Origin of the sequence: Nocardioides solisilvae, assembly GCF_003194625.1 — a bacterium.
GTDB classification, from domain to species: Bacteria; Actinomycetota; Actinomycetes; order Propionibacteriales; family Nocardioidaceae; genus Nocardioides; species Nocardioides solisilvae.
The window spans coordinates 616,916-674,586 of the sequence record NZ_QHKX01000002.1 but is presented as its reverse complement, the minus strand read 5'-3'; the positions used below and the strand labels follow the sequence as shown (position 1 = coordinate 674,586).

The 57,671-nt window shown below is 74.3% G+C and carries 50 protein-coding genes and 1 pseudogene (2 of these 51 running past the window's edge); 36 read left to right on the top strand and 15 right to left on the bottom strand.

Annotated features, from left to right (window positions below; all coding sequences use genetic code 11):
* Together DNK53_RS09225 and DNK53_RS09220 are read left to right on the top strand one after the other, a co-directional pair.
* On the top strand, nt 1-254 hold the end of the coding sequence (locus tag DNK53_RS09225) for a hypothetical protein (protein ID WP_110181976.1). Its footprint begins 262 nt before the window's first position; only the last 254 of its 516 coding nucleotides appear in the window; the start codon falls outside the window, past its left edge; the stop codon is at nt 252-254.
* Nucleotides 251-1,666 (top strand): S1C family serine protease, encoded by a 1,416-nt coding sequence (locus DNK53_RS09220; protein ID WP_110181975.1) that lies wholly within the window; start codon nt 251-253, stop codon nt 1,664-1,666. The genes DNK53_RS09225 and DNK53_RS09220 overlap by 4 nt, the downstream gene beginning before the upstream one ends.
* A gap of 10 nt (nt 1,667-1,676) precedes the next feature.
* Here DNK53_RS09220 and DNK53_RS09215 read toward each other — a convergent pair whose 3' ends face one another.
* Complete coding sequence (locus DNK53_RS09215) at nt 1,677-1,922, bottom strand: helix-turn-helix domain-containing protein (protein WP_110181974.1); 246 nt, start codon at nt 1,920-1,922, stop codon at nt 1,677-1,679.
* 135 nt (nt 1,923-2,057) lie between these two features.
* On the opposite strand from DNK53_RS09215, the gene DNK53_RS09210 reads away from it, so the two are divergent.
* Nucleotides 2,058-2,711, top strand: a complete 654-nt coding sequence (locus DNK53_RS09210) for a flagellar biosynthesis protein FlgA (protein ID WP_162599854.1) — start codon at nt 2,058-2,060, stop codon at nt 2,709-2,711.
* Nucleotides 2,712-2,715: 4 nt separating this feature from the next.
* Nucleotides 2,716-4,017: a CpaE/TadZ family protein gene (locus DNK53_RS09205; protein ID WP_110181972.1), complete on the top strand. Its 1,302-nt coding sequence runs from the start codon at nt 2,716-2,718 to the stop codon at nt 4,015-4,017.
* Here the strand turns inward: DNK53_RS09205 and DNK53_RS09200 are convergent.
* Both DNK53_RS09200 and DNK53_RS09195 read right to left on the bottom strand, forming a co-directional pair.
* The gene (locus tag DNK53_RS09200; RefSeq protein WP_110181971.1) at nt 3,980-5,299 is read right to left on the bottom strand and encodes a hypothetical protein; all 1,320 of its coding nucleotides are present in this window, start codon (nt 5,297-5,299) and stop codon (nt 3,980-3,982) included. The two genes, DNK53_RS09205 and DNK53_RS09200, sit on opposite strands and share 38 nt — an antisense overlap.
* 1 nt (nt 5,300) lies before the next feature.
* Nucleotides 5,301-5,744, bottom strand: a complete 444-nt coding sequence (locus DNK53_RS09195) for a hypothetical protein (RefSeq protein WP_110181970.1) — start codon at nt 5,742-5,744, stop codon at nt 5,301-5,303.
* 77 nt (nt 5,745-5,821) lie between these two features.
* Here DNK53_RS09195 and DNK53_RS09190 point away from each other — a divergent pair, with 77 nt between their 5' ends.
* Genes DNK53_RS09190 through pruA form a run of 3 tightly spaced genes read left to right on the top strand, consistent with a single transcriptional unit; the run spans nt 5,822 to nt 9,351 of the window.
* Complete coding sequence (locus DNK53_RS09190; protein WP_110181969.1) at nt 5,822-7,327, top strand: WS/DGAT/MGAT family O-acyltransferase; 1,506 nt, start codon at nt 5,822-5,824, stop codon at nt 7,325-7,327.
* Complete coding sequence (locus tag DNK53_RS09185) at nt 7,324-7,695, top strand: DUF6912 family protein (protein WP_110181968.1); 372 nt, start codon at nt 7,324-7,326, stop codon at nt 7,693-7,695. The genes DNK53_RS09190 and DNK53_RS09185 overlap by 4 nt, the downstream gene beginning before the upstream one ends.
* 27 nt (nt 7,696-7,722) lie before the next feature.
* Nucleotides 7,723-9,351 carry an L-glutamate gamma-semialdehyde dehydrogenase gene (gene pruA / locus DNK53_RS09180; RefSeq protein ID WP_110181967.1) on the top strand — a complete coding sequence of 543 codons (1,629 nt, stop codon included), beginning with the start codon at nt 7,723-7,725 and terminating at the stop codon, nt 9,349-9,351.
* 223 nt (nt 9,352-9,574) lie between these two features.
* Here pruA and DNK53_RS09175 read toward each other — a convergent pair whose 3' ends face one another.
* On the bottom strand, nt 9,575-10,060 hold the full coding sequence (locus DNK53_RS09175; RefSeq protein WP_110181966.1) for a DUF2505 domain-containing protein: 486 nt from the start codon (nt 10,058-10,060) through the stop codon (nt 9,575-9,577).
* Between the two features lie 74 nt (nt 10,061-10,134).
* Between DNK53_RS09175 and DNK53_RS09170 the strand changes: the two genes are divergently transcribed.
* Nucleotides 10,135-15,051 carry an NAD-glutamate dehydrogenase gene (locus tag DNK53_RS09170; RefSeq protein ID WP_110181965.1) on the top strand — a complete coding sequence of 1,639 codons (4,917 nt, stop codon included), beginning with the start codon at nt 10,135-10,137 and terminating at the stop codon, nt 15,049-15,051.
* Nucleotides 15,052-15,144: 93 nt separating this feature from the next.
* The gene (locus DNK53_RS17745) at nt 15,145-18,654 is read left to right on the top strand and encodes a PT domain-containing protein (protein ID WP_204163831.1); all 3,510 of its coding nucleotides are present in this window, start codon (nt 15,145-15,147) and stop codon (nt 18,652-18,654) included.
* A 68-nt stretch (nt 18,655-18,722) separates the two neighbouring features.
* Here DNK53_RS17745 and ku read toward each other — a convergent pair whose 3' ends face one another.
* Nucleotides 18,723-19,709 (bottom strand): non-homologous end joining protein Ku, encoded by a 987-nt coding sequence (ku, locus tag DNK53_RS09160; RefSeq protein WP_110181964.1) that lies wholly within the window; start codon nt 19,707-19,709, stop codon nt 18,723-18,725.
* A 91-nt stretch (nt 19,710-19,800) separates the two neighbouring features.
* Here ku and ligD (DNK53_RS09155) point away from each other — a divergent pair, with 91 nt between their 5' ends.
* On the top strand, nt 19,801-20,718 hold the full coding sequence (gene ligD, locus DNK53_RS09155; protein WP_239456495.1) for a non-homologous end-joining DNA ligase: 918 nt from the start codon (nt 19,801-19,803) through the stop codon (nt 20,716-20,718).
* An 89-nt stretch (nt 20,719-20,807) separates the two neighbouring features.
* Nucleotides 20,808-21,722, top strand: a complete 915-nt coding sequence (gene ligD / locus DNK53_RS09150) for a non-homologous end-joining DNA ligase (protein ID WP_110181962.1) — start codon at nt 20,808-20,810, stop codon at nt 21,720-21,722.
* Nucleotides 21,723-21,793: 71 nt separating this feature from the next.
* Here the strand turns inward: ligD (DNK53_RS09150) and DNK53_RS09145 are convergent, their stop codons facing one another.
* The 4 genes from DNK53_RS09145 to DNK53_RS09130 form a co-directional block, all read right to left on the bottom strand.
* Entirely contained in the window at nt 21,794-23,122 is a 1,329-nt protein-coding gene (locus tag DNK53_RS09145) for an exopolysaccharide biosynthesis polyprenyl glycosylphosphotransferase (protein WP_162599853.1), read from the bottom strand.
* A 173-nt stretch (nt 23,123-23,295) separates the two neighbouring features.
* Nucleotides 23,296-23,868: a glycosyltransferase gene (locus DNK53_RS09140; protein ID WP_162599852.1), complete on the bottom strand. Its 573-nt coding sequence runs from the start codon at nt 23,866-23,868 to the stop codon at nt 23,296-23,298.
* Between the two features lie 2 nt (nt 23,869-23,870).
* Complete coding sequence (pssD, locus tag DNK53_RS09135; RefSeq protein WP_110181959.1) at nt 23,871-24,320, bottom strand: PssD/Cps14F family polysaccharide biosynthesis glycosyltransferase; 450 nt, start codon at nt 24,318-24,320, stop codon at nt 23,871-23,873.
* Nucleotides 24,321-24,481: 161 nt separating this feature from the next.
* Nucleotides 24,482-25,141, bottom strand: coding sequence for a response regulator (locus DNK53_RS09130; protein WP_239456444.1), 660 nt, complete (start codon nt 25,139-25,141; stop codon nt 24,482-24,484).
* 284 nt (nt 25,142-25,425) lie between these two features.
* Between DNK53_RS09130 and DNK53_RS09125 the strand changes: the two genes are divergently transcribed.
* Nucleotides 25,426-26,868, top strand: a complete 1,443-nt coding sequence (locus tag DNK53_RS09125) for a hypothetical protein (RefSeq protein WP_110181958.1) — start codon at nt 25,426-25,428, stop codon at nt 26,866-26,868.
* A pseudogene (locus DNK53_RS18485) lies at nt 26,865-27,833 on the top strand (lipopolysaccharide biosynthesis protein); the annotation flags it as partial. The gene DNK53_RS09125 and the pseudogene DNK53_RS18485, both read left to right, overlap by 4 nt.
* A gap of 50 nt (nt 27,834-27,883) precedes the next feature.
* Here DNK53_RS18485 and DNK53_RS18545 read toward each other — a convergent pair.
* Complete coding sequence (locus tag DNK53_RS18545; RefSeq protein ID WP_239456443.1) at nt 27,884-28,114, bottom strand: hypothetical protein; 231 nt, start codon at nt 28,112-28,114, stop codon at nt 27,884-27,886.
* A 573-nt stretch (nt 28,115-28,687) separates the two neighbouring features.
* Between DNK53_RS18545 and DNK53_RS09110 the strand changes: the two genes are divergently transcribed.
* Entirely contained in the window at nt 28,688-29,344 is a 657-nt protein-coding gene (locus tag DNK53_RS09110) for a sulfotransferase (RefSeq protein WP_110181957.1), read from the top strand.
* Here the strand turns inward: DNK53_RS09110 and DNK53_RS09105 are convergent.
* The 4 genes from DNK53_RS09105 to DNK53_RS09090 form a co-directional block, all read right to left on the bottom strand.
* Nucleotides 29,248-30,444 (bottom strand): phosphotransferase, encoded by a 1,197-nt coding sequence (locus tag DNK53_RS09105; RefSeq protein ID WP_162599851.1) that lies wholly within the window; start codon nt 30,442-30,444, stop codon nt 29,248-29,250. The two genes, DNK53_RS09110 and DNK53_RS09105, sit on opposite strands and share 97 nt — an antisense overlap.
* 109 nt (nt 30,445-30,553) lie before the next feature.
* Nucleotides 30,554-32,107, bottom strand: a complete 1,554-nt coding sequence (locus tag DNK53_RS09100) for a glycoside hydrolase family 26 protein (RefSeq protein WP_110181955.1) — start codon at nt 32,105-32,107, stop codon at nt 30,554-30,556.
* Between the two features lie 257 nt (nt 32,108-32,364).
* The gene (locus tag DNK53_RS09095) at nt 32,365-33,276 is read right to left on the bottom strand and encodes a glycosyltransferase family 2 protein (protein WP_110181954.1); all 912 of its coding nucleotides are present in this window, start codon (nt 33,274-33,276) and stop codon (nt 32,365-32,367) included.
* Nucleotides 33,269-35,512, bottom strand: a complete 2,244-nt coding sequence (locus DNK53_RS09090; protein WP_162599850.1) for a GumC domain-containing protein — start codon at nt 35,510-35,512, stop codon at nt 33,269-33,271. Before DNK53_RS09090 ends, DNK53_RS09095 begins: the two co-directional genes overlap by 8 nt.
* Before the next feature lie 220 nt (nt 35,513-35,732).
* Between DNK53_RS09090 and DNK53_RS09080 the strand changes: the two genes are divergently transcribed.
* The 21 genes from DNK53_RS09080 to DNK53_RS08980 all read left to right on the top strand — a co-directional run bounded on the left by DNK53_RS09080 (nt 35,733) and on the right by DNK53_RS08980 (nt 55,985).
* The gene (locus DNK53_RS09080; RefSeq protein WP_162599849.1) at nt 35,733-38,801 is read left to right on the top strand and encodes a PKD domain-containing protein; all 3,069 of its coding nucleotides are present in this window, start codon (nt 35,733-35,735) and stop codon (nt 38,799-38,801) included.
* A gap of 30 nt (nt 38,802-38,831) precedes the next feature.
* Nucleotides 38,832-39,644, top strand: coding sequence for a hypothetical protein (locus DNK53_RS09075; protein WP_162599848.1), 813 nt, complete (start codon nt 38,832-38,834; stop codon nt 39,642-39,644).
* Nucleotides 39,645-39,697: 53 nt separating this feature from the next.
* Complete coding sequence (locus DNK53_RS09070; protein WP_162599847.1) at nt 39,698-40,360, top strand: helix-turn-helix transcriptional regulator; 663 nt, start codon at nt 39,698-39,700, stop codon at nt 40,358-40,360.
* A gap of 42 nt (nt 40,361-40,402) precedes the next feature.
* On the top strand, nt 40,403-41,173 hold the full coding sequence (gene map, locus DNK53_RS09065; RefSeq protein ID WP_110181948.1) for a type I methionyl aminopeptidase: 771 nt from the start codon (nt 40,403-40,405) through the stop codon (nt 41,171-41,173).
* A 301-nt stretch (nt 41,174-41,474) separates the two neighbouring features.
* Nucleotides 41,475-42,791, top strand: coding sequence for a TadA family conjugal transfer-associated ATPase (locus DNK53_RS09060; RefSeq protein ID WP_239456442.1), 1,317 nt, complete (start codon nt 41,475-41,477; stop codon nt 42,789-42,791).
* Nucleotides 42,791-43,651 (top strand): type II secretion system F family protein, encoded by an 861-nt coding sequence (locus tag DNK53_RS09055; RefSeq protein ID WP_110181947.1) that lies wholly within the window; start codon nt 42,791-42,793, stop codon nt 43,649-43,651. Before DNK53_RS09060 ends, DNK53_RS09055 begins: the two co-directional genes overlap by 1 nt.
* Nucleotides 43,648-44,589 (top strand): type II secretion system F family protein, encoded by a 942-nt coding sequence (locus tag DNK53_RS09050; protein WP_110181946.1) that lies wholly within the window; start codon nt 43,648-43,650, stop codon nt 44,587-44,589. Before DNK53_RS09055 ends, DNK53_RS09050 begins: the two co-directional genes overlap by 4 nt.
* 29 nt (nt 44,590-44,618) lie before the next feature.
* Nucleotides 44,619-44,849 carry a hypothetical protein gene (locus DNK53_RS09045; RefSeq protein ID WP_110181945.1) on the top strand — a complete coding sequence of 77 codons (231 nt, stop codon included), beginning with the start codon at nt 44,619-44,621 and terminating at the stop codon, nt 44,847-44,849.
* A 101-nt stretch (nt 44,850-44,950) separates the two neighbouring features.
* Entirely contained in the window at nt 44,951-45,349 is a 399-nt protein-coding gene (locus DNK53_RS09040) for a TadE/TadG family type IV pilus assembly protein (protein WP_239456441.1), read from the top strand.
* Nucleotides 45,346-45,819 (top strand): TadE/TadG family type IV pilus assembly protein, encoded by a 474-nt coding sequence (locus DNK53_RS09035; protein ID WP_110181943.1) that lies wholly within the window; start codon nt 45,346-45,348, stop codon nt 45,817-45,819. Before DNK53_RS09040 ends, DNK53_RS09035 begins: the two co-directional genes overlap by 4 nt.
* 80 nt (nt 45,820-45,899) lie before the next feature.
* A complete protein-coding gene (locus DNK53_RS09030) occupies nt 45,900-46,457 on the top strand; it encodes a pilus assembly protein TadG-related protein (protein WP_239456440.1) in 558 nt (185 codons plus the stop codon).
* Nucleotides 46,458-46,495: 38 nt separating this feature from the next.
* Complete coding sequence (locus DNK53_RS09025; RefSeq protein ID WP_110181941.1) at nt 46,496-47,302, top strand: isocitrate lyase/PEP mutase family protein; 807 nt, start codon at nt 46,496-46,498, stop codon at nt 47,300-47,302.
* Nucleotides 47,303-47,365: 63 nt separating this feature from the next.
* Nucleotides 47,366-48,460, top strand: a complete 1,095-nt coding sequence (locus DNK53_RS09020) for a Gfo/Idh/MocA family protein (RefSeq protein ID WP_110181940.1) — start codon at nt 47,366-47,368, stop codon at nt 48,458-48,460.
* Between the two features lie 108 nt (nt 48,461-48,568).
* Complete coding sequence (locus tag DNK53_RS09015; RefSeq protein ID WP_110181939.1) at nt 48,569-49,141, top strand: CAP domain-containing protein; 573 nt, start codon at nt 48,569-48,571, stop codon at nt 49,139-49,141.
* 172 nt (nt 49,142-49,313) lie between these two features.
* Complete coding sequence (locus DNK53_RS09010) at nt 49,314-50,165, top strand: hypothetical protein (protein ID WP_110181938.1); 852 nt, start codon at nt 49,314-49,316, stop codon at nt 50,163-50,165.
* A gap of 150 nt (nt 50,166-50,315) precedes the next feature.
* On the top strand, nt 50,316-51,434 hold the full coding sequence (gene prfB / locus DNK53_RS09005) for a peptide chain release factor 2 (RefSeq protein WP_110181937.1): 1,119 nt from the start codon (nt 50,316-50,318) through the stop codon (nt 51,432-51,434).
* A 51-nt stretch (nt 51,435-51,485) separates the two neighbouring features.
* Nucleotides 51,486-52,175, top strand: a complete 690-nt coding sequence (gene ftsE, locus DNK53_RS09000) for a cell division ATP-binding protein FtsE (RefSeq protein ID WP_110181936.1) — start codon at nt 51,486-51,488, stop codon at nt 52,173-52,175.
* 48 nt (nt 52,176-52,223) lie between these two features.
* A complete protein-coding gene (gene ftsX / locus DNK53_RS08995) occupies nt 52,224-53,135 on the top strand; it encodes a permease-like cell division protein FtsX (protein WP_110181935.1) in 912 nt (303 codons plus the stop codon).
* Between the two features lie 54 nt (nt 53,136-53,189).
* Nucleotides 53,190-54,527 (top strand): M23 family metallopeptidase, encoded by a 1,338-nt coding sequence (locus DNK53_RS08990; RefSeq protein ID WP_110181934.1) that lies wholly within the window; start codon nt 53,190-53,192, stop codon nt 54,525-54,527.
* A 72-nt stretch (nt 54,528-54,599) separates the two neighbouring features.
* Nucleotides 54,600-55,079 (top strand): SsrA-binding protein SmpB, encoded by a 480-nt coding sequence (gene smpB, locus DNK53_RS08985; protein WP_110181933.1) that lies wholly within the window; start codon nt 54,600-54,602, stop codon nt 55,077-55,079.
* A 3-nt stretch (nt 55,080-55,082) separates the two neighbouring features.
* Nucleotides 55,083-55,985: an amidohydrolase family protein gene (locus DNK53_RS08980; RefSeq protein WP_110181932.1), complete on the top strand. Its 903-nt coding sequence runs from the start codon at nt 55,083-55,085 to the stop codon at nt 55,983-55,985.
* Between the two features lie 14 nt (nt 55,986-55,999).
* Here DNK53_RS08980 and DNK53_RS08975 read toward each other — a convergent pair whose 3' ends face one another.
* Complete coding sequence (locus DNK53_RS08975; RefSeq protein WP_110181931.1) at nt 56,000-57,358, bottom strand: HNH endonuclease signature motif containing protein; 1,359 nt, start codon at nt 57,356-57,358, stop codon at nt 56,000-56,002.
* Nucleotides 57,359-57,555: 197 nt separating this feature from the next.
* On the opposite strand from DNK53_RS08975, the gene DNK53_RS08970 reads away from it, so the two are divergent.
* Nucleotides 57,556-57,671 carry the 5' portion of a hypothetical protein gene (locus tag DNK53_RS08970; protein ID WP_110181930.1) on the top strand. It continues 397 nt past the right edge of the window, so 116 of the gene's 513 nt are visible here — the first part of the coding sequence; the start codon lies at nt 57,556-57,558; its stop codon lies off the right edge, out of view.

Below are 57,671 nucleotides of genomic sequence, written 5' to 3'. Positions count from 1 at the left end.
GCGCGACCCGTGACCGCGGCCGTCCCCGTCCGCGCCACCTCGTCGCCCTCGGCGGCGGCGCCCTTGGGGTGGCCGTGGTCGGCGTGCTGGCGCTCGGCTCGGTGCCGGCCAACGCGCCCCAGACGGAGCGGCGCGGCCCGGTCACCAGCCTGGTGCCGTCGAGCCCCGGGCCCGACCAGCGGCCCGGCGGCGGGCCGACGTCGCGCACCTCACCGCTGCGTCCTCAGGGTCTGCGCGCGACACTGTTCCCGTGAACCACGACCACACGGGGGAGGGCGGTCCCGCCGCGGCGGACGAGCCGCGGGACGTCGACCCGACCGTGCCCCTCGCCCTGCCGCCCGACCTGGCCCCGCGTCCCGACCTGGCCCCGCGTCCCGACCCTGCGCCGCGTCCGTCCGCCGGGCCCGGCCCGTTCCCCGGCCCGGTCCCGGCCGGTCGGTGGGGGCCCCTGCCACCGGCGGGGCCGCAGCCCGGTCCGCAGCCCGGTCCGCAGCCCGGTCCCCAGCACCGTGCCCCCGGGGGGCCGTTCGGTCCGCTGGGTCCGCTGGGTCCGCTGGGTCCGCTGGGCCAGTCGGGTGCGCGCCCTGCGGCGGGCGGGGCCCCGGGGTGGGTCTGGCCGGCCGTCACCGCCCTGGCCCTCGTCGTCGGCCTCGCCGGCGGTGCGCTCGGGGGCGCGCTCTACGAGTCCTTCGAGCTCGGCGGCTCGGGTCTCGAGCCCGCCACCGTCCGGACGGCTCCGCCGCTGGCCACGGGCAACCGGTCGGTCGCCGCGGTGGCCCAGGAGTTGCTGCCCAGCACCGTCCAGGTGCTCGCCGGCGCGGCCGGGGCGGGGGCGACCGGCTCGGGCTTCGTGCTCGACTCCGAGGGCCACGTCGTGACCAACCAGCACGTGGTGGCCGGGGCGGACGACGAGGAGCTGCGGGTGGTCGACGCCGAGGGTCACAGCCACGACGCGACGGTGGTGGGGGCGAGCCGCGTCTACGACCTCGCCGTCCTCCGGGTCGACGGCGTGGAGCACCTGCGGGCGGCGAGCCTCGGCGCCTCCGAGGCGCTCCTCGTGGGTGACCCGGTGGTCGCCTTCGGGGCGCCGCTGGGACTGAGCCAGACCGTGACGGCGGGCATCGTCAGCGCCCTCGACCGTCCGGTCACCACGGGCGAGAGCGACGACGAGACGTCCTTCATCAACGCGGTCCAGACCGACGCCGCGATCAACCCGGGCAACTCGGGCGGACCGCTCGTCAACCTCGAGGGCCAGGTGGTGGGGGTCAACTCCGCCATCGCGACCACCGGCGGTCTGCTGCGGGAGGCCGGCAACATCGGCGTGGGCTTCGCGATCCCGATCGAGCAGGTGCGCATCACCGCCGACCAGATCCTGCGCACCGGCGAGGCGCGCTACCCCGTGATCGGGGCCAAGGTGCAGACCGGCGGCGCCGGCGGGACCTCCGGGGCCAGGATCGACGAGGTGGCCTCCGGGACGCCGGCCGCCGACGCCGGGCTGCGGCCCGACGACGTGGTGGTCGCGGTCGACGGCGACCGCGTCACCGACGGGATCGCCCTCATCGTGCGGATCCGCACCCACCAGCCCGGGGAGACCCTCGAGCTCACGGTCGTGCGCGACGGCGAGGAGCGCACCGTCTCGGTGGTCCTCGACTCGGAGGTCGGCTGACCCGCCGGCCTCAGTCGGTGGCGCCCCGGGAGTCCGCCTCGACGAACGGGTGCTCGTCGACGAACTGCCGGGTCTCGGCGTACATCTTTTCGATGAAGCTCTCGAGCTGCGCGTGCTCGACCCGCCACTGCCCGCGGCCGCCGATCTTGATCGCCGGCAGCTCCCCGCGGCGGACCAGGGCGTAGACCTGGGCGCTGGAGGTGTTCAGCACCTCCGCGACGTCGGCGAGGGTGAGGAAGCGTGGCGTGCCGGGCATCCTCCCATCGTGCCACCCGGGACCGCCCGTCACCCGCAGGAGGGGCCGACCTGTGGAGGAGGCGTGGCGTCCGGGGCCGCCCTGTCTGTGGACGGAGCGGCGGGCCGGGGCCCGGGTCGCGGGAGGATGTGGGCCGTGCTCACGACTCCTCCCGCCGAAGACGTGCCGGTCGCCCAGCGCTCCACCCGCGCGGGGTGGCGGGACCCCAGGCTCTGGGTCGGGGTGGCCCTCGTCGGGGTCTCCGTGGTCGTCGGGGCCCGCGTGGTCGGCGGCGCCGACGAGACGGTGCCGATGTGGGGCGTGGCCGACGACCTGGCCGAGGGCCAGGAGGTGGGGCCGTCCGACCTGGTGGCCCGCCGTGTCCGGTTCGCCGACCCGTCCGACGCCCGGCGCTACTACGCCACCAGCGAGGAGCTGCCGCCCGCGCGGCACCTGCTGCGCGGGGTCGCCGCCGGGGAGCTCCTGCCGCGTGCGGCGCTGGGCTCCCCCGACGAGGGGGTGCCGCACGTCTCCGTCTCGGTCCCGTCGGTCCAGATCCCGCCGGCGGTCGGTCCCGGCTCGGTGGTCGACGTGTGGATGATGCCCCCCGAGGGCGCCGGCGACGGGAGCAAGGCGCGGCTCGCGGTCGCCGACGTGCGGGTGGTCGAGGCGCCCCGCACCTCCGGCGACCTGGGCCTGGCCGGCCCCGACCGGCAGCTCGTGCTGGCCGTGCCCGACGACGGCGACACCCTCGCCCGGGTCCTCACGGCCAGCGGCGAGCGGCGCCTCATGCTGGTCGGGCGAGGCTGAGGTCGTGGTCTGCGTCCTCGTCCTCGCCAGCGGGGCGCCCTGGGAGTCGGCCGCGCTCGGCCACCTCGCCGACGCCTCGGGGGTGGTGGTCCTCAAGCGCTGCGTCGACGTCGACGACCTGATGGCCACGGCCGCGACGGGGCAGGCCGACGTCGCGGTCGTCGCGCTGGAGGCCCCGGGCCTCGACGCGTCGGCGGTCGCCCACCTGCGCCGGCACGGGGTGCGGCCCGTCGCCGTGGTCGCCGACCCGGGGCGCGACGACGTGGCCGCCCGCCTCGCCCGGCTCGACGTGCACGTGCGGGTCGCCGCCGCGGAGGTCGGTCACCTCCCGGCCGCCGTGCTCCGTGCCGAGGACCTCGGCGACACCCGGAGCCGCTCCGTGGCGGAGGACCCGTCGGGCGGCCCCGCCCTCGGCCCGGTCGCCCCGCCCTCGGCGGGTGGGGCGCCGCCCGGGCGGCGGGTCGTGGCCGTGTGGGGGCCGCCGGGTGCGCCGGGGCGGACGACGCTGGCCACGGCGGTGGCGGCCGAGCTCGCGCGTCGCGGCCGGAGCACCCTGCTCGTCGACGCCGACCCGCACGCCGCCTCGGTCGCCCAGCACCTGGGCGTCCTCGACCAGGTCTCGGGGGTCCTGTCGGCGGCACGGCTGGCCCAGGCGGGGACGCTGCCGACCCGCTTGCCCTCCGCGTGCCGCGCGGTCGCTCCCCACCTGGAGGTGATGACCGGGCTGCCGCGGGCGGACCGCTGGGTCGAGGTGCGACCCGGGGCGCTCGCCGAGGTGGTCGAGGAGGCGCGCGCGTGGCGCGACGTCGTCCTCGACACCGGCGCCGACCTCGCGGTGGAGGCGCTGGCCGGCCAGGCCGGCCAGCGGAACGCGATGACCCTGGAGGCGCTGGAGGCGGCCGACGAGCTGCTCGTGGTCGGTGCCGCCGACCCGGTCGGGCTCTCCCGGCTCGCGCGCGGCCTGGTCGAGGTCCGTGAGGTGGTCGGCACCACGCCCGTGCGCGTGGTGGTCAACCGGATGCGCTCGTCGCTCGGGTGGTCGGAGGCCGACGTGGCGGGGATGGTCCAGGGGTTCGCCCGGGTCGCCGGGCTGCACTTCCTGCCCGACGACCGGGCCGGCGCCGACCGGGCCCTGGTGGCCGGCCGGGCGGTCGGCGAGGTGGGGGAGTCCGCGCTCTCGCGCGCGGTCTCGGGCCTGGTGGACGCCGTGCACCCCGCCAGCTGCGCCCCGGGCGCCGGGGGAGCCGGCGGGAGGCTGGCGCAGCGGTTCAGGCGGCGAACAGCAGGTACAGCCCTCCGGCGGTGAAGCCGACCATCGCGAGGAGCAGCGGCAGCTGCCCGGTGAGCTGGTGCCGGCGGGGCAGCAGCCGCACCGCCCGGTCGTGGGCGGCGACCACCCCGAGCACGTGGCCGAGCACGACCCCCAGCACCTTGATGTTGGCCAGCGTCGTGGGGTGGTAGGAGAGCCAGCGGTTCACCTCGAGGTCCGCGGTCCCGAGCAGGTCGTCGCCCCGCGAGAGCGGGTCGCTCATCTGGACCAGCGTCACCTGCCCGTACTCCACGAGGTAGGAGAGGTAGTGAGCGGCGATGTAGCCCACGATGATCGGCACCATCGAGTGCGCGAAGAGGCCGGGGAGCGCCGACCGCCGGACGTCGTCGCCCACCCCGGTGGCGGCCGTGGCGGCCGTGAAGACCAGGCCGACGCCCACGCAGAAGGCGAGGAGCGCCAGGTTGCCGAGCAGGGCCGCGTCGACGTCGCTGGACTGCACGAAGCGCAGCCACGGCGGCGACTCGCGGAACGAGTCGAAGCCCGTGCTGCCGAAGAGCACGGCGACTACCCCCACCAGCCCCGGGCCGACCGGCGTCGTGGCGAGGTTGGCCAGGGGGGAGCGGACCACCAGGCGGCCGTCCTCGCGACCCCAGACCGAGAGCCGGGCCACCAGCGAGGAGTAGACCTCGAAGGGGTCGGCGCGCTCGAAGAACCGGTCGCCGTACAGCGCCCCGCCCAGCAGCATCAGCGCGACGTACACCGCGACCCAGAGCCGCACCGTCCCGAGCTGCGTGGAGTCGGGGTGCACCAGCTCGAGCCAGACGAAGGCGTAGAGACCCACGGCGGCCGGCCAGTAGCCGAGGCGCTCGGGGTAGTCGCGCAGCCCGCGGGAGGGGTCGGACCCGGTGAGGCGGGCCAGCCCCGCGTGCAGGGTGCGGACCGGGCTCAGGGCCTTGTACGCCGGCCCGACCAGCAGGCTGAGCGGCACGATGCCGACCCACAGCAGCACGTAGAACATGCCCAGGGCGGGGTTGATGACGAGGTTCTCGCCCAGCACGGCGGCCAGCAGGAACCAGCCGAAGAACGCCATCCCGACCACGCGCACCGCGACGGCGAACCACCGGGAGCCGACGGCGCGGTCGAGCGCGGCCGGCGCGGGCCGGCCGGGGCGGTCGTCGAACCGCGGCTCGCGCCACGCCAGCGCCAGGACGCTGAAGGAGACCACCAGGGCCGCGACCGCGCCGGCCATGGCCAGCTCGGGGGAGATGGGCAGGTCCTTGGCCCCGCCCAGGCCGTGGGCGAGGAGCTCGCGGTCCACGTCAGCGCACTTCGAGCTGGAGCACCACGAGGTCGGGGTCGTGCGACTCGACCTCGACGACGCCCGGCTGGTCGATGACCAGCTCGTGCTCGGTGGTCCCCTCGGTGAAGGCGATCTCCTGCTCCGGGGTGGAGTGGACGTGCAGCTCGCCGGCCCGGTCGGCCGTCACCTCGACGAGGACCGGCTCGCCCGCGGCCACCTCCACCCGCTCGCCGGCGGGGTCGATCGAGTCGCCCTCGATGGTCACCCGGATCGGCTCGGCCTCGGGGGCGGCCTCGTCCGTGGGCTGCCCGCCGTCGGGGGAGGAGTCCTGCGAGCCGGTGGTGCCGCCCGTCGTGGTGTCGCTCTCGGCGTCGTCCCCGCAGGCGGCGAGCCCCAGGAGCGCCAGGCAGGCGACGGCGGCTCCGGTGGCGACTCGCAGACGGGGACGGATCGGGGCAGACATCTGGGCGTTCCTCCTCGGGGTGGGGTCCTTCTGCCAGAATCCCATGCGATGGCAAGGGCGAGGACGGAAGGGCACACATGAGCGAGCGGCTGCGGCCGCGGGACCTGGCGTTCCTCGCCACGGATTCGCCTGCGACACCGATGCACAACGCGACGCTCGAGGTCTTCGAGCCCGGGTCCCGGGGGTTCGACTACTCCCACGTCCTCGAGCTCATCGCCGAGCGGATCTCCTACGTGCCGCGCTACCGGCAGCGGCTGCAGTCCGTCCCCGGCCGCCTCGCCAACCCCGTCTGGGTCGACGACCAGGAGTTCGACCTCAGCTACCACGTCCGCCGCTCGGCCCTGCCCCGTCCCGGGACGATGGCCCAGCTGCGCGAGCTCACGGCCCGCATCGTCTCCCGGTCGCTGGACCGCAACCGGCCGCTGTGGGAGGTCTACGTCATCGAGGGGCTCGCCGAGGGACGGGTCGCGGTGCTGGCCAAGTCCCACCAGATCCTCGTCGACGGCGTCGAGACCGTCGACCTGGGCCAGGTGCTGCTCGACGTGGACCCCCAGCAGGAGCCGCTCGGCCACGACGAGTGGCGTCCGGGCCGGGCTCCCACCCCGGCCTCGCTCGTCGCGGGGGCGGTGCTGGAGAGCCTCGAGTCCCCGCGGACGCTGGCGGCCACGGTCCGCAGCAACACCAACGCGCTGCTCCGCAGCGCGGCCGACGCCCGGCAGCGGGTCGGCCACGTCGCCGGCGCGCTCTCCAACCGCCGTCCCGTCCCGGAGTCCCCGGTCAACGGGCCGCTGTCGCAGCAGCGCCGGGTGATGACGGTGGCGACCGACCTCGCCGACTACCGACGGATCCGCCGGGTGCACGGCACGAGCGTCAACGACGTGGTCCTGGCCACCGTCACCGGCGCCCTCCGCGGCTGGCTGATGACCCGCGACGAGGGGCTGCACGGCCTCAAGCGGCTCAAGGCCGTCGTGCCGATGTCGGTCATCGACCACGAGCTCGAGGCCACGTCGCTGGGCACCCAGGTCACCGGCTACGAGGTCTTCCTGCCGATCGGCGAGCCGAGCCCCGTGGTCCGGTTGCTCCAGGTCAGCTATGCCTTCCACAGCCACCGCGAGACCGGCCTGGCGGTGGGCGCCCAGCGGCTCGCCGGGATCGCCGGCTTCGCCCCGACCACCTTCCACGCCCTCGGCTCCCGGGTGGCGGCCCAGGAGCTGCGGCGCGGCTTCCACCTCTCGGTCACCAACGTCCCGGGGCCCCAGTTCCCGCTGTACGCCGCCGGCGCCCAGATGCTGGAGAGCTACCCGGTGCACCCGCTGCTCCCGGGCCACGCGCTCGCCATCGGCGTCACCTCCTACGACGGCCGGGTCTTCTACGGGATCACCACCGACCGCGACCTGCTCCCCGACGCCGACGTGCTGGGGCAGTGCGTCGTCGAGGCGCTGGAGGAGCTCAAGGACTCCGCCAGCGACTCCCGCCCCCGCGCCCCGCGCGGGCGGCGCAAGGGCGCGGCGACGACCGGGCGCACCGGGCCGAGGTCCGGGACCCGTGGCTCCGGCTCCCGGGGCACCGAGGGGGACCGGTGAGCGCCCGGCTCTACCTGCCCACCACCGTCGCAGGCCTGCGCACGCTGGTCGACGAGGGCGGGCTGCCGCCGTCCGCCGTCTCGCCCGACGGCCCCGTCCGGGCCGAGGCCGACGACGAGGAGTCGGAGTACGCCGCCCTCATGACCGCGGCGGACCTCTCGGCCGCCCTCTGCGTGGCCCGCGGCCTGCCGGCCGTGCGGCGGGTCGTGGTGGTCGTCGAGCCCGCGACGACGGGGGCGCCCGGCGCCTCCTTCGGCCGCGCCGAGGTCGCGGCGGTCCACCTCGACACGGAGGACCGGGCTGCCGACGCGGACCCCGACGACGACCTGGCCTGGTTCGCGCCCGAGGAGCTCGAGCACCTGCTCTGAGCGCCCGCGGCGGGCTAGTGTCGCGGGATGGACGCCACCACCCGATCCCCGGCCCCGGTCAACGAGCCCACCCTGTCCTACGCCCCCGGCACCCCCGAGCGGGAGGCCCTGCTCGCGGAGCTCGCGCGCCAGGAGGGCGAGCAGCGCGAGCTCGTCGCCCACGTCGGCGGCGAGCGCCGCTCCGGCGGCGGCCCGGAGACCCGGGTCGTGCAGCCGCACGACCACCAGCACGTCCTGGCCACCTTCGCCGGCGCGACCGCCCGCGACGCCGAGGCGGCCGTGGCGGCCGCCCGCGAGGCCGCCGGCCCGTGGCGGGCGATGCCGTTCGACGAGCGCTGCGCGATCCTGCTCAAGGCGGCCGACCTGCTCGCCGGCCCCTGGCGCCAGCGGCTCAACGCCGCCACCATGCTCGGCCAGTCCAAGACGGCGCAGCAGGCCGAGATCGACTCCGCCTGCGAGCTCGTCGACTTCTGGCGGTTCAACGTGCACTACGCCAAGGAGCTGCTCACCGAGCAGCCCGTGGCCCAGGCGCCGGGCGTGTGGAACCGCACGGACCACCGGCCGCTGGAGGGCTTCGTCTACGCGATCACGCCCTTCAACTTCACCGCGATCGCCGGCAACCTGCCGACCGCGCCCGCGCTGATGGGCAACACCGTGCTCTGGAAGCCCTCGCCCACCCAGCAGCTCGCGGCCAGCCTCACCATGGAGCTCCTCGAGGAGGCGGGGATGCCGCCGGGCGTGGTCAACATGCTGCCCGGCGACGGGCTCGAGGTCTCCCGGGTGGCGCTCGTCCACCCCGACCTCGCGGGCATCCACTTCACCGGCTCGACGGCGACCTTCCAGCACCTGTGGCGCACGGTGGGGGAGAACATCTCCTCCTACCGCGCCTACCCGCGGATCGTCGGCGAGACCGGCGGCAAGGACTTCGTCGTCGCCCACCCGTCGGCGGACCCCGACGTGCTCCGGGTGGCGCTCGTGCGGGGCGCCTTCGAGTACCAGGGGCAGAAGTGCTCGGCGGCGTCGCGGGCCTACGTGGCCCGGTCCGTGTGGGAGAAGGTCCGCGACCAGCTGGTCGCCGACGTGGAGGCGCTCTCGGCCGGCGACGTCACCGACCTCTCGCACTTCATGGGCGCGGTGATCGACCGCCGGGCCTTCGACCGGCTCTCCGCCGTGCTGGAGCGGGCCGCCGCGACCGACCACCTCACCGTGCTGGCCGGCGGCACGGCCGACGACTCGGTCGGCTGGTTCGTCCGTCCCACGGTGGTGGAGTCGACCGACCCGGAGGACCGGATGTTCGCCGAGGAGTACTTCGGCCCGGTGCTCGCCGTCCACGTCTACGAGGACGACCGGTTCGAGGAGGTCGTGCGGCAGATGGAGTCCTTCGCGCCCTACGCGCTGACCGGCGCCGTCATCGCCCAGGACCGCGCCGCGATCACGTGGGCCGGCGAGCAGCTCCGTTTCGCCGCCGGCAACTTCTACGTCAACGACAAGCCCACCGGCGCGGTGGTCGGGCAGCAGCCCTTCGGCGGCGGACGGGCCTCGGGCACCAACGACAAGGCGGGGGCCGCGCTCAACCTCCAGCGGTGGACCAGCCCGCGGTCGATCAAGGAGACCTTCGTGCCGCCGACCTCGATCGGCTACCCGCACATGGGCTGACCTCCGGTCCCCGCAGGGGGAGGGGGACAATGGGTGCATGCCCGACCTGCTCGCCCTGCCCGTGCTGACCGGCCTGCCGCTGCGTCCGGCGTTCCACATGGGTCCGCTGCACGCCTACGAGCAGGCCCTGGTGCTGGTGCTGGCCTTCGGGCCGTTCGTGCTGCTCGGCGCGGTCGTGTGGTGGCGCAGCCGGCAGGACCGGGCGGAGGCCGAGGCCGGCCCCTCAGGAGCCGCCGAGGTGGGCCAGGCCGACCCTGTTCTCGACCTGCAGCGCCTTGAGGACGAGGTCGTGGACGAGCCCCTCCAGACGGCCCCCGAGGAGGGGGATCCGCACCGTGACGTCGAGCGAGACGGTCTCGGTCGTCGTCCCTCCTGACTCGGTGAGCACCGCCGTGCCGGAGATCTCTCCCGGCTTGCCAGGGATCTCCACGCGGTAGTCGGCGCGCTCGTGGTCGTGCCAGGTCTCGACCTGCACCACCTCGATCCGCTCGCCGACGACCTTCGCGGCGAACGACGGGATGCCGCGCGCCTCCTGCACCCGCGCCACCCGGACGACCGTGGTGGCGCCCCCGGGGTCGACGCTGACGTCGTGGCTGACCACCCGCTGCTCGACGCAGACCCGCTCCCGGAAGGCCGGGTCGCGCAGCATCGCGGCCACGTCCTCGAGGGGGGCGGGGTAGGTGAGCTGGTGGGTGAGTCGCTTCGTCATGGGGCCATCATGCCGGGACGCGTCGACCCCGCCCTGTGTTGTGTGGGTCACACCGGTGTGCCTAGGGTCTGGTCGTGGCCGGGGACCTGGAGGAGAAGAAGTCGGACCTGCTGGCGGCGGCGGCCGCCCTGGTGGGGGTCGAGGCCCCCGACGGGCCGGGGGACGGGCCCGGCGGCGTCGTCGCGGGCGACCCGGCCCTCCTCCACGCCTACTACCGCCACGTCGCCCCCGAGGACGTCGTCGAGCGGCAGCCCGGCGACCTGCACGGCGCGTGGGCCAGCCACCACCGGCTGGCCGGCACCCGGCCGCAGGGGCGCGCGGTGCTCCGGGTGGAGACGCCGGTGGCCGAGGAGGTCGGCTGGTCGGCGACCGGCCACTCGGTGGTCGAGATCGTCACCGACGACATGCCGTTCCTGGTCGACTCCGTGACCATGGAGCTGACCCGGCTGGGCTCGGGCGTCCACCGGGTGGTCCACCCGCGGTTCGAGGTCACCCGCGACCTCAACGGCGGGCTGCAGTCCGTCGGCCCCGTGGACGAGACGACCCACGTCGAGCCCGACCCGACGTCCGGGGCGTGCGTGGAGTCGTGGATGTACGTCGAGATCGACCGGGTGGTCGACCGTGACGAGGCCGCGGCGGTGGAGGAGAACCTCCACCGGGTGCTGCAGGACGTGCGCGACGCGGTCGAGGACTGGGACCGCATGCAGGCCGAGGCGGAGCGGGTGATCGGCGGGCTGGAGACCGACCCGCCCGACCTCCCGGCCGACGAGGTCGCGCAGGGGCGCGAGCTGCTGCGCTGGCTCGTCGACGACCACTTCACCTTCCTGGGCTACCGCGAGTACCGCCTGGAGACCGAGGGCGACGACGCGCTGCTGCGGGCGGTCCCCGGGACCGGGCTCGGCATCCTCCGGGCCGACCCCGACATGACCGGGGGCGGCTCGCGGCTGCCGGCGATCGCGGCCCGCAAGGCCTCGGAGCGGACGCTGCTGGTGCTGACCAAGGCCAACTCCCGCGCCACGGTCCACCGGCCGGCGTACCTCGACTACGTCGGGGTGAAGACCTTCGACGCCGACGGGCGCGTGGTGGGGGAGCGCCGCTTCCTCGGGCTGCTGTCCAGCCGCGCCTACGCCGAGTCCATCACCCGGATCCCGCTGCTGCGGGAGAAGGCGGCGACCGTGCTGGAGCGCGTCGGCTTCGACCGGCGCAGCCACGCCGGCAAGGAGCTGATGGACACCCTCGAGCACTACCCCCGCGACGAGCTCTTCCACACCCCGGTGGCCGAGCTGGTGCCGATCGCGGAGTCGATGATGCACGCCGGCCAGCGCCGGCAGCTGCGGGCCTTCCTGCGCCGCGACACCTACGGACGCTACGTCTCCGCGCTCGTCTACCTGCCGCGCGACCGCTACAGCACCGCCGTCCGGGAGCGGTTCGCCGCGATCCTGCGCGAGCAGCTGGACGGCGAGCACGTCGAGTTCACGGCGCGGGTCAACGAGTCGGTGACGGCCCGGGTGCACTTCGTCGTCCACCCCGCGGCCGACCACGCGGTGACCGACTTCGACGCGGCGGCCATCGAGCGCCTGCTCGTCGAGGCCTCGCGCTCGTGGCGCGACGACTTGCGCAGCGAGCTCGTCGCCCGCTGCGGGGAGTCCCGGGGCGCGGAGCTCGCCCGCCGCTACGGCGCCGGCTTCCCCGAGGCCTACAAGGAGGACTTCTCCCCGGCCACCGCGGCCGAGGACGTGCTCCGGCTCGAGGGGCTCGAGCAGCTGGAGGGCGAGGAGGGGCTCGACCTGGTCCTGGTGGCCGACGAGGACGAGGACCGGCGCAGCCAGGCGCGGCTCAAGGTCTTCCGCGTCGGCCCGCCGCTCTCGCTGTCGGAGGTGCTGCCGACCATCTCGTCGCTGGGGGTCGAGGTGGTGGACGAGCGGCCCTACCAGCTCGAGGGGCTCGGCCGGACCACCCACGTCTACGAGTTCGGCCTGCGCGACGACCGCCCCGCCGTGGAGCACGCCGCCCCCCTCGCGGTCGAGACGCTGCGCGCGGTCTGGGCCGGCCAGCACGAGGGCGACGGATTCAACGCGCTGGTCCTCTCGGCCGGCCTGGGCTGGCGCCAGGTGATGGTGCTGCGCGCCTACGCGCGCTACATGCGGCAGGGGAACGCGCCGTTCTCCCTGACCTCCATCCAGCACGCGCTGCTGGGCAACCTCGACATCGCCCGGCTCCTGGTCCAGCTCTTCGAGGCGCGCTTCGACCCGGGGCGCGAGGGGCTCGACGCCGACGCCGAGGCGCGCACGAGCCTCGTCGCCGTCGTGGAGGAGCGCCTCGAGGCGGCGCTGGACGACGTGGCCAGCCTCGACCACGACCGGATCCTCCGCTCCTACCGCACGCACGTGCAGGCGACCCTGCGGACCAACTACTTCCGCCCCGAGGACGACGACCCCGAGGCGGGTCCGCGGCCCTACCTGTCGCTCAAGCTCGACCCGTCCCGGATCCTCTCCCTGCCCGAGCCGCGGCCGGCCTACGAGATCTTCGTCCACTCGCCCCGCGTCGAGGGCGTCCACCTCCGGTTCGGCAAGGTGGCCCGAGGCGGGCTGCGCTGGTCGGACCGGCGCGACGACTACCGCACCGAGGTGCTGGGCCTGGTGAAGGCGCAGATGGTCAAGAACACCGTCATCGTGCCGGTCGGCGCCAAGGGCGGGTTCGTGGCCAAGCAGCTCCCCGACCCGGGCGACCGCGAGGCGTGGCTGGCCGAGGGGGTGGCGTGCTACCGCCACTTCATCCGGGGCCTCCTCGACGTCACCGACAACCTGGTCGACGGCCGGACCGTGCCGCCGCCCTCGGTGGTGCGGCACGACGGGGACGACTCCTACCTCGTGGTCGCCGCCGACAAGGGCACCGCGTCGTTCTCCGACGTCGCCAACGAGCTCTCCCGCGACTACGGGTTCTGGCTCGGGGACGCCTTCGCCTCGGGCGGCTCGGTGGGCTACGACCACAAGGGGATGGGGATCACGGCCCGGGGCGCGTGGGTGTCGGTGCAGCGCCACTTCCGCGAGCGCGGCATCGACTGCCAGGCCGAGGACTTCACCTGCGTGGGCATCGGCGACATGTCGGGCGACGTCTTCGGCAACGGCATGCTCTGCTCCGAGCACATCCGCCTCGTCGCGGCCTTCGACCACCGCGACATCTTCCTGGACCCCGACCCCGATGCGGCGACGTCGTACGCCGAGCGCAAGCGCCTCTTCGGGCTGCCGCGGTCCAGCTGGCGCGACTACGACGCCTCCCTGATCTCCGAGGGCGGCGGGGTGCACTCCCGCGACAGCAAGTCGATCCCGGTCAGCGACGCCGTCCGGCGGGCGCTGGGGATCGAGGACGACGTCGACGCCATGGCGCCGTCCGACCTCATGCGGGCGATCCTCACCGCCCCGGTCGACCTGCTCTGGAACGGCGGGATCGGGACCTACGTGAAGGCGCGCTCCGAGAGCCACGCCGACGCCGGCGACAAGGCCAACGACGCGATCCGGGTGGACGGCGCCGACCTGCGGGCCGCCTGCGTCGGCGAGGGCGGCAACCTCGGCTTCACCCAGCTCGGGCGGATCGAGTACGCCAAGGAGGGCTGCGGCGGGGACGGCGGGCGGATCAACACCGACTTCATCGACAACTCCGCCGGGGTCGACACCTCCGACCACGAGGTCAACATCAAGATCCTCCTCGACAAGGCGGTGGCGGACGAGCAGCTGGAGGCCGAGGCCCGCAACGCGCTGCTGGCGGAGATGACCGACGAGGTCGCCGCGCTGGTGCTGCGGGACAACTACGAGCAGAACCTGGCCCTCGCCAACGCGGCGGTCCAGGCCCCGGCGATGCTCCACGTCCACGAGGACTGGATGCGCGACCTGGAGGCGCGGGGCGTGCTCAACCGCGAGCTCGAGGCGCTGCCCGACCGCAAGGAGGTGCGCCGGCGGATCGAGCGCGGGGAGGGCCTCACGCTGCCCGAGCTCTCGGTGCTGATGGCGTGGACCAAGATCGTGCTGGCCGACGAGCTGCTCGGCACCGAGCTCCCCGACGACCCCTACCTGACCCTGGACCTGATCACCTACTTCCCCCAGCGGATGCACCAGGACCACCGGGCCCAGATGCTGGCGCACCCGCTGCGGCGCGAGATCATCACCACCCAGGTGGTCAACGACCTGGTCAACGGGGCGGGCATGACCTACTGGACCCGGCTGGGCCGGGAGACGGGGGCGAGCGCCGCCGAGCTGACCCGGGCCAACTTCGTCGCCCGCGAGATCTTCGGCTCCCTGGCGCTGCGCCGCGAGCTGGAGGCGTGGGACAACCGCCTGCCGGCCGGGCTGCAGACCCAGATGCGGCTCGAGATGCGGACCCTGGTCGAGCGGGCCTCGCGGTGGCTGGTGACCCACCGGCGTCCCCTGCGCAGCGAGGAGCTGGTCGACACCCTGAGCGTCCCCGTGCAGCGGGCGATGGCCACCCTGCCGCAGCTGCTCACCGGACGCGAGCTGGCGGCGTTCGAGGGGCGCCGCGACCGGCTCGTCGAGCACGGGGTGCCCGAGGAGCTCGCCCAGCGGGTCGCGGTGCTGCCCACGAGCTATGCCCTGCTCTCGGTCGTGGAGACCGCGCAGCGCGAGTCGCTCGACCCCGACGACGTGGCCCGCGTGCACCTCGCGCTGGGCGAGCTGGTCGGGCTCCCGTCCCTGGTCCAGCGGATCCAGCAGCTGCCGCGCGCGGACCGGTGGCAGACCATGGCCCGCGCCGCGCTGCGCGACGACCTCTTCTCGGTGCACGGGGCGCTCACCGCCGAGGCGCTGGCCGCCGCGGAGGGCTCCCCGCAGGAGCGGGTCGCGGCCTGGGAGGCGCGGCACCCCGACCTGGTCCGCGACTCGGTGCAGGTGCTCGAGGAGATCGTCCTCGACGACGAGGCCGACCTGGCTCGGATGTCGGTCGCGCTGAGGGTCGTCCGAGGGCTCCTCGCCCGCGGCTGAACGGGCGAGAGGTCATCCTGCGGGATGACTGGTGTCCCGGAAGGCGTGCGACGAATCCTCCTTGTTGCGTAGGCATCATCAGTAGTTCGACGGATGCCTGCGTCGTCCCCCCGCTGGTTCGATGTCGCGACGCCGTCGCCCGACGGCGTCGCGACACGGGGGAAGAAGAACAAGACGATGCATGCTGCAGGCAAGTTGATCAGCGGCGCCGCACTGGCGCTGCTCACCGGCACCGCGGGCCTCGCGGTGCCACCGGCGGCCTCGGCCGCCACCGGCGAGGTCCGGCTGTCGGCCGCGGCCGTGGACACGATGCTCTTCGTGGCCGGCGACCAGCGACGGCTCACCGAGGAGCCCACCGAGGCCGTGCTGGAGCGCGTTCTCCAGGAGATGTACGCCCAGCGCCCGACGCTCGCCACCGACAGCGCGGTCGGCGAGGTCGAGCGGTTGCGGGCCGCGCTGACGCCCGTCCCGCTCCCGGCGGCGAGCAGCGGCAACGAGCAGGTGCTCGACGCCCTCGCCGACCTGGCCGCGGCGGCCCCGAGCGGCGCCACCGGCGCCGCCGTCCGCGCGGTCGTCGAGGAGACCCTGGCCGGAGCCCGCGACCACGGGGTCGCGGGCCTGCGGATCACGCCCTCGGTGGACGGGCTCGACACGCTCGTCACCGAGGCGCTCGACCCCGAGGTGCTGCTCGTGGACAGCCTGGTGACGGGCCGCTCCAACGAGGCCTTCGCGGCGGCGCGCGACGCGCTCTTCGAGCAGGCCACGGGCCAGCACCTGCTGGCCGACCTCGACGAGCGGCTGGCCGACCCGGACCTGGCTCCGGCGGCGCTGATCACCGACCGGATCGCCGAGGACGGCACGCTGGTCGTCGACAAGCAGGCGGTCGTCGACGCCGCGGTCGACCAGCTCCAGGTCGCCACGACCGCCCAGGCCCAGGCCCAGACGGCGCTCGACGCGCTGGAGGACGAGAAGGACGAGCTGGTCCTGGTCCCGCCGGCCGAGCTGCCGACCAGGGAGCAGGAGCTCGAGGCGCTCAAGAAGCAGGTCAAGGAGCAGGCCGAGACCCGCAAGGAGGTCCTCGAAGGGGCGCAGAACCTCGCCGGCATCGCGGTCTGGATCATCGGCACGTTCGACAGCGAGCTCGCCGGTCAGGTCGAGTCGGTCGCCGACACCGTGCTCGGGGTGGCCGACAAGGTCAACGACCTCGTCGGTGTGGTCTCGTCCGCCGCGCTGAACGTCGCCACGGGCAACTACCTGGGGCTCGTCAAGGACGCGCTGGGCCTGCTCACCGGGCTCGACGGGCTCTTCGGCGCGGGGTCGGGCCCGAAGGCCGACCCCGTCAAGGCGGCCCTCGCCCGGCTGGGCGAGAACCTCGAGCAGCTGCACGAGGACATGAACGAGCGGTTCGACCGCGTCGACCAGGCCCTCAACCAGGTCTACGCCACGATGATGGAGCGCTTCGACGAGCTGATGACCAAGATCGACGGCGTCGCGGCCGACGTGCGCGGGGTCTTCGACGAGCTGGTCCGCCAGCAGGCGGCCATGGACCGGATGGAGCAGCGGCTCTACGGTGCCATCAAGGACGCGGCCGACCGCGACCTCAACGTCGCGGTCAACACGGCCATCGGGTGGCGCGAGCGCTCCCAGGGCGGCGCACCGATGGACAACACCGAGTTCCTCAAGTACGCCGGGCTCTTCCACTCCTGGACCCAGACCAGCGCGCAGGACCGGGTGGCCCTCGTGCCGGACCCGCGGGACTGGACCGACCCCGACGGCCTGGTCGCCGAGGTGGCGCACCCGCTCGACACCAACGTCGACTTCGTGCGCCTCTACGGTGCCCGGAAGTTCAACCTCCCGGCCCTCGGCAACGACCGGATCGCCAACCCGCGGGACTGGGCCGTCGCGGCCCGGGCCTACTCCCAGCTGCTGCTGGAGAACCCGCAGTACAGCACCCCGGGGATCCGCACGTGGCTCGCCGAGGTCGAGGCGAAGGGCCGAGCGATCTCCCAGACGCTCGGCAGGCTCGGCGCGCAGGACACCGACCAGCGCACCGGCAGCACCCTGCTCAACCGGCTCCTCGACCTCTACCTCGAGCGCTGGAGCGAGCTGGACGCGCTGACCGACGGGGTCCGCGACGGGGTGGTCGACGACGCCGTCTTCACCGGCGACCTCTTCGGCGGCCCGGAGCAGGCGCCCGTCGGCGTTCAGCCGGTCACCACGGCGTGCCAGAACGACGCGCTTCCCCTCGGGGTGGGCGCGACCTACGCCGACCGGATGCCGCACGCGGTCGGGAACGCCTGGAAGATGGGCCTGGGCGAGGCGCGGGTCTGCGTCGGTGCCGAGTGGGTGGACCGCTCCGAGCGGACCATCAACCGCCCCAGCGGCCTGTCGGTGACGACGTACTCGGGTCGGCTGGAGACCACCGCGACGTGGACCTTCCAGCCGATGCGGGACGGCCGGCCCGACGGCGGGGCCGTCCTGCTCTCCACCGGCACCCGGACCGGGTCCGCGGAGACCATCTGCCAGGACACGTGGGACGACGACGCCTTCGACAGCACCTGCGACACCCAGATGGCCGACCCGTGGTGGAACATGCGGAGCAGGTGGAGCGGCGCGCTCAAGGACTCGCTCGCCTGGACCGACCACGAGGCGGGCCGCCGCGCGGTCGCCGACAAGGTGCAGCAGTGGCTGGTGGCCCGACAGAAGGACTACTACGCCGAGGTGCTGCGGCGGCTGGACGCCCCGAGCTCCGACGTGGCCCGCGCCGCCCGCCGGGTGACGGCGGTCCGGGAGCTGGTCGCGCTGCACGTGCACGCCGGGATGCCGCGGGCCGTCGAGCTCGACGGCACGCTCCGGGGGCTGCTGCAGGGCAGCGACCCGCTGCCGGGCGAGGGTCGCGACCGGGCGTTGAGCACGGCCTGGGGCCGCGCGGCGGTCGAGCCGCCGGCCACCGACCTCGGGGGCATCCTCGACAGCCGGGCCAGGGAGCGCGCCACCGCGCTCGAGCAGCGGCTGCGCCAGCACGTCACGGGCGGCACCGGCGGTCTCTCGCTGCTGGTGGAGACCACCCGGGACCGGGCGACGCTGGTCGGGTTCGTCCTGGCGGGTCCGCGGCCCGAGGAGTCGACCCAGGAGCCGACGCCCACGCAGGAGCCCACGCCCACGCCGACGCCCACGCCGACGCCGACGGGCGGGCCCACGCCCACCCCGGCGCCGAGCCCGACCCCGGCACCCACCCAGGGGCCGACCGGGCTGCCGACGCCGGCGCCCACGCAGGCGCCCACGCAGGCGCCCACGCAGGCGCCCGTGCCCGGCCTGGTCCTCGGCAAGGTGGGCAAGGCCTCGGAGAGGGCGCTCCTGTCCGGGGCGTGGCGGCTGCGGCTCACGGCGCCCGCGGGCAAGGTGACCCTGCGGCTGCTCGCGGGCAAGGTGCTCGTCGCCAAGGCGGCCGGGAAGACGTCCCGCACCGGGGCGGTGACCCTCGGGCCGAGGGCCACCCGGGCCGGGCGCGCCCTCGTCCGCCGCCGGGGTCCCCTCAAGGTGAGGCTCGTCGTCACCGGTGCGGGCGGCGTGGAGGTGACGCGCACGCTCCGGCTGCGCTGAGTCGACATCGTGGTGGTTCCGACGCACCCGGTGCGTCGGGACCACCACGATCCGTGCGACGCGTGGCGTCAGCTGGCCTTCTTCGCCGGGGCCTTCCGGGTCGTCGACTTCTTGGTGGTGCTCTTCTTCGCGGCGGTCTTCTTCGCCGGGGTGGACTTCTTGGCGGCGGTCTTCTTCGTGGCCGCCTTGCTGGCGGCGGCCTTCCGGGGCGCGGTCTTCTTCGCGGGCTTGTCCTCGGCGGGCTCCTCCTCGGCGGGCTCCTCCTCGGCGGGGACCGCCTCGCCCCGCGCCTGCTTGGCGGCGGCGACGGACTTCTGCAGCGCGGCCAGCAGGTCGACGACCTCCCCCGAGCTCTTGGTCGAGGTGGTGGTCCGCTGCACCTCGCCGCCCTCGATCTTGGACTTGACCAGCGCCTCCACCGCCTCGGCGTAGTCGTCCTCGAACTCGTCGGGGTCGAAGTCGCCGGCGAGCGTCTCGACCAGCATCTGCGCCATCTTGACCTCGCCGGGCTTCACGTCGCCCGCGTCGACCGAGAAGTCGGGGGTGCGGATCTCGTCGGGCCACATCATCGTCTGGAGCACGATGACGTCGTCTCGCACGCGCAGCACCGCGACCGAGGTGCGCTGGCGCAGGGCCACCGTCACCACCGCCATCCGGTCGGCCTCGAGGAGGGCCTGGCGGAGCAGGGCGTAGGGCTTCGCGCCGCTCTTCTCCGGCTCGAGGTAGTAGCTCTTCTCGAAGAGCATGGGGTCGATCTGGTCGCTGGGCACGAACTTCTCGACCGCGATCTCGCGGGAGGAGGTCAGCGGGAGCTGCGCCATGTCGTCGTCGTCCAGGACGACCATCTCGCCGTCCTCGGTCTCGTAGCCCTTGGCGATGTCGGCGTAGGCGACCTCCTCGCCGTCGATCGCGCAGACGCGCTGGTACTTGATCCGCCCGCCGTCCTTGGCGTGCACCTGCCGGAAGGAGACGTCGTGGGACTCGGTGGCCGAGTAGAGCTTCACCGGCACGTTGACCAGCCCGAAGGAGACCGAGCCCTTCCAGATCGCGCGCATGCCGACTCCTCTCGCTGCTGCGACGACCCCCGCCGCTCACCCAGTATCGCCATCCTTACCCGCTGTCCGCGAGGATGAACCGGTGCGTCCCATGCTCGCGACCCGCGGCGACCGGCTCCCGGCCGGCGCCGAGTGGTGCCACGAGGTGAAGTGGGACGGGATGCGGGTGCTGGCCGAGGTGACCTCCGGGCGCGCCCGGCTCTGGTCGCGCAACGAGAACGACGTGACCGTCTCCTTCCCCGAGCTCGCCGGCCTCGACGTCCCCGACGGGCTGCTCGACGGCGAGGTGGTGGCCCTGGACGCGGGCCGTCCGAGCTTCGGCGCGCTGGCCGAGCGCATGCACCAGCGCAACGCCCGGCGGGCGGCGGCGCTGGCGGAGTCCCGCCCGGTCACCCTGCTCGTCTTCGACCTGCTCCGCGAGGGCGACCGCGACCTCACCGGGCTGCCGCTGGAGCAGCGTCGCGCCCGCCTCGAGCGGCTCGACCCGGCGACGGCCAGCTGCCAGGTGCCGGCGGCGTACGACGACGGCGAGATGCTGCTGGAGGCCACCCGGCAGCAGCAGCTGGAGGGGGTGGTGAGCAAGCGGCTCTCCTCCCGCTACGTGCCCGGCGCGCGGTCGCCGCACTGGCTGAAGTTCCCCCACCGCCCGCGCAGCTCGTGGGTGGTGGGCGGGTGGCGCCCCGAGACCGGGTCGACGGACCGGGTGGGCGCCGTCCTGGTGGGGGAGGTGACCCCGGCGGGGCTGGTCTTCCGCGGGCGGGTCGGCAGCGGGATCGCCGGCCGGACCGCCCCGGTGCTGCGCGCGCTGCTGGCTCCGCTGGCCGCCGAGCGGTCGCCCTTCGTGGACCCCGTGCCGCGCGTGGACGCCGTGGGGACCCGGTGGGTGCGACCCGAGCTGGTCGTCGACGTCGAGTCGCTGGGCTTCTCCCACCACGACCGGCTCCGGCAGCCGTCGTTCCGGGGGGTCCGCACCGACCTCACGCCGGCGGACCTCGCGGGCGGGGAGTGACGGGTGGGCACGGACGGGGTGGGCACGGACAGGGTGGGCACGGACAGGGTGGGCACGGACGGGGTGGGCACGGACGGGGAGGAGAGCCGGTGAGCGAGGTGCACGTCGAGGTCGACGGTCGGACCCTGCGGCTGAGCAACCTGGAGAAGGTGCTCTACCCGAGCACTGGCACCACCAAGGGGGAGGTGCTCCACTACTACGCGCAGGTGGCACCGGCCCTGCTGCCGCACCTGGCGGGCCGCTGCGTCACCCGGATCCGCTGGCCGCACGGCGTCCAGGACGGCAGCTTCTTCGAGAAGAACGTGCCGGCGCGCACCCCGTCGTGGGTCCGGACCGCCGAGGTCCCCACCACCGGCTCCCGCGCGGGCGCGGACGCGTCGGGCACCCTCGTCTTCCCCGTGGTCGACGACCTCGCCACCCTCACCTGGCTGGTCAACCTCGCCGCGCTCGAGCTGCACGTCCACCAGTGGCTCGTCTCCGACGAGGGCGAGCCGCTGGGACCCGACCGGGTGGTCATCGACCTGGACCCGGGCGAGCCGGCCGGGCTGCACGAGTGCGCCAGGGTCGCGCTCCTGGTGCGCGAGTCGCTGGCCGGGCGACGGCTCGCCTGCAGCCCGGTGCTGAGCGGCAGCAAGGGCATCCACCTGTACGCCGGCCTCGACCGGTCGGCGTCCGGGCTCGACAGCGACGCCACCACGGCGCTCGCCAAGGAGGTCGCCGAGGAGCTCCAGCGCGAGCACGGAGATCTCGTCACGGCCACCATGACCAAGTCCCGCCGCTCCGGGAAGGTCTTCCTGGACTGGTCGCAGAACTCCGGCTCCAAGACGACGGTCTCGCCCTACTCGCTGCGGGGCCGGGAGCGACCCACCGTCGCCGCCCCCGTCACCTGGGCCGAGGTCGAGGCCGGTGCCGAGGACCCGCTCGCCCTCGAGCAGCTGGACCCCGAGACGGTGCTCGCCCGCCTCGACGAGCACGGCGACCTCTTCGACCCGTGGGGCGGGTAGCGGCGCGCCGCACGACAGCAGCAGCTCAGCAGCAGCAGCAGCAGCAGGGTTCAGCGGGATTCAGCAGGGGATCAGTAGGCGCCCTGCTGGCTCACCACGGCCCGGACGGTGCGCAGCACGATCCCGAGGTCGAGCGCGAGCGACCAGTTGTCGACGTACCGCAGGTCGATCCGCTGGCTCTCCTCCCAGGAGAGGTCGGAGCGTCCGGAGACCTGCCAGAGGCCGGTCAGCCCCGGCTTCACCGCGAGGCGCCGGTGGGCGTCGGCGGGGTAGACCGCGACCTCGCTGGGCAGCGCCGGGCGCGGTCCGACCAGGGCCATGTCGCCACGGACCACGTTCCACAGCTGGGGCAGCTCGTCGAGAGAGCAGCGGCGCAGGACCCGCCCGACCCGGGTGATCCGCGGGTCGTGGCGCATCTTGAACAGGACCTCGTCGGCCTCGTTGAGGTCGGTCATGTCCGCGAGCCGCTCCTCGGCGTCGGCGTGCATGGTGCGCAGCTTGAGCAGCACGAACTCGCGCCCGTCACGGCCCACGCGCACCTGCCGGAAGATCGCGTGCCCGCCGCCGTCGGCGCGCACGGCCAGCGCCAGGAGGGCGAGCAGGGGCGCCAGCAGCAGCAGGGCGAGGGCGGCGAAGCAGCGCTCCCACAGCTCCTTGACCACGCGCCGGAGCGGGGCGGGCGCCGAGGCCCGGACCTTGACGAGCCGGGCGGAGCCGGCCCTGGTGACCCGGGTCCGGACCGGCGCGGTGTCGACGAGGCCGAAGTCGACGAAGAGGGTGGCGCCCAGCTTCTCGATCTGCCACCCGAGGCGGCGCAGGTCGTCGGCGGCGAGCGCCGGCCCGGCCAGCGCGACCACGGCGTCTGCGCCGAGCAGGCTCACGGCCGGCCCGACCCGCTCGAGGCCGTGGGTGACCTGGGCGCCCGGGAAGTCGGCCGTCGTGGCGGCCACCAACGGGGCGGGGTCGTCGACGGCGTCGGTGAGGCAGATGCCGGTCACCGCGAACCGCTCGCCGCCGTCGCGGGCGAGCTCGTGGACGACCCGGCCGACCTGCGCCGCCGAGCCGACGAGGACCGCCCCGGTCGCCGTCTCGCCGAGCGTGCGCCGGGCGAGCCGCGGCACCGCGCCGACCGCCGCGCCGACGACGGTGGCCAGGGCGACCCCGGCGGCCAGGTCGTGGCGGGTGAGGGTCACGGGGAGGAAGAAGCCGACCACGGCGCCGAGCCCGAGGGCGCAGGTGCCGACCCGGAGCGCGCCGCGCACCGGGTGGCGTCCGGTGTGGGGCGCCCCGCTGCTGCGGACCACGAGGAGGGCGACCGACCAGAGCAGCACCACGAGCGGGGAGAGGCCGGTGGCCAGCACGAGGGCGGCCGTGAGCGCCAGGACGACGACCCCCACCACGGGGGAGGGGGTGCGGGCGACGACGCGCAGGACCCGGCGATGCCGGTCGGCCGGCGTCGGGGTCGGCGCTGGGGCGGGCGCGGGCGTCGGCGTCGGCGCGGTGGCCGCGGCCCTCTGCCGCCGGGGTCGCGGCGGGACGAGCCCCCGACGCCCAGGAGCGGGGGCCAGGTCGGTCATCGCCGGGGCGCCCCGCCGCGGTGCAGCTGGTCGACGAGCTCGCCGAACCGCACGGTGGTCTCGGCGCGCTGGGTCGGCACGTCTGCCGCGACGCGGCCCATCACCCTCGCCAGGGCGACCGCCTCCCGCAGCTGCTCGAGCGACGTGACCATCCGGATGTCGCCGCGCTCGTCGAGCCGTCGGGCGAAGCGCACCTGGTGGCCGTCGACGTGCTCCCCGTGGGCAGGGTCCCGCGGCACGACGATCGGGATGTGGCGCGCGGCGCGCGCCTCCATGATCAGGCCGGGGCCGCCGTGGGTGACCACGACGTCGACCGAGTCGAGGAGCCGGGTGAGCTCGCGGCCGCCGAGCATCGTGCGGCCGTCGAGACCGTCGCGCAGCTCGGTGGAGCCGTGCTGCACGAACCACGGGTCGGCGCTCTCGGCGGCGAGCGCCGCGGACCACTCGACCAGGCGGTCGAAGGGGTGGTGGTCGGTGCCGAGCAGGACCGCGACCCCGGGACCCGAGGGACTCCTCAGGACGGTCGGCAGGGCTCGCTGCCGCGGGATCCGGATCTGTCGTGAGAGCACGGTCACCACACCTTCCCCAGGAGCACGGAGTCGCGGTAGAGCGCCTCCTGCTCGGGCCATTGCACGAGGAACAGGTCGGTCACCGGGTGGCAGAGCCGGGCGGTGAGCGTCTTGGAGTCGATCCGGTCGAAGACCTCGAGGTAGACGGTCTTCGCCCCCACCACCCGGCGGAGCCAGAAGAAGGGGACGGCGACGCCGGCCCCCGTGGTGAGCACGATGTCCGGGCGGTAGTCGCGCAGCACCCGCCAGGCCAGGATCGTGTTGCGGAACAGGTTGCGCAGGCTGCGGGTGGTGGGGTGGTGCGCGTGCACGACGTCCTCGGCGGCCAGCTTGGTCACGGCGTCCTCCGTGTCGAAGGTCACCCACCGCCGCTCGTGCTGGGTCCACCAGGACTCCAGGCACATGAGCTGGGTGAGGTGGCCCCCGGAGGAGCACACCATGAGGACTCGCATCGACCGCCTTCTTCCCCCCGGGAATCCCTGCGTGACAGGGGCGCCCTGTCGGGCGACGCGCTCACGCTAGGGGGCGCCAGAAGGAGATTCATGCCCGAAATGGGGCATGTGACGTCCGGGCCGGCGATGCATCCCCGGGGCGGGGGAGCGGAGGGTCCCGCTCAGGAGGAGGAGACGGGCGCCGTCCAGCCGGCGTGGTGGGCGAGGCCGACGGCCCCGATCTGCGAGGTCACCTCGAGCTTGGAGAGGATCGACTTCACCTGGGTGCGCACGGTGGCCTCGGAGACGACGCTGTGCTCGGCGATCTGGCGGACCTGGCGGCCGTCCATCAGCTGGCCGAGCACCTCGGCCTCCCGGGCGGTGAGCCGGTTGAGCCGGTCCTGCAGCTCGCTGACCGCGGCCCGCTCCTCCTGCCAGTGGCGGACGAGCTCCTCGCGCTCCTCGACCGGCATCACCGGGCGCCCCTCGCCGATCAGGCGGATGGTCGCGAGGATCTCGTTGAGCGGCGACGTCTTGACCATCACCTTGCGGGCGCCGAGACGGAGGCACTGGCCCCACCGGGCGCGGTCGCTGCTCCCGGTGAGGACGACGACCGCGGTGCCGGCGCGGGCCACCGGCTCGATGAGGCGGCTGCCGTCGGCGTTGCCGAGGTCCAGGTCGAGAAGCAGCACGTGGGGCTGGTGCTTCATCACGGCGGGCAGCAGGCTGGTCGCCTGGTGGAGGTCGGCGGGGAGCGGGACGCGGCGCACCTCGTGGCCCTTGAGCTCGAGCGCGATCTGCAGCGACTCCGCGAACAAGGTGTGGTCCTCGATGACACACACCCTCGATGTGCCTCTCACCGTGTTGCCCTCCAACGTGTCGCCCTGTCGTGTCTCGTCGTCCCGGTGCCTTCGGCACGTGGTCGGGCGTCTCCCTTCAGGGAGGTTACGGCCTGACTTCCACCCCCGTCATCCAGTCTCGGGAATCTCCTGCCTCAATTCAGGCACGTCGCCCGCCGGGGGGTGTCACCAATAGTGGGGAACATCCCGGTCGATCGCTCCGTTCGGGCGCCCCGAGGCCTGAGCATGGCCCCTGACCAGTCAGCAGCTGAGGCGGAGGATGCCGGGTGAGCAGTCCGTACGACCTGTACGCGGAGCCGGAGGACCGGTGGGGCCGCCGCGCCCTGCGGTGGCTGCGGACCGGGACGGCGCTCGCCGTGCTGGTCTGCCTCCTGGGACTGCTGGCCGGCGGGTGGTACGGCAACCGCCGGGCCGCCTACCACGAGGCGACCGCCGTGGTGCTGATCAGCCCGCTGCAGGGCAACGCGTTCAGCCCCGACGGCACGGGGAGCAGCCTGGTCAACCTGGAGACGGAGGCGCAGCTGGTGCGCTCCAACACGGTCGCCGACGACGTCCTCGTCGACCTGGGCCTCGACCTGACGCCGACCGAGCTGCTCGAGCAGGTCGACGTGGAGGTCCCGACCAACACGCAGATCGTGCGGATCAGCGCCGTCGACCGCGACCCCGACCAGGCGCTGGCCACCGCGCAGGCCTTCGCCGAGTCCTACCTCGACTTCCGCCGCGGCCGGGCGCTGGCCGCCGCCAGCGCGCTGGCCGAGCAGGTCGGCGAGCAGATCGCCGAGCGGCAGCAGGAGCTGAACCGCAAGTCGGCCGACCTCGCGACCGAGCCCCCGAACTCGCCCGGCTCCCTCCTGCTGCGCCAGCAGATCCTCGACGTCAACACCCAGCTCGTCGAGCTGCGTGCCCAGCTCTCGGCGCTGCAGGCATCCCGGGCCGACCCCGGCGAGGTGGTCACGCCGGCTGCCCTCCCGGAGGCCGGGCTCGTCGGGCCGCGCGAGCTCATGGCCGGCCTCGGCCTGCTCGTGGGCCTGGGCGGCAGCCTCGGCGTCGCCGCCGTGCGTGCCCGGCGCGACGGCCGGATCCGGTCGGTCGACGACCTGGCCGAGGTCGGGGTGCCGGTGCTGGGCGAGGTCTCCGACGCCGGTGACGGCGACGACCTGACCACGGCCGGCCTGCGCTCGGGCATCCTGGCCGCGCTCCCGCAGCGGCCGCTCGTCCTCGCGGTGGTCAGCGCCGGCCGCGAGGTGCACGTGGCCGACCCGCTGGCGCGCAGCATGGCGCGGGCCCGCTACGAGGCCGTCCTGGTCGAGCTGACCTCCGGCGCCGGCAACCGCGAGGGCCTCTCCGACCTGGTCCTCGACCGGGTCTCGCCCGACGACGTGCTGGTGCCGGTCACCTCCCACCTCTCGCGGGTGGTGCCGGGCCGGCTGCCCGAGCGGCTCCCCGACCTGCTGGGCTCGCCCGACATGGGGTCGACGCTCGGCGAGCTGGGGAAGCGGTCCGACGTCGTGCTCCTGGACGCGGGCTCGGCCCACGAGCCGTGGAGCCAGGCGGTGGTGCGGCACACCCACGGCGTGCTCCTCGAGGTGCACGCCGACAGCACGCGGCTGCGCGACATCTCGGCGGCTCGCTCGATGATGTGGAGCGCCGGCGGCCAGGTCGTCGGGCTCGTCCTGGTGCACCAGCGCGACGGGGCCCCGGGCCGATGACCGACGCCCGCCACCACCTGCGCCTCGTGGCGCGGGGGGCGAGCCTGACCCTCGTGGGGTCGGCCGTCTCCGCCGCCGCCACGTTCGGCCTGGTGCTGGTGGTCGCGCGGGGCTTCGACGCCGCGACCGGCGGGCTCTTCTTCGCCTCCAGCGCGCTCTTCCTCATCCTCGTCGGCCTCGCCGGGCTCGGCGCCGAGGCGGGCCTGGCCCGCTTCGGGCAGCGGCTCGAGCACGAGGGCAGCGCGGCACAGGTCCGCGGGCTCTTCCGCGCGGTGCTGCGGGGTGTGATGGGCAGCGCCGTGCTGGTGGCCGTGCTGGTCGTGCTGGTCGCCGGGCCGGCGGCCGGCGCGCTGGGCTGGGGTCCCGCGGGCGCGGACCTCCTCCGCCTGGTCGGGGCGGCCGTGCCGCTGGCGGTGCTGGCCGAGCTCGGCCAGGCCGGGACCCGGGCGTTCGGCCGGATGCACGAGACCGTGGTGATCGACCGGATCGGCCGCTCGGTCGCCCAGGTGGGCGGCGTGGCGCTGGCCGGGGCCGCGGGGACGGGGGAGGTCGGGCTGATGGCGGCCTGGCTGGCCTGGTACCCGGTCGCCGCCGTCTGGTCCGTGGTGTCGCTGCGGACCTTCCTCGACCGGCGGCTCGGCCCGGGGGGCGCCGAGCCGCCGGCGCCGGACACGTCGCGCGAGTTCTGGTCGTTCACCTGGCCGCGGGCCCTCTCGGTGCTGGCGCGGCTCGGCATCCAGAAGGTGGACGTCGTCCTCGTCGCCGCGCTGCTCACCCCGCGCGACGCGGCCCTGTACGCCGCCGCGACGCGCTTCGTGGCGCTCGGCCAGGTCGCGTCGACGGCCGTGACCCAGGTGCTCCAGCCGCGCTTCGCCGCGCTCCTCCTGGAGGGCGACCGCGGCCACCTGCGGACCGTCCACCAGACGGCGACGGCCTGGAGCATCCTGCTCTCCTGGCCGCTCTACCTCGTGGTCGGCTGCGCCCCGGCCGCCTACCTGGCCCTCTTCGGCCCCGGCTACGACACCGAGGGCGCACGCTGGGTCGTGGTGGCCATGACGAGCGCGATGCTCCTCGCCGCTGCCACCGGCCCGGTGGACACGCTGCTGGTGATGGCCGGCCGCAGCGCCACCAGCATGGTCAACTCGGTGGCCGCGCTGGCGGTCGACCTGGTGCTCTGCCTGCTGCTGGTTCCGGTGCTCGGGATCCCGGGTGCCGCGCTCGCCTGGGCGGCGGCGGTGCTGGTCAAGGCCGGCCTCGCGGTGCTCTTCGTCCACCGCGACGTGCGGGTGACCGGCACCGGTCCCGTCGTCTGGCTCGCCGGCGGCGTCTGCCTGGTCGCCGTCGCGGTCCCGGTGCTCGCGCTCTCCTCTCTGGGGACCCCCTGGCCGCTGGCCGCCGCCGTGGCGCTGCTCGCCCACCTCGGGCTGGTGCTCGTGCTGCGCCGCCACCTCGGCCTCGACCTGCTCGCCCGACCGGGCGCCCGACAGGAAGGAACCCCGCTCGTGGGACCCAGGAAGCTGACCTCCGCCCTCCGTCGCCGGGCCCCCGAGCCGCTGGTCCGGGCGTTGCGCGGGCTCGTCCTCGCCTGGGGCTGGGTCACGGCCGACCTGCGGATGACCCCCTCGGTGGTGGTGGTCGGCGCCCAGCGCTGCGGCACCACCACGCTCTTCCGGATGCTGGAGTCGCACCCGGTGCTCCTGCGGCCGACGCAGTCAAGGGCACCGGCTACTTCGACGACTTCCACGGGCGGGGCAGCCGCTGGTACCGGGCCCACTTCCCGCTGCGGATCACCGGGCGGCTGCTCGGCGGTCCCGACGCGATGGCGTTCGAGAGCAGCGGCTACTACCTCTTCCACCCGCTGGCGGCGGAGCGCCTCGCGGCCGAGCTCCCCGACGCCCACGTGGTGGTCCTGGTCCGCGACCCGGTCGAGCGCGCGATGTCGGCGCACCGCCACGAGCTGGCCCGCGGGTTCGAGGAGCTCTCCCTGGAGGAGGCGCTCGCCGTGGAGCAGGACCGGCTGGCGGGCGAGGTGGACCGGCTGGCGACGGACCCCGACTACCGCAGCTACACCCACCGGCACCACGGCTACCTCGCCCGCGGGGAGTACGGCGCGCAGGTCGGGCGCTTCGTGGACGCGCTGGGGGCCGACCGGGTGCACGTCGTCGACGCCGACGCCTTCTTCGCCGACCCGGCGCGCGAGTTCGCCGACCTGCAGCGACGGCTGGGGATCCCCGTCTACCTGCCCGAGCGGGTCGAGCGCTGGAACGCCCGGCCCGGCGGCCCGCGGCTGCCGCAGCAGCGCCGCGAGCTGCTGCTGCGCCACTTCGAGTCCTCCGACGCCCAGCTCGAGGCCTACCTGGGCCGGCCGCCCGCCTGGCGTCAGCGGTCGGCGAGCAACGACTCCAGCGCCTCGAGCGTGGCGAGCGCGCGCGGCACCACGAGCGCCCCGCCGGGCGCCGCCGACATCTCGAGGTAGCGCGCGGTCACGGCGACGAGGTAGGCGGCCTCGACGGCGCCCGCGCCACCCAGCGCCTCGCGGACGACCCGCGCGCTGGTGCCGAGCCGGCGGGTGGCCGCGTTGACGGCGAAGTGCACGGCGTCCAGCCCGGCGGGCACCCCGGTCTCGAACCGCTCCCAGTCCCAGACGAGCAGGGCCGGCCCCCCGTCCCGGCCGCGTCCCGGCGCCATGTTCCACGGCGTCCAGTCGCCGTGCCAGGCGCTGACCGGCAGGGGCCCCGGCCAGCGTGCGGCGACGCGGTCCGCCGCGCGGACCAGCCGGTCGGTCGTGGCCCGGTCGGGCGCCGTCCGGGCCCGGTCGAGCAGCCCGGCCCACCACGGCAGGGCGGTCAGCGGGCGGGCGTCCTCGGCGTACGCCGTCGTCAGCTCGGCCGCCGCCCGCCCCAGCAGCCCGGGCCGACGCGCGAGCGCCGCCACGGGGCCGACGCGCAGGTCCTCCTGGACCAGCACGTCGACGTCGCGCCAGGTGCCGGCGTGCAGCAGGGCCGGCGCCCGCAGCGTGGTGAGGTCGGCGCCGGCGAGGACGCGCAGCGCCGCCGTCTCCTCGCGGACGTGCCGGGCCGCGGTGGGGGAGTCGCCCAGCTTGGCGAAGCCCAGGGTGCGCCCGCGCGGGTCGAAGAGCTGGAGCACCGGCTTGCGGTTCACCCGGGCGGGGCCCACCCCGAGGCTGAAGGCGGTGGCCGGGACGTCGAGCCAGCGGGCGAGGGCGGCGGCCAGGGACTCGTCGGCGTCGCGGGCCGCGGGGGCGCGGTGCACGCGCAGCCGGTCGGCGAGCAGCCGGGTGCCGCCGGCCTGCAGCACGGCCGAGGCCAGGGCCCGCGCCCCCACCTCGGCCGGCCCGGCGGTCGCGCTCCAGCGCCGCACGGAGCCGGCCGCCGCGGCGGGCAGGACGGGGAGCAGCAGGCGCGGCGAACGCGCGTGCGGCAGCAGCAGGAGCTCGGCCTCGGCGGTCGGGTCGGGACGCCGTGCGCGCACGACCTCCGCCGACGCCCCGGGCCAGAGCCGCAGCACGGTGGCACGCAGCAGGTCGAGGACGTCGGCGGAGGGCGGTGCGGTCACGGGAGGAGTCTGGCGCACGGCCCGCGGGCCCGCAGGGGATCGGGACCTCCCGCGGGCCCGCAGGGGATCAGGGGCGGGCGATCAGGGCCGGGCGATCAGGGGCGGGCGATCAGGGGCGGGGGAGGAGCGGCGCGTTGCGCTGCGCCGCCGCGAAGCCCGCGTACTTCTGCGGGGTGGTGATCGGGTAGGAGTTGCCGTAGCTGTTGAGCTCGGTGTTGAAGTAGGTCATCGCCAGGCCGCCGGTCTCGACGAGCTGCTGGTAGGTCCGCTCGATCCAGGCCGGGTCGGCGGCGTGCGCCTCGTCGGTCAGGCCGGTCTCGGCCAGCGCCCAGGTGGTGTTGTTGGCCTTCGCCCAGGCGGCGAACTTGTCGAAGTACGTCGTGCGCATGTCCTCGGTCTTGGTCACCAGGGTGCCGTTGGACCGCTTGGTCATGTGCCAGTTGTAGACGTCGAAGCCGGCCACGTCGACGGTGGTCCTGGGCCACAGGCTCTCCAGGCGGTACTCGGCCGGGCCGTAGAGCTGGTTCCAGCCGGTGGTGATCACGGTGAAGGCGACGTTGGCGGCGGCGTGCCGGACGATCGGGCCGAGCCGCTCCTGCATCGCGGTCCACGCCTTGATGTCGCCGTCCTTCTCGGGCTCGTGGTGGAAGGCCACCCAGACCGGGCCGCCGACCGTCTTGAGCTTGTTGGCGAGGTCGAGGGCCCACGCGTCGCCCTTGCCCGCCGCCATCTCCTCCCAGCTCAGCGGCAGCTTGAAGCTGATCCACGGGAGCCGGCCGGCGGCGATGTCCTCCTGGGCGCGACGCACGGCGCTGTCGACCTGGTGGCCCTGGTAGTAGGTCCGGCGGATGCCGAGACGCTGGCCCGTCGCCGCCTCCATCGGGGCGACGTCGGAGTTCGCGCCGTAGGCGGAGCCCACGTAGGCGCCGCAGGAGGGGATGCCGCGGCTGCTGTAGGTGCAGCCGTTGCTCAGGGTGCCGGCGACGTCCAGCGGACTGGCCGTGGGGGTCGCGGTGGGCGTGGGGGTCGGCGTGGGGGTCGCGGTCGGACGCTTCTTCTTCCCCTGCTTCAGGGCCCTCTTGATCCGCAGCACCTGCACATCGTCCAGCAGCACCCGGTCCTTGCGCGACTGGTGCGTCCGCACCTCGACGCGCACCACCGACGAGCCGGAGGTCCGGGTCACCTTCACGCGGGCCGGTGCCCAGGCCCGGCCGACGCGGACCTTGTCGCGCCGCGTCGCCAGCACCTCGCCGGTGGCGGGCTCGACCTCGCGGACGACGAGCCGCGCGGTCACCCGGCCCCCGGGGGAGCGCAGCCAGGCCGTCACGGCGTGCCGGCTGCCCTCGAGGTCGCGGGCGTGGGCGGTCGAGGCGGCGACCACGAGGCCGGGGGTCCGCGCCTGCAGCCGGGCGGCCCGCCGCGAGCGGCGGCCGTCGGCGACGGTGGTCAGCTGCGCCCGCGAGCTGGTCTCCCACCCGCGGGTGCCGTACTCGAAGGTCTCGTTGAAGAGCGTGCGCGCGGGCTTCGACGCGGCCCGGTGGGCGGCGGTGGCGGCACCCGGGGCGGCGGAGGAGGAGGGGAGTGCGAGCAGGGGACCGGCGGTCATGACGGTCGCCAGGATCGGCAGGAGGGCGCGCTTCAGCGCGTGGCGAGAGTGGGTCACGGGACTGTGCCTTCGTGGGGCCCGGCGAGAGGAGCCGGACGGAGCGGTTCGCGGAAGGAGTGCGGTGGACCGAGAGGAGGGACCCCTCAACCAACACAGCGAACGTACCCCAATTTCGGTAGGCCTGTCCGGCTTCTATCCCCCATTTAGGGTAAGTACCTTGGGTGGTTCAGGGCCACCCGGTCGGGTCCCCCTGCGCCTCCGACGAGGGACCCTGTCGGGGTCGACCGTCCCGGTGCCCGCGCCCCGGGCGTCGCTCAGATGCCGCGGCCGCGGCGGTGGGCCAGGTCCATCAGCCGCGCGGCCGGGACGAGCCGGAGGGCGACCGCGGCCGCCAGGACCGTACGACGCTCCGCGGGGCGGGCGCGCACGGTCCGGCCGATGGCCCGCCAGGTGCCCGGGGCGCGCATCGCCGCCAGGGCGAAGGCGCGCTGGCCGAGCAGCCGCGCCAGGGCGGGACGGTCGGCGTGGAACTCGGGGTGCTTGGCGAGCCAGTAGTCGGTCGCCGCGACGATCGTGGGCCAGCGCTGGGAGAACATCGACTGCCCCCAGGTGACCTCGACCAGGGGCTGCTCGACCACGGCGAAAGAACCGTGCCTGGCCGCCCGGATGATCCAGTCGTAGTCCTCGCCGTGGCTGCCGGGGATCTCCTCGTCCACGAGCCCGATCCCGCCGACGAGAGCCTCGCGGGTGACGACCACGGTGGAGGGGTGGGCCGACATCACGCGGTGCCGCACGAGGCCGGCCAGGGTGAGCTCGCCCCGGGTCGCGACACGCGGCGTGCGGGTCTCGCCGTACGCGACGACGATCCCGGTCACCGAGGTCGGGGCGCCGGTGCGGGCGAGCTCGGCGACCTGCGCCGCCAGCTTGCCCGGGAGCCAGGTGTCGTCGTCGTCGCAGAACGCCACGAGCGGCGCCGAGCCGAGGAGGACCCCGGTGTTGCGCGCCCCCGCCAGCCCCGGCGTCCGGGTGTTGACCACCGGGTGCACCGGGCGGAGGGGGTCGTCGGAGGCGAGCGTCGGGTCGACGTCGCTCTGGTCGAAGACCACCCACGTGCGCACCACGCCGGGGTGCTCCTGCGCCACGATCGCCCGCAGGGCGCGCGCCAGCAGCTCGGGCCGGTGACGGGTGGCGATCACCACGTCGACGTCGGGCCACGCGTCAGTCACGTCGTCTCCTCGCGAGGGTCGTCCGGCTGCCCGGGCGCTCGCCCGGACGCGCCGGTCCGCGGGGGCGGGGCGGCACCAGGGTGACAAGGATGACACCCACGAGCAGGCCGACGGCGGCCGAGGAGACGGTGAGCAGCTCGTAGTCGCGCCGTCCGGGCTCCGGGTCGACGGTCCGCACCACCTCGCCCACGGCGCGGCGGTCGGTCTCCAGCTGCGTGATCGCGTCGGTGAGCGCCTCCCGCTCGGCGATCGGGGCCGAGGTGCCCTGCAGCTCGCGCAGCTCCTCGCGCAGCTGGGCGACCACGTCCTCGCGCCGCTGCTCCAGGTACTCCTCGCGGGTCTCCAGGTAGGAGCTGCTCACCGCGGTCGCCAGTCCCGGGATCTCGTCGGGGTCGGGCCAGCGCACGTGCATCACCAGGACGCTCGAGTTGGGCTGGCCGGTGACCCCGAGCCCGGCCCGCAGCTGCCGGGGCGTGGAGTCGACCGAGCGGGCCGCGGCCTCCAGCGTCGTCTCCGACATCAGCAGGGCGGCCTCGGTGTCGACCGTGATCTCCTGCGGAGGTCGCCGCAGGGCGTCGACCTCCTCGGCGGTGTCCACCTCGGTCTCGAGGTAGACCGGCGCCGGGGTGATCGCCAGGAAGACCCGCGCGACGTGGTCGGGGGCGGGGGCGAGGAGGGCCAGGACCAGCCCCACGACGGCGCCGGCCGCCGAGGTGGCGACCAGGACCGGCAGCCCGCGCCGCACCTCGGCGACGAGCCGCGGCAGCGTGGTGAGCAGGCGCGGCGGCCCGCTGCCCTCGGTCTCGCGCCGCTCCCGCGCGACGAGCCCGATGGCGAGCATCAGCACCATGAGGGGGAGCCCGAGGGTGTCGTAGACGGGCAGCTGGAGCAGGAAGAAGGCGATGGCGAAGGTGCACACCGCCTCGTTGACCGTCCGGCAGCGCCACGCCCGCACCAGGGCCAGCAGGACGAAGAGGAGGAAGAAGGCCAGTCCCGGCCAGCCCTGGGAGAAGAGCACCATCCACAGCAGGCCCTGGGTGCCCAGCGGGGGGACCCCGCACCCGGGGCAGTCGGGTGTCGATCCGCCGGTGATGGAGGCGAAGCTGCCCTGCACGTCCCGGGTGCCGCCGAACCCCAGGACGGGGGAGCCCTGCGACACCGACTCGGTGGTGAGGGTCAGCAGCCCGCCCCGCCGGTCGTTGCTGTGCTGGTTGTCCATCCGGTCGGTGACCAGCTCGCCGAGCGGCGTCGCGAGCACCGTGAGCAGGCCGATTCCCGCCAGCACGCCGCACGCGACGAGGAGCGCGGGCCGCCCCTTCGCCGCGGCCAGCACCGCCAGGCCCACGCCGCCCAGGGCCAGGGCGCCCCACAGGCCCCGGTTGAGCGAGTAGAGCACCGGGGGGAGTGCGGCCGCGACGGCGACCAGGGCCACGAGTGACCAGCAGACCCGGGAACGGCCGCGGGCCCGGGCCAGCCAGCCGCCGACGAAGACCAGCGACATCGCCATGACGCTGCCCCAGGTGTTGGTGTAGGCGAACGGCGCCTTGGGGCGGGTGCCCTCGGTCCCCAGCACCGTCTGCACGTCGGCGACCTGCAGGTGGACCAGCGACTGGACGAACGTGTTGCCGGCGACCTGGGGCGGCAGCACCCTCTCGAACGGGGTCACCAGCTCGAGCGTGGGGACGGCGAGCGCCAGCAGCCCGCCGACCGTGCTGACGAGGAACATCCACGCCACCGAGCCGTGCACGAGCCGGTCGGGGACCGCCTTGCGGGGCATCGTGCAGATCCAGACCAGCGCGACCGTGCAGGCGACGTACCAGGAGAGCTTGAAGCCGAAGACCGCGAGCCGGCCGGGCCCGCCGCCGCCGGGGACGGCCCCGGGGGCGTCGACCCAGAGCATGGCGGCGCCGAGCACCACCCAGACCAGGAAGAGCGCCCACCACCCGAAGCCGCGGGGGAGGTGGACGACGGGCTGGCGCAGCAGCTGGACCGCCATCACCAGGGCGACCAGCAGGGGGACCGTCTCGGCCAGGCCGAGGAGCCACCAGACCGGCCAGCCGAGGAGCATCGCCGCGAGCGGCCAGCCCGCCCCGAGCCGGCGCCACCACGGCCGCCGCCCCTCCGCCGCGCGCGGCGCAGGGCCCACCCGGACGGGCCTGCGGTCGGGCTCGGGAGCGGTCGTCGCAGGGCCCGGGAGAGGCGTCCCCGGGGGCGCCTCACCGAGCACCTGCGTCATGCGGTCCATCAGAAGTCGGGGCCCCTCCGGGGATCGTCATCAATTGAGGGGAAATCATGCCCTCGAACCGTTTCCGGGGCAGTTCCTTGGCCAAGATTCCCCTTGGTGGCCGACTCGGGACCGGCCCGTGGCGCCGCGACCTCCTGTCGCGGCGGCCGCGTCGCGACCTCGGTGTCGTGGCGTCCTGGCGCAGGTGTTCGAGGAAATGGTGGGACGGTCGATGAGCAGCAGGTTCAAGCGCGCGCTGGCGCTGGTGGCGGTCGTCAGCACCGCCGCCCTGGGCGGTCAGCTCCCCGCGACGGGGGTCGTCCAGCCGGGCGGCCAGCTCGTCGGCGAGGTCGCGGCGTCGCGCACCCCGCACGTCCTGGACGGCATGGTCTACTCGGCCGTCGAGACCGCGGGCCGGGTCGTCCTGGGCGGCGACTTCAGCAAGGCCCGCAACGACGGCACCAGCACCGAGCTCCCCCGCAACAACCTGCTCGCCTTCGACCCCGTCACCGGCGCGATCAGCACGACCTTCCTGCCGCAGCCCAACGGCGTGGTCCGCGTGGTCCTGCCGGCCGCCGACGGCGAGTCGGTCTACGTGGGTGGCAAGTTCAGCAGCATCGGCGGCAAGGCCCGCAAGAACCTCGCCCTGGTGCGGGTCTCCGACGGCGCCGTCCTCCCCTTCGACGCCGGCAACATCTCGGGCCAGGTCCGCGACCTGCGGCTGGCGGGCGGCCGGCTGTGGGTGGCCGGCCAGTTCACCCACGTCCAGGGCCACGACCAGGCCGCGCTCGCGACCGTCGACCCGCGCAGCGGCGCGTTCCTGCCCCACATGCGTCGCAAGATCGCCGGCATCCACAACTCCGGCACCACCAACGTCCTCAAGATCGACGTGACGCCCGCCGGCGACCGGCTGGTCGCGGTCGGCAACTTCGACACCCTGGACGGCGTGGTCCGCCACCAGCTCCTGCAGCTCGACATCAGCGGCGAGGAGGCGCGGGAGACCCCGTTCAACACGCGGTTCTTCACGGCCAGCTGCTGGTCCGTCTTCGACACCTACATGCGCGACGTCGACTACTCGCCCGACGGCTCCTTCTTCGTGGTCACCACCACCGGCGGGTACGGCGGCGCCGACGCGCCCTGCGACTCGGTCTCCCGGTTCGAGACCTACGCCAGCGGCGCCACCGTCCAGCCCTCCTGGCTGACGCAGACCGGCGGCGACACCCTGTACGCCGTCGAGGTGACCGACTCGGTCGTCTACATCGGGGGCCACTTCCGCTGGCTCAACAACTCCTTCGGCAACAACCGGGTCGCGGCGGGCGCCGTCGAGCGCCAGGGCGTGGCGGCCGTGGACCCCGACAACGGCCTGCCCTACACCTGGAACCCGGGCAAGGACCGCGGGATCGGCGTCTTCGACTTCCTGGTCGGCAGCAACGGGCTGTGGATCGCCTCCGACACCGAGCGGATCGGCGACGGCCAGCTCAAGCAGCGGATCGCCCGGATGCCGCTCGACGGCGTGACCTTCCCGGCCGTGCGCTCGGCCCAGCTGCCCAACGACGTCTACACCGTCGGCAGTACCACCACGACCGCGCGCAGCCTGCGGGGCGTCACGGTCGGCGCCGCCCGCAGCGTCTCGGGGCTCACCGCCAGCTCGGTCAAGGGCGCCTTCATGGTCAACGGGTGGCTCTACGTCGCCCAGTCCGACGGCACCTTCGTGCGCCGCACCTTCGACGGCACCCGGTTCGGCCCCGCGGAGCGGGTCAACACCAGCGACCTGCTGGCCACCGACACCGCCTGGCGCGACGACATGCGCTACGCCACCGGGATGTTCTACGACAACGGCCGGATCTACTTCACCCGGTCGGGCACCAACGAGCTGCGCTACCGCTACTTCACCCCGCAGAGCGGCGTGGTCGGCGCGCGCCGGATGGTCGCCTCCGGCAACGTCAACGGCATCAGCTTCTCGGGCGTCCGCGGGATGTTCCTCGCCGACGGGCGGCTCTACTGGGCCGACAGCCAGGGCACGCTGCGCAGCATCGCCTGGGCCGAGAAGGGCCCCTCCGGCGGCCCCGTCGCCAACACCGCGACGGTCGTCTCGGGGCCCAACCAGGACCGCGTCAGCTGGGTCGCGCGCGACATGTTCCTCTTCCAGGACGCGCAGGGCCGCGGCGCGGCGATGGAGCCGCAGGCGTCCTTCGACGTCCGCTGCACCAGCCTCACCTGCGACTTCGACGGCACCACGTCGATCGCGCCGGGCGGCGACGTCGCGTCGTACGCGTGGGACTTCGGCGACGGCGCCACCGCCACCGGGCCCAGGCCCAGCCGCACCTACGCGAGCAACGGGCGGCGCACCGTGCGGCTGACGGTCACCGACGACCGGGGCCAGACCTCCACCACCACCCGTGAGGTCTCGGTGACCCGGGTCAACCAGGCGCCGACCGCGTCGTTCACGGCCAGCTGCCAGGGCACCACCTGCGCCTTCGACGCCTCGGCGTCGGACGACTCCGACGGCCCGCTCGCCTCCTACGCGTGGGACTTCGGGGACGGCACGACCGGCACGGGCGTCAGGGCCACCAAGACGTACCCCGCCGAGGGCACGCGCCGGGTCACGCTCACGGTGACCGACGGCGACGGCGTGCGGGCCAGCACCAGCCAGGACGTCGCCGCGACCCTGGCGCGGGTGGTCTTCGGCGCCGCGGCGTCGAGCAACAGCAACGCCGCCGCCCACCGGGTGACGCTGCCCGGCGGCGTGGCGGGGGGAGACCTGCTCGTCCTGCACCTGGGGCTCAACAGCGAGGTCGCGATCAGCGACCCGGCCGGCTGGACCCGCCTGGCCGACGTCGCCAACGGCGGCGTCGCCGGCCGCTCGTGGTGGCGGTACGCCGCCGACGGCGACGCCGGCACCAACGTGCGGGTCGACCTCGGGGCGACCGCCAAGGGCGACCTGTCGGTCGCGGCCTACCGGGGGACGGGCGGCCTGCGGGCCTACGTCGCCGACCACGCCGCGAAGGTGCACACCTCGCGCAGCACGTCGTTCCGGTCGCCGCTGGTGACGGTGCCGCAGGACGGTGGCTGGCTCGGCACCTACTGGGCGCTGAAGTCGCCCGACGAGGCGTCGTGGGCCACGCTCGCGGGGCAGACCGCGCGGTCCACCTCCTCGGGGATCGGCAGCGGTCGGATCACCGCCACGGTCTCCGACTCCGCGGGCTCCGTCTCGCCGGGTCCGGCCGGCGACCTCGTCGGCACCACGACCGTCGAGGTGCCGCGTGCGATCGTCTTCTCGACGGCGATCGGCCTGCGATGACGGACGAGGACTAGTGGTGGAGGGGTGAGGATGGCATCCGCATCGGGGCGGTTGTCCGGGACGGCGGGGGTCGTCGCGGCGTCGGTGCTGCTCGCCGGCTGCGGCGGCGCCACGCAGGCCACCGAGCGCACGACGAGCCTCCCCTCGCCCCGGGGCCAGCTGGTCCTGGAGTTCGACGAGGGGCTGAGCGCCGAGGGCGACCCCATGGCGCGGGTGCAGAGCTCGGGGACCGCGACCCTGCGGGTCAGCGTGAGCACCGCCCACGGCGGCACGCTGGACCGCGTCGCCGGCCGGTCGGGGTACGCCGTCCGCACGCCCGCCTTCAGCGCCACGGGTCGGACGCCGGCCGCGGTGCTGGTCGTCAAGGCCCGCGGCGCCGACCAGCTGAGCCCGGGGGAGCGGCCCTTCCGCTGGGGCGTCGACGTGCTGCTCGACGCCGAGCAGGGGACGACCGCCGCCGACAACGGCGACAACGTCCTGCAGCGCGGGCTCTTCGACGACCGGGCGCAGGTCAAGCTGCAGCTCGACGGCGACGTGCCGTCGTGCCGGGTGCGGGGCGACGTCGGCGAGGCCATGGTCACGGCCGACCGCCCGGTGGAGCGGGAGACGTGGCACCGGCTGGCGTGCCAGCTCCGCCACGGGGAGCTCACCCTGCTCGTGGGGCAGCCCGGCCTGCCGCACCCCGAGGAGTGGAGCGTGCCCGCAGACGTGGGCGCGATCGAGTTCCGCCGCTCCGAGCCGATCGCGATCGGCGGCAAGGTCGACCGTCGCGGCAGGATCCAGCCGAAGGACACCGACCAGTTCAACGGCCTGGTCGACAACGTCTTCATGGACATCTCGTGACGCCCCCGCCCCCGCCGCCTCCGCCGCCGCCTCCGCCGCCCAGCCCGCCGCGGGTGGTCGTGGTCGCCGAGGGCCACCTCGTCGGCGAGGCCATCGAGGTCGCCCTGAGCGCGCGGGACTTCGAGATCGTCCGGATGGCCAGCCCCCGCTCGCGCCAGGAGCTGATGGAGGCGCGGCGCGAGATCAGCCGGGTCCGGGCCGGGGTCGGGCTGGTCGTGGCCGAGATCGACGACCTCGCGCAGTGGCGCGACACCCTCGCGCTGATCGAGTCGATCCAGATGCGGTGGCTGGTGGTGACCGGGTCGAGGAACCCGGCGCGCTGGGGCGCCCTCGTGGCGGCCGGCTGCCAGGGCATCGTCCCGATGTCGGCGGGCCTCGACGTGCTGACCCGCACCCTGTGGGCCGTGGCCCGCGGCGGCCTGGGGATGCCCAAGGCGACCCGCGAGGAGGTGCTGGGGGAGTGGGAGCGGCTCGGCTCGTCCCGCCGCTCGCTGATCCTGCGGATCTCCGCCCTCTCGCCGCGCGAGTGGGCGGTGCTGGAGATGCTCAAGGAGGGCCTGTCGATCAAGGCGATCGCCGAGGCCGGCGGCGTCAGTGAGGGGACCGTCCGCAGCCAGGTCCGCGCGATCCGGCAGAAGCTCAACGTGAAGTCGCAGCTGGCCGCCGTCGCGGCCTACCAGCAGGCCACCGAGCTCAACTACTCCAAGACGGGGTGAGCGGACCGGGGGCGGACGCTGGGCGCGGCTAGGGTTGGCCGGGTGATCGAGATCCTCAACCCCGCCCGCGTCGCGCTGGGCCGCGAGACCGGCGCCCTGGTCGCCGACATCCTGCGCACGGTCCGGGACCGGTGCACGGCCGGCACCAACCTGCTCGAGGTCGACGAGTGGGCCAGGGCGATGATCGTGGAGGCCGGGGCGGTCTCCTGCTACGTCGACTACGCGCCGTCGTTCGGCAGCGGACCGTTCGGCCACTACATCTGCACCTCGGTCAACGACGCCGTGCTGCACGGGCTGCCGCACGACTACGCGCTGGCCGACGGCGACCTGCTCTCCCTCGACCTGGCCGTCTCCCTCGACGGGGTGGTGGCCGACTCGGCGCTCAGCTTCGTGGTCGGCGGCCAGCCGACGGCCGAGGACGTCGCGATGATCGACGCCACCGAGCGGGCGCTGGCCGCGGGCATCGCCGCCGCCGGGCCGGGGGCGAAGGTCGGGGACCTCTCCCACGCGATCGGGACCGTGCTCAAGGGAGCCGGCTACGCGGTCAACACGCAGTTCGGCGGCCACGGCGTCGGCTCGACGATGCACCAGGACCCGCACGTCTCCAACGACGGCCGCCCGGGCCGCGGCTTCACCCTGCGCCCCGGCCTGCTGCTGGCCCTGGAGCCGTGGGTGATGGCCGACACCGACGAGCTCGTCACCGACGAGGACGGCTGGACGCTCAAGAGCGCCACCGGCTGCCGCACCGCCCACACCGAGCACACCATCGCCATCACCGACGACGGGGCCGAGATCCTCACCCTGCCGCGGTAGTCCGGCCCGCGCTCGGGACCCTGGGGTCCCGCAGGGACCGTTGGTCCTATGCCCGCTGGGGTACGCCGACGACCCGTGCGTACGCCATCGTGGGTAACTTCCCGGCGCCGGCGCCGAGTTCTCCACAGTGCGGCGGGACGGCCCGATCCGCGACGCTCCGCTCCACTAGCGTCGTCCGCGTCATCGGGGCGAGCTCGGGGGGAGAGCCATGACTGCGTACGCGTCTGCGTCCACGACGTCGACCGCGTCGGACGTCGTGCCGGGCAACGGTCCAGGACCACGGGCCGGCCGGGTCGCCCCGATGACCACGTCGCCGATGACCACGCCGACCGCGGGAGCCGCTGGGGGCGGGCGAGCTGCGGGAGCCGCCTCGCGCCCCGAGGTGGTGGAGGCGCTGGACGAACGGCTGCGCCAGCTGGTGCGGCGCGAGGGGATCGACCCGCAGCGCGACACCGCGCGGGTCCGTCGGCTCGCCGAGGAGCTGGTCGCCGACCACGACGAACGGTCCCTGACCGGCGCCGTGGCTCCGGTCGCCGACCCGACCGCGCTGGTCGGCGAGCTGGTGGCGCGGGTGGCGGGGTTCGGGGCGCTGCAGCCCCTGCTCGACGACCCCACCGTGGAGGAGATCTGGATCAACGACCCGAGCCGGGTCTTCGTGGCCCGGCACGGCCGGCACGAGCTCACCACCCTGGTGCTCACCGAGGCCCAGGTCACCGAGCTCGTCGAGCGGATGCTCAAGACCAGCGGACGACGGGTCGACCTGAGCCAGCCCTTCGTCGACGCGATGCTGCCCGAGGGCCACCGGCTGCACGTGGTCCTCCAGGGCATCAGCCGGGGCTTCACCGCGGTCAACATCCGCAAGTTCCGGCTCCAGGCCGCGCGGCTCTCCGACCTGGTCCAGCTCGACAGCCTCACGCCCGCCGCGGCCTCCTTCCTGGAGGCGTCGGTGCGCGCAGGCCTCAACATCCTCGTCGCCGGAGCCACCCAGGCGGGCAAGACGACGATGCTCAACTGCCTCGCGGCAGCGATCCCCGGCGGGGAGCGCGTGGTCAGCGCCGAGGAGGTCTTCGAGCTCAAGTTCCCGCACCCCGACTGGGTGCCCATGCAGACCCGGCAGGCGGGTCTCGAGGGGACGGGGGAGATCCGGCTGCGCGACCTGGTCAAGGAGTCGCTGCGGATGCGGCCCTCGCGGGTGATCGTGGGGGAGGTGCGGGCCGAGGAGTGCCTCGACCTGCTGCTGGCGCTCAACTCGGGCCTGCCCGGGATGTGCACCCTGCACGCCAACAGCGCCCGCGAGGCGCTCGTGAAGATGTGCACCCTGCCGTTGCTCGCGGGGGAGAACATCTCGGCCCGCTTCGTGGTGCCGACGGTGGCGAGCTCGGTCGACCTCGTCGTCCACCTCGGGATCGACGCGGGCGGCACGCGCCGGGTCAACGAGATCGTGGCCGTGCCGGGGCGGGTCGAGGAGGACGTGATCGAGATCGAGCCGATCTTCGAGCGCACCACCGGACCCCGGGGGCCGTCGCTGCGCTGGACGGGCGGGGTGCCGCACCGGCCCGAGCGCTTCCAGCGGATCGGCGTCGACGTCCACCAGCTCCTCCACGCGGGGAGCGACTGATGGGAGCCCTCGTCGGGCTCGGGTTCGGCACGGGCGCCCTCCTGGTCTGGTCGGCGTTCTTCCTGCCGCGTGCTCCCCGGACGTCCGCACCCGCCCCGGGACGCGGCCGGCTGCAGGAGCGGCTCGCCCGGGCCGGGATGGGCGACGTCGCGCCCGCCAGCCTCCTCGCGCTCTGCGCCGTGCTGGGGCTGACCGCGCTGGCGCTGGTGCAGGTGGTGGCAGGCGCGTTCCCGGTGGCGCTCGCCTTCGGGCTGATCGCCGCCTACCTTCCCGTGGCGGTCCTGGCGGGCCGGGCCCGGCAGCGGCAGCGCGAGTTCGCCGAGGTCTGGCCCGAGGCCGTCGACAACCTGGCGTCGGCGGTCCGGGCGGGCCTCTCGTTGCCCGACGCGCTGTCCGGCCTCGCGACGAGCGGCCCTGTGGCCCTGCGCCACGACTTCGGCCAGTTCGCCCTCGACTACCAGGTCACCGGCCGCTTCGGCGAGGCGCTGGACCGGCTCAAGGACCGCCTGGCTGACCCGGTCGGGGACCGCATGGTCGAGGGGTTGCGGATCGCCCGCGAGGTCGGCGGGGGCGACCTCGGGCGGCTGCTCCGCAACCTCTCGGCCTACCTGCGCGAGGAGGCGCGGACCCGCTCGGAGCTGGAGGCGCGCCAGGCCTGGACCGTCAACGGTGCCCGGCTGGCCGTCGCGGCGCCGTGGGTGGTCCTCCTGCTCATGGCCTTCCAGACCGAGCTGATCGCCCGGTACTCCTCGCCCACCGGGTCGCTGGTCCTCGGCGTGGGCGCGGGCCTCTGCTTCGGCGCCTACTGGATGATGCTGCGGATCGGTCGCCTCCCCGTCGAACAGCGGATCCTGTCGTGAGCCCGGCGCTGCTCGGCGCCTCGCTCGGCCTCCTCGGCAGCCTGGGGCTGCTCCTGGTCGCCACGCGGGTCGCGACGATCCGCCGCACCCAGGTCGGCGTCCGGGTCCTGCCCTATGTGCGGGACCTGCCTCAGGTGGGGCGCACGCCGCAGCTGTCGGTCGTCTCGGCCTCCCCGATCAGCACCGCCGGTCGGCTCTTCGGTCCGGGACTGCGCTCGGCTGCCGACCTGGTGGAGAAGGTGCTGGGCGGCGCGGCCTCGGTCGAGCGTCGCCTCGAGCGGGCCGACCTGGACCGCACCGTCCACGAGTTCCGCGTGGAGCAGGTGGTCTGGGGGCTGGTCGGGTTCGCCGGCGCGGCCGCCTGGCAGCTGCTCGGCGCCGCACGCGGCGGGAGCACGGTCCTGGGGTCCCTCGCGCTCTGCCTGATCGCCTTCGCCGCCGGTATCGTCCTGCGCGACCAGCGGCTCAGCGCCCGCGTCACCGAGCGCGAGCGGGAGATCGTGGCGGAGTTCCCGGTCGTGGCCGAGCTGCTCGCCCTCGCGGTCGCCTCGGGCGAGAGCCCCGTGGCCGCGCTCGACCGCGTGGTACGCCGCAGCCACGGCGCGCTCTCCTCCGACCTGGCCAAGGTGCTCGCCGAGATCCGGACGGGGGAGCCCGTCGGCCAGGCGTTCGACAACCTCTCCCGCCGGACCGGCCTCGCGCTCGTGGCCCGGTTCGCCCAGGGCGTCGCCGTCGCCGTCGACCGCGGCACCCCGCTCGCCGACGTGCTGCACGCACAGGCCGCCGACGTCCGGGAGGCGGGGCGGCGGGCGCTCATCGAGAGCGCCGCCCGACGCGAGGTGCTGATGCTCGTCCCCGTCGTCTTCCTCGTCCTCCCCGTGACGATCCTCTTCGCCTTCTACCCCGGCGTCATCGGCCTCCGGCTGACCGCCCCCTGACTCGCACACACCCACCAGAGGAGACCCAGATGAACCGCACCAGCCCCCGCACCAGCCACAGGACCAGCCACCGCACCGGCCACGTCGCCGCGCACGTGACGGCCCACCTCACGGGCCGGCACGACGACGAGCGCGGGGACGTCCCCGGCTGGGTGCTGGTCACCGTGATGTCGGCCGGGATCGTCGCGGTCCTCCTCGGTGTCGCCAAGGAGGAGCTGTCGGACATCCTCACCACGGCGCTGCGCAGCGTCACGCCCTGACCGTGAGGGGCGCCCCGCCTCACGGACGGGTCCGGCACCGGGTGCTCCCGGTCCGCGCCGGGGCCTGCTGCGCAGCCCGTTCCGAGCGCGGGTCGGCGGTCGTGGACTTCGTGCTGGTCCTCGTCCTGCTGGTGCCGGTGGTCCTCGGCATCCTGCAGGTCGCGCTGGTGCTCCACGTGCGCAACACGGTCGCGTCCGCGATGGCCGAGGGCGCACGGTTCGCAGCGACCTGGGAGGCCACCCCCGAGGACGGCCTGCTCAAGGCGCGGGAGCAGTACGCCGAGGCGCTCTCGCCCGACCTCGTCGACACGCCCCGGGTGGAGCTGGTCGAGATCGAGGGCCTGCCGGCCTACCGGATGTCGGCTCTGGTCCGTGTGCCGGCCCTGGGCCTGGGCGGACCGGCGGTGACCTTCGAGGTGAGCGGCAACGCGGTCATCGAGCCCGACCCGCGTGGTCCGGCCCTTGGCCGGGCGCCCGCGACCGGAGGGGAGGGGTCGTGACCCGCGGGCAGGGCGAGCGCAGGCGGGAGAAGCACAGGCGGGACGAGCGCGGCAACGCCCTCGTGGAGTTCGTGTGGCTGGGGATCCTGCTGCTGGTCCCGCTGGTCTGGATCGTGGTGTCGGTCTTCGAGGTCCAGCGCGGCGCCTTCGCGGTCAGTGCGGCCGCTCGGGCGGCGGGGCGCGCCTACGCCGTCTCTCCCGACGAGGAGACAGCCCTGCGCCGGGCCCGGGCCGTCGCCCAGCAGACCCTCGACGACCAGGGCTCGGCGGGGATGCGCGCGGAGGTCACCGTCCGGTGCAGCAACGGGCCCGGACGCTGCCTCGAGGGCACGTCCGTCATCACCGTCGAGGTCGTCTCGGGGGTCGACCTGCCGGCGGTCCCCGACCTGCTCACGACGGAGCAGTCCCGGTTCCGGCTCGAGGCCAGCCACACCGTGCCGGTGGGGCAGTACGTGCAGGCGGGCGGCTGATGGGGCGGCGGGTGGGATGGCTGGTGGCGTCGCGTCAGGCAGGGCGGGACCCTGGTCGCGCGAGCGACCAGCGGGGCCAGGTGTCCCTGCTGATCGTCGGCTTCGCGGCTGTCCTGCTCCTGGCGGTCGCGGTCGTGGTGGACGCGTCGGCGGCCTACCTGCAACGGCAGGGGCTCGACACGCTGGCCGACGGTGCCGCGCTGCAGGGGGCCGACCTCGGTTCGGTCGGGGCCTACCAGCAGGGGGTCCCCGACGAGCGGCTGCTCCAGGAGACCAGCGCGGTGCACGCGGCGGTGGGGGAGTACCTCGACCGGGTCGGGGCCCGCGCCCGCTACCCGGGTCTGTCCCACGCCGTGCACGTCGACACCGACGCCGGCCTGGTCCGGGTGCGGCTCACCGCTCCCCTCGACCTCCCGCTCGCCGTCCCGTGGCTGACCGAACCGCCGCTCGTCAGTGCCAGCGGCGCCGCGGCGGTGACGGTCCAGCGCCGGGTGACGCCGGACCCGTCGGTGGCCGCGGGCGGGTGGGCGCACGCGGCGGGTCGAAGCGGGTGGGCGCCCGGGTGGTCGGGCCCATTCGCGGTATGGACCCGGTCGCGCCCCGGGTGCTCCACTGGTGGGTGGGTCCCGACCGGGTGAGTGGGCCGGGCCGGACGACACAGCAGGGACGGTGATCGATGACCGACGACGCGGTCCGCGAGTTCCACCGCCTGCACGCCGCGGGGTGCTTCGTGATGCCGAACCCCTGGGACGTCGGCAGCGCCCGCGCCCTGGAACGGATGGGCTTCCGGGCCCTCGCCACCACCAGCGCGGGCCTTGCCTGGACCCTCGGCAAGCCCGACGGCACGCTGACGCTCGAGGAGGCGCTCGCGCACCTGGCCGCGATCGCCGCGGCCGTGCGGGTGCCGGTCAACGCCGACCTCGAGGGCGGCTACGCGGTCGACCCGGAGCAGGTCGCAGCCCACGTGACCCGTGCCGTGGGCACCGGCATCGCCGGGCTCTCGATCGAGGACGCTTCCCACGACCCCGACCATCCGCTCCTCGACCTCGACCTGTCGGTGGCGCGGATCGCCGCCGCCCGACGCGCGATCGACGAGAGCGGGACCGGGGTGCTGCTCACCGGCCGCGCGGAGGGGTTCGTCGTCGGGCGGCCCGACATCGACGAGACCGTCCGCCGGCTCCAGGCCTACGCCGAGGCCGGGGCCGACTGCCTCTACGCCCCGCGGATCAGCAGCCTCGACCACGTCTCCACCCTGGTGGCCGCCGTGGCCCCCAAGCCGCTCAACCTGCTGGTCAACGCGCCGTTCACCACCGTGCAGGAGGCGGCCGGGCTCGGCGTGCGCCGGATCAGCGTGGGCGGCACGCTGGCCCGCACGGCCTGGCGGAGCTTCCTGCGGACCGCCCAGCAGATCGCGGACGGCGACTTCACCTCGTTCGCCGACCTCCCCGACGTCGACGGCCTGCTGGGTGACCCCCGCGGCTGACGGCGGCCGACGGCGGCTGACAGGCTGGCGGCGACGGCCGGGGTGACGCCGTACCGTGTCGCCATGACAGGCGCTCAGACGGGCACGGGGACAGGCGCGAGCACGGGCACGGACGGGCCCCGGCTGCGCTGGGCGATCCTGGGGGCAGGCGGCATCTCGCGGCGCTTCGCGCGCGACCTCCTGCTCGACGGGGGCCGTGTGCAGGCGGTCGGCTCCCGCGACCTCGCCACCGCCCAGCGGTTTGTCGCCGAGCTCGTCGCGGAGCAGGAGGCTGACGGGCTGGACAACGGGCTGGACAACGGGCTGGACGCACCGACCGCCCACGCCGGCTACGAGGCGCTCGTCGCCGACCCTCACGTGGACGCCGTCTACGTCGGCACCCCGCACTCCTTCCACCACGAGCACGCGCTGCTGGCGCTGCGCGCCGGCAAGCACGTGCTGGTCGAGAAGCCGTTCACGATCAGCGCGGCCCAGGCCCGCGCCGTCGTGGCGGAGGCGGAGGCGCGCGGCCTCGTCGCCCTCGAGGCGATGTGGACCCGGTTCCTGCCGCACATGGCCCGGCTCCGCGAGCTCGTCGCCGACGGCACCCTCGGCGAGGTCACCACGGTGATCGCCGACCACAGCCAGCGGCTCCCCGACGACCCGGCCCACCGGCTGCAGGACCCCGCGCTGGGCGGCGGCGCGCTGCTCGACCTGGGCGTCTACCCGGTCTCCTTCGCCCACGACCTCCTCGGCGTCCCCGAGACGATCGACGCGCGGTCGACGCCCACCCCGACCGGGGTGGACCGGCAGACCTCGGTGCTGCTCGGGTACGCCGACGGCCGGCAGGCCGTCCTGCACACCGCCCTCGACGTGGCCGGCCGCAACGACGCCGTCGTCCTCGGGACGCGGGCCCGGGTCGAGCTCGCCCCCACCTGGTACAACCCGACCACCCTGCGGGTCGTGGCCTCCGACGGCACGCTGCTGGAGGAGTACGACGGCCTCGCCACCGGCCGCGCGGGCGGCCGGGGGATGCAGCACCAGGCCCGCGAGCTCGAGCGGCTGGTGCGCGAGGGGTCGACCGCCTCGCCGCTGCTCCCGCCCGAGGCGACGGTCGCGGTGATGGAGACCCTCGACGAGGTGCGCAGACTGATCGGCCTGGCCTACCCGGGGGAATGACCGGGCTACCGTGGGCCGGGACGTCCTGCTGCCGCGCCCGTCCCGCACCCGTGCCACACCCGTCAGACCCCAGTCCTCGCCGTCCTCGTACCGCCCCGGAGCCTCCGCATGTCCCCTCTCGGACCCGCCACCCGCGCCCTGCTCGCCTCCGTCGCCGTCACGGCCTCCCTGCTCGTCCCGGGGGGAGCCGTCGCGCAGCCCGTCGCCTCCGACGGGGCGCGCGGTGCCCTGGTCGGGCAGACGGCCGGGTTGTCTGCCGGGCCGTCCGTCGAGCCGGCGGGGGACACCGTACGGGCCCGGCGGGTGCCGCGCGCGGCGGTGCGCTACGAGAAGCAGGCGCTGCGCGCCACCGACGCCGAGCGCTCGGCGCGCGACCTCCGGCGCCTGCGCAGCCACCGCTGCCTGGTCCGCGCCGCCCGCGCCCAGGCGCAGGCGATGGCGGCGAGCGGCACGATCTACCACCAGCCGCTCGGCCCGGTGATGAGCCGCTGCGGGATGCGGATGGTCGGCGAGAACGTCGCGGTCGGCTTCACCAGCGGCCGCGCCGTGGTCGGGGGCTGGATGGACTCCCCGGGTCACCGCGACAACCTCCTGCGCCGCAGCTACCGGCTCGTCGGGATCGGGGCGGTCAAGGGCGGCGACGGCCGCTGGTACTCCGCGCAGGTGCTCGGTCGCAGCTGACGGCCGCAGCTGACGGCGGCTGGGCGCGGCGGCTGGTCACGGCGGCTGGGCACGGCGGATCGACGAGCTGTCCCGACTTACTTCGAATTGGTCACAACAAAGTGGGGTCCGGTGCCGTCACACTGACGAGCCTGCAGGTTGAGACGCCTGCAACCGAACAGGGAGAACCTCCATGAACCGCACCATCCTCAGCGCCGCCGCCACCGCCGCCCTCGCGTCCATGACGCTCGTGGCCGCCCCCGTGGCGAGCGGCGCGTCCGCCCCCACGTCCGACACGTCCGTCAGCTCGGTCGTGACCTCCACTGCCGGTGACCTCGCCGCCCGCAAGGCCAAGCCGAAGAAGAAGGCGACCGTGCGGGTCTCGGTCGACCAGGAGGTCGCCGTGGTCGGCGAGGACACCCTCTGGTTCAACGGCCGCACCTGGCCCAAGGTCAAGGGTCAGCGCGTCATCCTCCAGCAGCGACTCGAGGGCAACACCCGCTGGTCGACGTCGGGCAAGGCCAAGGTCCGTGCCAACGGCCGGTTCGTGCTCAAGGACGAGCCGAGCGCCCCCGGCACCCGCTACTACCGGATCCGCAAGAGCCCCGGCAAGGGCGTCAAGCTGGCCTTCAGCGACGAGATGAAGGTCGTCGTCTACCGCTGGGACGCCCTGACGTCCCGTGCCTACGGCCCCAAGGTGAACGTCGACCCGGCCTACGTGGCGATCGGCGCCCGCTCCTTCCCCAACAGCCTCGCGACCAAGGCCGCGGGTGAGGGCACCATCGAGTACACGTTGGGCGGCCGGTGCACCAAGCTCCGGGCGACCTACGCGCTGACGGACAACAGCGCCACCGGCGCCACCGGCACGGCCAAGCTCGAGGCGGACGGCGCCACCAAGGTGTTCGAGAACCTCACGGTCGGCGCCATCAAGGAGCACACTAGCGACATCACCGGGGCGTTCCGGGTGCTCTTCCGCTTCAACGCGTCGGAGAACCCCGCCGCCCAGGTCGCCGCGGGCGACGTGCAGGTGCTCTGCACCAAGTAGCACCCCACGAGGCAACACATCAGGCAGCACATCAGGCAGCACATCAGGCAACACCCCGTGACGGACGCCGCCGGTGACCGGGTCGGGACCCCCTGGGAGACGACAGAGGGGTTTCGACACGGCACCGGCCGCGCCGTAGGGTGGCACCTTGTGGCAGGCCCCGACATCGACGCACAGATCAAGCAGCTCCAGGCGACCATGCGGACCATCGAGCAGGTGCTCGACGTCGACGCGATGAAGGTCGAGATCGCCGACCTGGGCGAGCAGGTGGCGGCCCCCGACCTGTGGGACGACCAGGAGAACGCCACGCGCGTGACCGGTCGCCTCTCCACGCTGCAGGGCGAGCTCGACAAGTTCACCGAGCTGAACGGCCGCATCGACGACCTCGAGATCATGGTCGAGCTGGCCCAGGAGGAGGGCGACGCCGAGGCGCTCGCCGACGCCGAGGCCGAGCTCGGGCGGATCAAGAAGTCCGTCGAGTCGCTCGAGATCCGCACCCTCCTCAACGGGGAGTACGACGCCCGCGAGGCGCTCGTCAGCATCCGCGCCGGCGCGGGTGGCGTGGACGCCGCCGACTTCGCCGAGATGCTGATGCGGATGTACACGCGCTGGGCCGAGCAGCACAAGTACCCCGTCGAGGTCTTCGAGACCTCCTACGCCGAGGAGGCGGGCCTGAAGTCCGCCACCTTCGCGATCCACGCCCCCTACGCCTACGGCACCCTCTCCGTCGAGGCCGGCACCCACCGCCTCGTGCGGATCAGCCCCTTCGACAACCAGGGTCGCCGCCAGACGTCGTTCGCCGCCGTGGAGGTGGTGCCGGTGCTGGAGCAGACCGACGACATCGAGATCCCCGACGAGGAGATCCGCGTCGACGTCTATCGCTCGGGCGGCCCCGGCGGCCAGTCGGTCAACACCACCGACTCCGCGGTCCGGCTGACGCACATCCCCACCGGGACGGTCGTCTCCTGCCAGAACGAGAAGTCGCAGCTGCAGAACAAGGCCTCCGCGATGGTCGTGCTCAAGGCCAAGCTGCTGGCGCTCAAGAAGGCCGAGGAGAAGGCGCACCTCGACGAGATGCGCGGCGACGTGCAGGCCAGCTGGGGCGACCAGATGCGCAACTACGTGCTCAACCCCTACCAGATCGTCAAGGACCTGCGGACCGGCCACGAGGTCGGCAACCCCAGCGCCGTCTTCGACGGCGACCTGGACGGCTTCCTCGAGGCCGGGATTCGGTGGCGCCGCGGCGCCGACAGGGCCGACGAGAACTGAGTCGCCGGACGTCCCGCACCGGGCTGGTGCGCTCGCGTACCCTCGGGTCACGTGATTCGATTCGAGAAGGTCACCAAGTCCTACCCGGGACATGCCCACCCGGGCCTCGACCAGGTGTCGGTCGACATCGAGAAGGGCGAGTTCGTCTTCCTCGTCGGCTCGTCGGGCTCCGGCAAGACGACGTTCCTGCGCCTGGTGCTGAGGGAGTACAAGGCGACCTCCGGTCGGGTCTACGTGGCGGGCAAGGAGATCAACCGCCTGGCCAGCTGGAAGGTGCCGCGGCTGCGCCGCGACATCGGCACCGTCTTCCAGGACTTCCGCCTGCTCCCCAACAAGACGGTGAGCGAGAACGTGGCGTTCGCGCTCCAGGTGATCGGCCGCTCGCGGTCCGACATCAAGAAGCTGGTCCCCGAGACCCTCGAGCTGGTCGGCCTGGACGGCAAGGGCGACCGCATGCCCGACGAGCTCTCCGGCGGTGAGCAGCAACGGGTCGCGGTCGCGCGGGCCTTCGTCAACCGGCCGATGATCCTCATCGCCGACGAGCCCACCGGCAACCTCGACCCGACCACCTCGGTCGGCATCATGAAGCTGCTGGACCGGATCAACCGCACGGGCACCACGGTCGTGATGGCGACCCACGACGCCGGCATCGTCGACCAGATGCGCAAGCGGGTGATCGAGCTGGAGCACGGCAAGGTGATCCGTGACCAGTCCCAGGGCGTCTACGGCGCCCAGGCCTGACGGCGCCTCCGGCGCCGACGCGGACAACCAGAGAGGCAACACACCCCCATGCAGCTGCGTTACGTCTTCTCCGAGCTCGGCCAGGGGCTTCGGCGCAACCTGTCGATGCACCTGGCGGTCATCCTCACGCTCTTCGTGTCGCTGACCCTCGTGGGCCTCGGCGTCCTGCTCAACCAGCAGGCCAACAAGGCGGCGGACCACTGGGGCAGCCAGCTCCAGATCACGGTCTGGCTCTGCAAGGCGGAGGACAGCTCGGCCGCGTGCACCGGCGAGGTCACCGACGCGCAGCGGGACGCCATCGTCGCCGTCGTGGAGGAGAACCCCGAGGTCGCTGGCTATCACCTGGAGACCAAGGAGGAGGCCTTCGAGAAGGTCAAGGAGCTGGTCGGTCCCGAGCGGTTCGAGGGACCCAACCCCGCCGCGACCGCCGACGACATGCCGGAGTCGGTCTGGATCGAGCTGAAGGACGCCGAGCAGTTCGAGGGGATCACCTCGGCGGTGCGAGGCCTCGACGGCGTCTCCGGGATCCGGGACATGCGCGAGACCCTCAAGCCGATCTACGGGTCGATCAACGCCCTCAAGTGGGGCGCGCTCGGGACCGCGGCCTTCCTCGTGCTGGCGGCGCTGCTGCTCGTCGGCAACACGATCCGGCTCGCGGCGTTCGCCCGCCGCAAGGAGATCGGCATCATGCGGTTGGTGGGCGCCTCGACCCTCTACATCGCGCTGCCCTTCCTCCTCGAGGCGCTGGTGACCGCGCTCGTCGGCGTCGTGCTGGCCGCGGGGGCGCTGGGGGCGTTCATGTACTTCGGCATCCACGAGCGCACGGCCGACGACCTGAAGTTCATGCCGTGGATCGGGACGGGGGAGTACTGGACCGCCGTCGGGGCGATCGCGCTCCTGGGCCCGGTGCTCACCCTCCTGCCGACACTCGTGCTGACGCGCAAATACCTCAAAGTCTGATCCCGCTCGGTTACGGTCGTCGCGTTCACTTCCCCGAACGTCGAAGGCTTCACGGTGCGTCACTTCCCCCGTACCACGCGCGGCTCCAGGCTGCTCGCGGGCGCCCTCAGCGGCACGCTCGCCCTGGGCGTCCTCGCCGTCGGCACGGCTGCCGTTCCGCACGTCACCACCGCCGCGGTGGCGGCCTCGCCCTTCGCCCAGGGCGACGCCGACGACCTCAAGAAGAAGAAGCGCACCGTCGAGCGGCGCATCGAGCAGGCCGAGACCGACCTGCACGCCTCGAGCACCCGCATGCAGCGCGCCGCCTCCGCGCTCGCCTCGGCGCGGGAGCAGCTGGGGGTCGCGCAGGTGACCCTGGCCGCCGCCGAGGCCAAGGTGGCGACCGCCGAGGAGCGCGACGCCCGGATGCAGGTCGAGCTGGACGCCGCGACCGCCGAGCTCGAGGCGGCCCAGGCCGAGCTCGCCGCCGGGCAGGCCCAGCGCGCCACCCAGCGCGGCCAGGTGGCGGCCACGATCGCCGACATGTACCAGCAGGGTGACCCCGAGCTGCTCGCGTTCGCGTCCCTGCTCGACGCCCGCACCCCGGCCGACCTGACCCGCCAGACCGAGATGCGCGACGCCATCGTCGACCGTGAGGCGCGGGTCTACCAGGAGCTGCAGGCCTCGGAGGTCCTGCTCGAGGTGCACGAGGCGCGGGTCGCCGAGGCGAAGGCGCAGGTGGAGGTCAAGCGGCAGGCCGCCGCCGACCACCTCGTCGAGATGCAGGGCTACCGGGCCGAGGCCCTGGCGGCCAAGGAGGCGGTCGCCGCGCTGGTGGGCGAGCGTCGTACGGCGCAGGTCGAGGCGGCGGCCGCCCGTCGCGCCGACCAGGCCGAGCTGGCCAAGCTCGAGGCGGAGGAGAAGGCCCTCGCCGACAAGCTGCGCCGCCTCGCCCTCGAGGCGCTGCGGGCGCAGCGCGCCAGGGCCCGGGCCCAGGCCGGCCCGCCGGGGAACAGCGGCGGCTTCCTCGACGCCCCGGTCGGGGGCGTGCTGTCGTCGCCCTTCGGCTTCCGCACCCACCCGATCTACGGCTACTGGGGCCTGCACGACGGCCAGGACTGGGCCGCCGACTGCGGCACCCCCCTCTACGCCGGCGCCAACGGCCGCGTCGTGTCGTCGTACACCTCGGCGGTCTACGGACGTCGACTGGTGCTCGACCACGGCGTGGTCGCCGGGCGGGGCCTCGCGACCGTCTACAACCACGCGTCGAGCTACACCGTGGGCCCGGGCGCCTCGGTGCAGCGCGGACAGGTCATCGGGTACGTCGGCGACACGGGCTGGTCGACCGGCTGCCACCTGCACTTCACCGTGATGGCGAACGGGCGCGCCGTCGACCCCCGCGGCTGGCTCTGACCCCGACGCCCGGCGGGCCGCCGTCCGCGCCCCCCGTGAATCGGCTTGCGGACGGTTGAGAGGATGACGCCCATGGCCAGGGAGCAGGGCACCAAGACGATCGCGCAGAACCGGAAGGCGCGGCACGACTACCACATCGAGGACACGTGGGAGGCCGGCATCGTGCTGGTCGGCACCGAGGTGAAGTCGCTGCGCCAGGGTCGCGCCTCGCTGGTCGACGGGTTCGCCGAGGTCCACGACGGCGAGGTCTGGCTGCACCAGGTGCACATCCCGGAGTACAGCCAGGGCACCTGGACGAACCACTCCGCACGACGCAAGCGCAAGCTTCTCCTCAACCGCGCCGAGATCAGCAAGATCGAGCGGAAGGTGTCGGACTCGGGCTACACGCTCGTGCCCCTGCAGCTCTACTTCAAGGACGGGCGGGCCAAGGTCGAGATCGCCCTGGCGAAGGGCAAGAAGTCGTACGACAAGCGGCACAGCCTGGCGGAGCGGCAGGCCAACCGGGAGAAGGAGCAGGCCGTCCAGCGCCGGCTCAAGGGCTTCAAGGACTGACGGGTGGTCGACCTCGCGCAGGACGCCGCCGACGTGCGCGCCTGGACCCAGCGGCTCGGGCTGCCCGGGCTCTTCGACGTGCACACCCACTTCCTGCCGCCGCGGGTGATGGAGAAGGTGCGCGCCCAGTTCGACAGCGCCGGCCCGCTCATCGGGCGGCCCTGGCCGCTGCGCTACCGGGACACCGACGAGGCGCTCGCGGAGGTGCTGCGCTCCTTCGGGCTGCGACACTTCTCCGCGCTGCCCTACGCGCACAAGCCCGACATGGCCGAGTTCCTCAACGACTGGGCGCAGGGGTTCGCGGAGCGGACGCCCGAGGCCCTGCACTGCGGGACGTTCTTCCCCGAGCCGGGGGTGGCCGACTACGTGCGCCGGCGCCTCGATGGCGGGCTGCAGCTCTTCAAGGTCCACGTCCAGGTCGGGGCGTTCCACGTCACCGACCCGCTGCTCGACGAGACGTGGGGCGTGGTCGCCGAGGCCGGGACGCCGGTGGTGCTGCACGCGGGCAGCGGGCCGATCCCCACGGAGTTCACCGGACCGGGGCCGGTGGCCGAGCTCCTCCGTCGCCACCCGCGCCTGCGGCTGGTGATGGCGCACATGGGGGCTCCCGAGTACCGCGAGTTCATGTCGCTGGCCGAGACCTACGAGCACGTCCGGCTCGACACCACCATGGCCTTCACCGACTTCTTCGACGAGATGGGCGGGCCGTTTCCCGAGGACCTGCTGCCGCGACTCGTCGACCTCCGGGAGAAGGTCCTGCTGGGGTCGGACTTCCCCAACATCCCCTACCCCTACGTCCACCAGCTCGAGTCGCTCGAGCGGCTGGCGGAGCGGCATCCTGGCCTCGACGACGCGTGGCTGCGCGCCGTCTGCTGGGAGAACGGACGCGCGCTCTTCGCGCGCTGAGGCGTGCGGCGGCCTCATCGCCGCCGCCGGGTGAACACGAGGTCTCCGTCGGGGAGGCGTTCGTGCACGTAGCGCTCGTCGTGGGCGAGGTGGTGGTGGCGCGAGCAGAGCAGGATCCCGTTGGCGAGGTCGGTGGGGCCCAGGTCGGACCACGGCCTGAGGTGGTGGGCCTCGCACCAGGTGGCCGGGATGTCGCAGCCGCGGGCCCGGCAGTGCTTGTCCCGCAGGGCGAGGGCCCGTCGTTGGGCCGGCGAGAAGAGTCGAGCCGTGAGGCCGAGGTCCAGGACGTGGGACCCGGTGCCGAGGACGGCCGGGACGAGGCCGGCGGTGCAGGCCAGGCGGCGCAGCTCGCCGGCGCTGACGGCCTCACCGGTGTGGAGGGTCCCGTGGCCGAGACCGTGGACCAGGGTCCTGACGTCTGCCGTGATGACGAGCGTGGTGGCGAGACCGCCGTGGAGCGGGAGGCTCCCGGGGTCGAGGGACTCCAGGAGCGAGCAGAAGGCCCGGCCCAGGCGCAGGTCGTAGGGGAGCGGCTCACCCGTGGCGTCGGCCGCGCGGAACCGGCCCTCGGTGGGGCCGGCCGCCGGGCCGCCCGCCGCCTCGTCGGCGAGCTCCTGCTGCTTGCGGGGGTTGGTGAAGGCCTCGAGGTTGGTCATGAGGCGCGAGGCCGTGGCGTCGGGGACGCGCGCCTTGATCACGGTGGTGCCGTCGCCGAGCCGGTGGCGGGTGAGGGAGGTGACGCGACGGGCGTGGCGGTCCTCCCGGGCGAGGCGGCGGGCCTCGGTCTCGTCGGCGACGTGGGGGACGAGGACCTCGAGGATCTTGGCGGCGATCCGGGCCAGGGCCCTCGGGTCGAACTCGGACGCCTTCTCGAGCAGGTGGGCCTCGCCCGCGGCCAGCAGACCCGTGACCCGCTCGGGGGTCATGGCCGGGGTGATGCTCCGGTCTCCCACCAGGTCGTGGAGCGTCCGAGCCAGGTCGTCGAGCCCCCGGGCGATGACGTGGGCCTGGTCGAGGTTGACCGCGCCCTCTGACAGCGCCGCGCCGAGCCCGTGCCAGCGGGCGTCGCAGGCGTGTGCGAGTCGCTGCTCGCGGCGTACGGTCGCCCGGTCGCTGCGGGTCGTCCGGGTGAGGAAGGCGGCGACGTCACGGTCGCCCTCGGCGTCGGCGACGTCCTGCGCGGTGGCCAGCACCCGCTGCTTCAGCGCGGCAACGCGCGTCGCCACCCGGTCCAGCGCCTGCAGCGCCTCGCGCTTCGCCGCCACCTCCATGAAGACGGGGTCCAACTGCCCGACCTCGTCGAGCATCGCGTCGAACGCGGCCGCGCACGTCAGGACCGGGTGGGAGCCGGTCGTCAGCGAGGGCGTGTCCACGAGTGCCTCCGGGCAGGAATCGACAAAGGATTCCCCGGACAGCAACGGCGACTGGGAAGCTCACGGTCGGCCCGCGCATCATCGTGGGGGTGGAACCGGCCGAAGACCCTCTGCTCCGGCCAACGCCAGCAGCCTGACGTCTTGACGACAATCGTACAAGTGTTCGAACAACCCGTCAAGCAGCTAGGCTTCGGCGCGTGCTCGACCACCTTCCCACCCTCATCGTCATCGGCTGGTTCGCGATCCTCGCGCTCGTCGCGGGCATCCTGGCGCTCGCCTTCCGGCGTCGTCAGGAGCGGCCCGGCTGGGTGGC

Excerpts from the sequence above, each read along its gene's own strand:
- DNK53_RS09215 (WP_110181974.1), bottom strand. The coding sequence starts at position 1,922 with ATGCCCGGCACGCCACGCTTCCTCACCCTCGCCGACGTCGCGGAGGTG.
- DNK53_RS09195 (WP_110181970.1), bottom strand. The coding sequence starts at position 5,744 with ATGTCTGCCCCGATCCGTCCCCGTCTGCGAGTCGCCACCGGAGCCGCC.
- DNK53_RS09190 (WP_110181969.1), top strand. The coding sequence starts at position 5,822 with ATGAGCGAGCGGCTGCGGCCGCGGGACCTGGCGTTCCTCGCCACGGAT.
- pruA (WP_110181967.1), top strand. The coding sequence starts at position 7,723 with ATGGACGCCACCACCCGATCCCCGGCCCCGGTCAACGAGCCCACCCTG.
- DNK53_RS09175 (WP_110181966.1), bottom strand. The coding sequence starts at position 10,060 with ATGACGAAGCGACTCACCCACCAGCTCACCTACCCCGCCCCCCTCGAG.
- DNK53_RS17745 (WP_204163831.1), top strand. The coding sequence starts at position 15,145 with ATGCCTGCGTCGTCCCCCCGCTGGTTCGATGTCGCGACGCCGTCGCCC.
- ku (WP_110181964.1), bottom strand. The coding sequence starts at position 19,709 with ATGCGCGCGATCTGGAAGGGCTCGGTCTCCTTCGGGCTGGTCAACGTG.
- ligD (WP_239456495.1), top strand. The coding sequence starts at position 19,801 with ATGCTCGCGACCCGCGGCGACCGGCTCCCGGCCGGCGCCGAGTGGTGC.
- pssD (WP_110181959.1), bottom strand. The coding sequence starts at position 24,320 with ATGCGAGTCCTCATGGTGTGCTCCTCCGGGGGCCACCTCACCCAGCTC.
- DNK53_RS09110 (WP_110181957.1), top strand. The coding sequence starts at position 28,688 with ATGGCGTTCGAGAGCAGCGGCTACTACCTCTTCCACCCGCTGGCGGCG.
- DNK53_RS09090 (WP_162599850.1), bottom strand. The coding sequence starts at position 35,512 with ATGACGCAGGTGCTCGGTGAGGCGCCCCCGGGGACGCCTCTCCCGGGC.
- DNK53_RS09080 (WP_162599849.1), top strand. The coding sequence starts at position 35,733 with ATGAGCAGCAGGTTCAAGCGCGCGCTGGCGCTGGTGGCGGTCGTCAGC.
- DNK53_RS09075 (WP_162599848.1), top strand. The coding sequence starts at position 38,832 with ATGGCATCCGCATCGGGGCGGTTGTCCGGGACGGCGGGGGTCGTCGCG.
- DNK53_RS09060 (WP_239456442.1), top strand. The coding sequence starts at position 41,475 with ATGACCACGTCGCCGATGACCACGCCGACCGCGGGAGCCGCTGGGGGC.
- DNK53_RS09055 (WP_110181947.1), top strand. The coding sequence starts at position 42,791 with ATGGGAGCCCTCGTCGGGCTCGGGTTCGGCACGGGCGCCCTCCTGGTC.
- DNK53_RS09045 (WP_110181945.1), top strand. The coding sequence starts at position 44,619 with ATGAACCGCACCAGCCCCCGCACCAGCCACAGGACCAGCCACCGCACC.
- DNK53_RS09025 (WP_110181941.1), top strand. The coding sequence starts at position 46,496 with ATGACCGACGACGCGGTCCGCGAGTTCCACCGCCTGCACGCCGCGGGG.
- DNK53_RS09020 (WP_110181940.1), top strand. The coding sequence starts at position 47,366 with ATGACAGGCGCTCAGACGGGCACGGGGACAGGCGCGAGCACGGGCACG.
- DNK53_RS09015 (WP_110181939.1), top strand. The coding sequence starts at position 48,569 with ATGTCCCCTCTCGGACCCGCCACCCGCGCCCTGCTCGCCTCCGTCGCC.
- DNK53_RS09010 (WP_110181938.1), top strand. The coding sequence starts at position 49,314 with ATGAACCGCACCATCCTCAGCGCCGCCGCCACCGCCGCCCTCGCGTCC.
- ftsX (WP_110181935.1), top strand. The coding sequence starts at position 52,224 with ATGCAGCTGCGTTACGTCTTCTCCGAGCTCGGCCAGGGGCTTCGGCGC.
- smpB (WP_110181933.1), top strand. The coding sequence starts at position 54,600 with ATGGCCAGGGAGCAGGGCACCAAGACGATCGCGCAGAACCGGAAGGCG.